At 68.8% G+C, this 56,783-nt stretch carries 52 protein-coding genes and 1 pseudogene (1 of these 53 running past the window's edge); 18 read left to right on the forward strand and 35 right to left on the reverse strand.

Features of this window, described 5'->3' with window-relative positions; translation table 11 throughout:
• Positions 1-97 precede the first annotated feature (97 nt).
• The 4 genes from OH146_RS04710 to OH146_RS04725 are packed head-to-tail and all read right to left on the reverse strand — an operon-like array spanning position 98 to position 5,944.
• A complete protein-coding gene (locus OH146_RS04710; RefSeq protein WP_265157864.1) occupies positions 98-2,059 on the reverse strand; it encodes a primary-amine oxidase in 1,962 nt (653 codons plus the stop codon).
• A gap of 8 nt (positions 2,060-2,067) precedes the next feature.
• Entirely contained in the window at positions 2,068-3,597 is a 1,530-nt protein-coding gene (locus OH146_RS04715; protein WP_265157867.1) for a gamma-glutamyltransferase, read from the reverse strand.
• Positions 3,594-4,694, reverse strand: coding sequence for an FAD-dependent oxidoreductase (locus tag OH146_RS04720; protein ID WP_265157869.1), 1,101 nt, complete (start codon positions 4,692-4,694; stop codon positions 3,594-3,596). Before OH146_RS04720 ends, OH146_RS04715 begins: the two co-directional genes overlap by 4 nt.
• On the reverse strand, positions 4,691-5,944 hold the full coding sequence (locus OH146_RS04725) for an aminotransferase class V-fold PLP-dependent enzyme (protein WP_265157871.1): 1,254 nt from the start codon (positions 5,942-5,944) through the stop codon (positions 4,691-4,693). Before OH146_RS04725 ends, OH146_RS04720 begins: the two co-directional genes overlap by 4 nt.
• A 125-nt stretch (positions 5,945-6,069) precedes the next feature.
• Here OH146_RS04725 and OH146_RS04730 point away from each other — a divergent pair, with 125 nt between their 5' ends.
• The gene (locus OH146_RS04730) at positions 6,070-6,570 is read left to right on the forward strand and encodes a RidA family protein (protein WP_265157873.1); all 501 of its coding nucleotides are present in this window, start codon (positions 6,070-6,072) and stop codon (positions 6,568-6,570) included.
• 10 nt (positions 6,571-6,580) lie between these two features.
• On the opposite strand, the gene OH146_RS04735 is transcribed toward OH146_RS04730, so the two are convergent.
• Positions 6,581-7,102 (reverse strand): RidA family protein, encoded by a 522-nt coding sequence (locus OH146_RS04735; protein WP_265157875.1) that lies wholly within the window; start codon positions 7,100-7,102, stop codon positions 6,581-6,583.
• Between the two features lie 56 nt (positions 7,103-7,158).
• Between OH146_RS04735 and OH146_RS04740 the strand changes: the two genes are divergently transcribed.
• Positions 7,159-8,361, forward strand: a complete 1,203-nt coding sequence (locus OH146_RS04740) for an MFS transporter (RefSeq protein WP_265157877.1) — start codon at positions 7,159-7,161, stop codon at positions 8,359-8,361.
• A 29-nt stretch (positions 8,362-8,390) separates the two neighbouring features.
• Here OH146_RS04740 and OH146_RS04745 read toward each other — a convergent pair whose 3' ends face one another.
• The 7 genes from OH146_RS04745 to OH146_RS04775 all read right to left on the reverse strand — a co-directional run bounded on the left by OH146_RS04745 (position 8,391) and on the right by OH146_RS04775 (position 16,079).
• Positions 8,391-9,845: an aldehyde dehydrogenase family protein gene (locus tag OH146_RS04745; protein WP_265157879.1), complete on the reverse strand. Its 1,455-nt coding sequence runs from the start codon at positions 9,843-9,845 to the stop codon at positions 8,391-8,393.
• Between the two features lie 23 nt (positions 9,846-9,868).
• Positions 9,869-10,882, reverse strand: a complete 1,014-nt coding sequence (locus tag OH146_RS04750) for a phosphotriesterase family protein (protein WP_265157881.1) — start codon at positions 10,880-10,882, stop codon at positions 9,869-9,871.
• The gene (locus tag OH146_RS04755) at positions 10,879-11,940 is read right to left on the reverse strand and encodes an ABC transporter ATP-binding protein (protein ID WP_265157883.1); all 1,062 of its coding nucleotides are present in this window, start codon (positions 11,938-11,940) and stop codon (positions 10,879-10,881) included. Before OH146_RS04755 ends, OH146_RS04750 begins: the two co-directional genes overlap by 4 nt.
• The gene (locus OH146_RS04760) at positions 11,937-12,764 is read right to left on the reverse strand and encodes an ABC transporter permease (RefSeq protein ID WP_265157885.1); all 828 of its coding nucleotides are present in this window, start codon (positions 12,762-12,764) and stop codon (positions 11,937-11,939) included. The genes OH146_RS04755 and OH146_RS04760 overlap by 4 nt, the downstream gene beginning before the upstream one ends.
• Positions 12,765-12,768: 4 nt before the next feature.
• A complete protein-coding gene (locus OH146_RS04765; protein ID WP_265157886.1) occupies positions 12,769-13,593 on the reverse strand; it encodes an ABC transporter permease in 825 nt (274 codons plus the stop codon).
• Between the two features lie 80 nt (positions 13,594-13,673).
• Positions 13,674-14,744: an extracellular solute-binding protein gene (locus OH146_RS04770; protein ID WP_265157887.1), complete on the reverse strand. Its 1,071-nt coding sequence runs from the start codon at positions 14,742-14,744 to the stop codon at positions 13,674-13,676.
• 213 nt (positions 14,745-14,957) lie between these two features.
• On the reverse strand, positions 14,958-16,079 hold the full coding sequence (locus tag OH146_RS04775) for a 5-(carboxyamino)imidazole ribonucleotide synthase (RefSeq protein ID WP_265157889.1): 1,122 nt from the start codon (positions 16,077-16,079) through the stop codon (positions 14,958-14,960).
• A 171-nt stretch (positions 16,080-16,250) separates the two neighbouring features.
• Here OH146_RS04775 and OH146_RS04780 point away from each other — a divergent pair, with 171 nt between their 5' ends.
• Entirely contained in the window at positions 16,251-16,886 is a 636-nt protein-coding gene (locus OH146_RS04780) for a GtrA family protein (protein ID WP_265157891.1), read from the forward strand.
• On the opposite strand, the gene OH146_RS04785 is transcribed toward OH146_RS04780, so the two are convergent.
• From OH146_RS04785 to OH146_RS04795, 3 genes are all read right to left on the reverse strand, one after another.
• Positions 16,785-18,092, reverse strand: a complete 1,308-nt coding sequence (locus OH146_RS04785) for a UDP-glucose dehydrogenase family protein (RefSeq protein ID WP_265157893.1) — start codon at positions 18,090-18,092, stop codon at positions 16,785-16,787. The two genes, OH146_RS04780 and OH146_RS04785, sit on opposite strands and share 102 nt — an antisense overlap.
• Positions 18,093-18,192: 100 nt before the next feature.
• The gene (locus OH146_RS04790) at positions 18,193-18,741 is read right to left on the reverse strand and encodes a PH domain-containing protein (protein ID WP_265157895.1); all 549 of its coding nucleotides are present in this window, start codon (positions 18,739-18,741) and stop codon (positions 18,193-18,195) included.
• A 3-nt stretch (positions 18,742-18,744) separates the two neighbouring features.
• Positions 18,745-19,545 (reverse strand): biotin--[acetyl-CoA-carboxylase] ligase, encoded by an 801-nt coding sequence (locus OH146_RS04795; protein ID WP_265157897.1) that lies wholly within the window; start codon positions 19,543-19,545, stop codon positions 18,745-18,747.
• A gap of 172 nt (positions 19,546-19,717) precedes the next feature.
• On the opposite strand from OH146_RS04795, the gene OH146_RS04800 reads away from it, so the two are divergent.
• Positions 19,718-21,286, forward strand: coding sequence for an acyl-CoA carboxylase subunit beta (locus OH146_RS04800; protein WP_265160652.1), 1,569 nt, complete (start codon positions 19,718-19,720; stop codon positions 21,284-21,286).
• Positions 21,283-21,540: an acyl-CoA carboxylase epsilon subunit gene (locus tag OH146_RS04805; RefSeq protein WP_265157899.1), complete on the forward strand. Its 258-nt coding sequence runs from the start codon at positions 21,283-21,285 to the stop codon at positions 21,538-21,540. The genes OH146_RS04800 and OH146_RS04805 overlap by 4 nt, the downstream gene beginning before the upstream one ends.
• Before the next feature lie 300 nt (positions 21,541-21,840).
• Here the strand turns inward: OH146_RS04805 and OH146_RS04810 are convergent, their stop codons facing one another.
• From OH146_RS04810 to OH146_RS04825, 4 genes are all read right to left on the reverse strand, one after another.
• Positions 21,841-22,872: a DUF8320 family protein gene (locus OH146_RS04810; RefSeq protein WP_265157901.1), complete on the reverse strand. Its 1,032-nt coding sequence runs from the start codon at positions 22,870-22,872 to the stop codon at positions 21,841-21,843.
• Positions 22,869-24,122: a sensor histidine kinase gene (locus OH146_RS04815; protein WP_265157903.1), complete on the reverse strand. Its 1,254-nt coding sequence runs from the start codon at positions 24,120-24,122 to the stop codon at positions 22,869-22,871. Before OH146_RS04815 ends, OH146_RS04810 begins: the two co-directional genes overlap by 4 nt.
• Positions 24,112-24,786, reverse strand: coding sequence for a response regulator (locus tag OH146_RS04820; protein ID WP_265157905.1), 675 nt, complete (start codon positions 24,784-24,786; stop codon positions 24,112-24,114). The genes OH146_RS04815 and OH146_RS04820 overlap by 11 nt, the downstream gene beginning before the upstream one ends.
• Before the next feature lie 131 nt (positions 24,787-24,917).
• Entirely contained in the window at positions 24,918-26,159 is a 1,242-nt protein-coding gene (locus OH146_RS04825) for a class I SAM-dependent RNA methyltransferase (RefSeq protein WP_265157907.1), read from the reverse strand.
• A gap of 20 nt (positions 26,160-26,179) precedes the next feature.
• Here OH146_RS04825 and OH146_RS04830 point away from each other — a divergent pair, with 20 nt between their 5' ends.
• Together OH146_RS04830 and OH146_RS04835 are read left to right on the forward strand one after the other, a co-directional pair.
• A complete protein-coding gene (locus OH146_RS04830; protein WP_265157909.1) occupies positions 26,180-26,863 on the forward strand; it encodes a Maf family protein in 684 nt (227 codons plus the stop codon).
• A 94-nt stretch (positions 26,864-26,957) separates the two neighbouring features.
• The gene (locus OH146_RS04835; RefSeq protein ID WP_265157911.1) at positions 26,958-28,709 is read left to right on the forward strand and encodes an acetyl/propionyl/methylcrotonyl-CoA carboxylase subunit alpha; all 1,752 of its coding nucleotides are present in this window, start codon (positions 26,958-26,960) and stop codon (positions 28,707-28,709) included.
• A gap of 50 nt (positions 28,710-28,759) precedes the next feature.
• Here the strand turns inward: OH146_RS04835 and OH146_RS04840 are convergent, their stop codons facing one another.
• Positions 28,760-30,196, reverse strand: a complete 1,437-nt coding sequence (locus tag OH146_RS04840) for an NAD(P)H-quinone dehydrogenase (RefSeq protein ID WP_265157913.1) — start codon at positions 30,194-30,196, stop codon at positions 28,760-28,762.
• A gap of 96 nt (positions 30,197-30,292) precedes the next feature.
• On the opposite strand from OH146_RS04840, the gene OH146_RS04845 reads away from it, so the two are divergent.
• Both OH146_RS04845 and OH146_RS04850 read left to right on the forward strand, forming a co-directional pair.
• Positions 30,293-31,123, forward strand: coding sequence for a purine-nucleoside phosphorylase (locus tag OH146_RS04845; RefSeq protein ID WP_265157915.1), 831 nt, complete (start codon positions 30,293-30,295; stop codon positions 31,121-31,123).
• 11 nt (positions 31,124-31,134) lie between these two features.
• Positions 31,135-32,839, forward strand: a pseudogene (locus tag OH146_RS04850) (phospho-sugar mutase).
• Between the two features lie 6 nt (positions 32,840-32,845).
• On the opposite strand, the gene OH146_RS04855 reads toward OH146_RS04850, so the two are convergent.
• The 11 genes from OH146_RS04855 to OH146_RS04905 all read right to left on the reverse strand — a co-directional run bounded on the left by OH146_RS04855 (position 32,846) and on the right by OH146_RS04905 (position 44,112).
• Positions 32,846-33,118: a PTS sugar transporter subunit IIB gene (locus OH146_RS04855; protein WP_265157917.1), complete on the reverse strand. Its 273-nt coding sequence runs from the start codon at positions 33,116-33,118 to the stop codon at positions 32,846-32,848.
• A complete protein-coding gene (locus tag OH146_RS04860) occupies positions 33,115-33,561 on the reverse strand; it encodes a PTS sugar transporter subunit IIA (protein ID WP_265157919.1) in 447 nt (148 codons plus the stop codon). Before OH146_RS04860 ends, OH146_RS04855 begins: the two co-directional genes overlap by 4 nt.
• Positions 33,561-34,655: an adenosine deaminase gene (locus OH146_RS04865; protein WP_265157921.1), complete on the reverse strand. Its 1,095-nt coding sequence runs from the start codon at positions 34,653-34,655 to the stop codon at positions 33,561-33,563. Before OH146_RS04865 ends, OH146_RS04860 begins: the two co-directional genes overlap by 1 nt.
• Before the next feature lie 35 nt (positions 34,656-34,690).
• Positions 34,691-35,983, reverse strand: coding sequence for a thymidine phosphorylase (locus OH146_RS04870; protein ID WP_265157923.1), 1,293 nt, complete (start codon positions 35,981-35,983; stop codon positions 34,691-34,693).
• A 15-nt stretch (positions 35,984-35,998) separates the two neighbouring features.
• Positions 35,999-36,406 (reverse strand): cytidine deaminase, encoded by a 408-nt coding sequence (locus OH146_RS04875; RefSeq protein WP_265157925.1) that lies wholly within the window; start codon positions 36,404-36,406, stop codon positions 35,999-36,001.
• Positions 36,403-37,689 (reverse strand): ABC transporter permease, encoded by a 1,287-nt coding sequence (locus OH146_RS04880; protein WP_372508458.1) that lies wholly within the window; start codon positions 37,687-37,689, stop codon positions 36,403-36,405. The genes OH146_RS04875 and OH146_RS04880 overlap by 4 nt, the downstream gene beginning before the upstream one ends.
• Complete coding sequence (locus tag OH146_RS04885; RefSeq protein ID WP_372508459.1) at positions 37,686-38,969, reverse strand: ABC transporter permease; 1,284 nt, start codon at positions 38,967-38,969, stop codon at positions 37,686-37,688. The genes OH146_RS04880 and OH146_RS04885 overlap by 4 nt, the downstream gene beginning before the upstream one ends.
• Positions 38,966-40,486 carry an ABC transporter ATP-binding protein gene (locus OH146_RS04890; RefSeq protein WP_265157927.1) on the reverse strand — a complete coding sequence of 507 codons (1,521 nt, stop codon included), beginning with the start codon at positions 40,484-40,486 and terminating at the stop codon, positions 38,966-38,968. Before OH146_RS04890 ends, OH146_RS04885 begins: the two co-directional genes overlap by 4 nt.
• Positions 40,487-40,681: 195 nt before the next feature.
• The gene (locus OH146_RS04895; RefSeq protein ID WP_265157929.1) at positions 40,682-41,776 is read right to left on the reverse strand and encodes a BMP family lipoprotein; all 1,095 of its coding nucleotides are present in this window, start codon (positions 41,774-41,776) and stop codon (positions 40,682-40,684) included.
• A gap of 149 nt (positions 41,777-41,925) precedes the next feature.
• A complete protein-coding gene (locus OH146_RS04900) occupies positions 41,926-42,984 on the reverse strand; it encodes a BMP family lipoprotein (protein ID WP_265157931.1) in 1,059 nt (352 codons plus the stop codon).
• A 9-nt stretch (positions 42,985-42,993) separates the two neighbouring features.
• Positions 42,994-44,112, reverse strand: coding sequence for a mannose-1-phosphate guanylyltransferase (locus OH146_RS04905; RefSeq protein WP_265157933.1), 1,119 nt, complete (start codon positions 44,110-44,112; stop codon positions 42,994-42,996).
• A gap of 301 nt (positions 44,113-44,413) precedes the next feature.
• On the opposite strand from OH146_RS04905, the gene sdhC reads away from it, so the two are divergent.
• Genes sdhC through OH146_RS04925 form a run of 4 tightly spaced genes read left to right on the forward strand, consistent with a single transcriptional unit; the run spans position 44,414 to position 47,848 of the window.
• Entirely contained in the window at positions 44,414-44,806 is a 393-nt protein-coding gene (sdhC, locus tag OH146_RS04910; protein WP_265157935.1) for a succinate dehydrogenase, cytochrome b556 subunit, read from the forward strand.
• Positions 44,807-44,808: 2 nt separating this feature from the next.
• Complete coding sequence (locus OH146_RS04915; protein ID WP_265157937.1) at positions 44,809-45,252, forward strand: succinate dehydrogenase hydrophobic membrane anchor subunit; 444 nt, start codon at positions 44,809-44,811, stop codon at positions 45,250-45,252.
• A 56-nt stretch (positions 45,253-45,308) separates the two neighbouring features.
• Entirely contained in the window at positions 45,309-47,087 is a 1,779-nt protein-coding gene (sdhA, locus tag OH146_RS04920) for a succinate dehydrogenase flavoprotein subunit (RefSeq protein WP_265160658.1), read from the forward strand.
• The gene (locus OH146_RS04925) at positions 47,087-47,848 is read left to right on the forward strand and encodes a succinate dehydrogenase iron-sulfur subunit (protein WP_265157939.1); all 762 of its coding nucleotides are present in this window, start codon (positions 47,087-47,089) and stop codon (positions 47,846-47,848) included. Before sdhA ends, OH146_RS04925 begins: the two co-directional genes overlap by 1 nt.
• 58 nt (positions 47,849-47,906) lie before the next feature.
• On the opposite strand, the gene OH146_RS04930 is transcribed toward OH146_RS04925, so the two are convergent.
• The 4 genes from OH146_RS04930 to ptsP are packed head-to-tail and all read right to left on the reverse strand — an operon-like array spanning position 47,907 to position 52,830.
• Entirely contained in the window at positions 47,907-49,061 is a 1,155-nt protein-coding gene (locus OH146_RS04930) for a mannitol-1-phosphate 5-dehydrogenase (protein WP_265157941.1), read from the reverse strand.
• Entirely contained in the window at positions 49,061-49,498 is a 438-nt protein-coding gene (locus OH146_RS04935) for a PTS mannitol transporter subunit IIA (RefSeq protein ID WP_265157968.1), read from the reverse strand. The genes OH146_RS04930 and OH146_RS04935 overlap by 1 nt, the downstream gene beginning before the upstream one ends.
• A 40-nt stretch (positions 49,499-49,538) precedes the next feature.
• Positions 49,539-51,119, reverse strand: a complete 1,581-nt coding sequence (locus tag OH146_RS04940; RefSeq protein ID WP_265157970.1) for a PTS mannitol transporter subunit IIBC — start codon at positions 51,117-51,119, stop codon at positions 49,539-49,541.
• Positions 51,120-51,171: 52 nt separating this feature from the next.
• The gene (gene ptsP / locus OH146_RS04945) at positions 51,172-52,830 is read right to left on the reverse strand and encodes a phosphoenolpyruvate--protein phosphotransferase (protein WP_265157972.1); all 1,659 of its coding nucleotides are present in this window, start codon (positions 52,828-52,830) and stop codon (positions 51,172-51,174) included.
• Between the two features lie 182 nt (positions 52,831-53,012).
• On the opposite strand from ptsP, the gene OH146_RS04950 reads away from it, so the two are divergent.
• The 5 genes in view from OH146_RS04950 to trpS are tightly spaced (at most 52 nt apart) and all read left to right on the forward strand, a layout consistent with a single transcriptional unit that may run on beyond the window.
• Complete coding sequence (locus OH146_RS04950) at positions 53,013-53,801, forward strand: DeoR/GlpR family DNA-binding transcription regulator (protein ID WP_265157974.1); 789 nt, start codon at positions 53,013-53,015, stop codon at positions 53,799-53,801.
• Between the two features lie 26 nt (positions 53,802-53,827).
• Positions 53,828-54,103 carry an HPr family phosphocarrier protein gene (locus OH146_RS04955; protein WP_265157976.1) on the forward strand — a complete coding sequence of 92 codons (276 nt, stop codon included), beginning with the start codon at positions 53,828-53,830 and terminating at the stop codon, positions 54,101-54,103.
• 52 nt (positions 54,104-54,155) lie between these two features.
• A complete protein-coding gene (locus tag OH146_RS04960) occupies positions 54,156-55,172 on the forward strand; it encodes a YihY/virulence factor BrkB family protein (protein ID WP_265157978.1) in 1,017 nt (338 codons plus the stop codon).
• A gap of 29 nt (positions 55,173-55,201) precedes the next feature.
• Positions 55,202-56,065: an exodeoxyribonuclease III gene (locus OH146_RS04965; protein WP_265157980.1), complete on the forward strand. Its 864-nt coding sequence runs from the start codon at positions 55,202-55,204 to the stop codon at positions 56,063-56,065.
• A 41-nt stretch (positions 56,066-56,106) separates the two neighbouring features.
• On the forward strand, positions 56,107-56,783 hold the 5' portion of the coding sequence (gene trpS / locus OH146_RS04970; RefSeq protein ID WP_265157982.1) for a tryptophan--tRNA ligase. The gene runs 331 nt beyond the window's last position; only the first 677 of its 1,008 coding nucleotides appear in the window; it begins with the start codon at positions 56,107-56,109; its stop codon lies off the right edge, out of view.

Below are 56,783 nucleotides of genomic sequence, written 5' to 3' on the forward strand. Positions count from 1 at the left end.
GGGGGGCCCCCCCCCCCCCCCGCGCACCCCCCCCCCCCCCCGGGGGGGGGGGCCCCCCCCCCCCCCCCCCCCGGCCGCCGTCACTCCGACCCGCCGCCTAGTGGCAGTGGCACGACCCCTCATCCTGCTTCGCCGTCAGCGAGAGCCCTGAGGCGCCAGCCCCGCAGTGCTTGGATGCGGAGGGCGGCACGTCAAGCGAGGGGTTGCGGTCGAAGAAGCCGTCGGGCTCGAGGCGCAGGCTGATCTTGTCGACCGGCATGATCGGCCACTGCTCGGGGCGCGGGAAGTGGTGCACGCCCACGACCGGCCAGAGCACGATGCGCTCACCGTTGATGCCGCGGTCGGCCTGCTGCCACAGGTGCACGCCGTCGTCGCCCAGCGCGCCCTGGTTGGGATACTCGCCGGCGATGAAGCGCTGCTCCGGGTCGTAGGCGCTCACCCAGAGGCTCTTCGAGACGAAGGGCGCCTTGCGCTCGACCACGCTGCCGGGGCGCGCGTAGAGCTGCGCCGTGTTGGGCACCGTGAGCCGGTAGGCGGTGTTCTCGCCGAAACGGTTCGTCTTGTCGACGTTCTCGACGCGCCAGTGCAGCGCCCGCGACGGGTCGGCGAGACGGGCGCCGTCGCGCTCGGTCTCGAGCGGCGTCTCGACCGCGATGCACGCGTTGCCGTAGGGGTTGAGCGCCTCATCCGGTTCCGCCTCCGCGTGCACCTCGACAACACGGTTGCGCGTGCCGTCGACCGCTGGGTCGAGACGTGCCGCGAAGTAGTGCTGGTGCGTCGGCGCTTGCACATTGGGAGCCACCATGCGCCCGAAGCGGGGCGATTCGCCATCTGCGATGCCCGAGACCGACATGAGACCCGTGAGCTTGATCTCGAGCTCGATCGCGCCGTCCTGGTACAGGGTCCAGTAGAAGCCGTAGTCGTAGTTGGCGACCGTCGCGAAGGCCGAGATCACGAGACGACGCGAGCGCCGCACCTCCGAGGTGCCCGTGCGGGTGTTGACGTGCTTCCAGAGGATGCTGTCGTCCTCCTCGTGCAGGCAGATCCCGTTCTTGATGACCTGCGGCTCGCCGTAGCCGTCGAGGTAGGTCACATCGAAGTAGCGGATCTCTCCCAGGCAGTCGCAGCCGAGCTCGAGGGATGCCGTGAGGGGGCCCGCGCCGTACTCGCCCCAGTCGAAGAAGTTCTTGCGGTAGGCGGTCGGGTCGCTGTCGAGGTACGGAACGTACATCTCGTTGACGGCGGCGCGGCGCAGCACGGGCCGCTCGGTGCCGTGGTCGTTGTAGGTCAGGTCGTGGAGCACGAGACCCTCGCGGTGGGTGAAGCCCACCTGGAAGGTCCAGTTCTGCCATGAGACGCGGTGACCCTCGACCGTGAAGCCCGGCCCCTCCGGCTGGATGATGTCGAGGGGAGCCACCTCGCGGTCCGGCCCCCAGGTGCCCGACTCGTACATGCTGGTCTCCGACGCCATGGGGATGACGCCGTGGTCCTCGATGCGCACGACCTCGAGGCTGTCGAGGTCCAGGATCGGCACGAGGCCCGCGACGGGACGGCCATAGCCGTTGTCGTCGACCGACTCCCGGTACCAGACGGTGCCCCAGGAGAGCCGGCGGTCCGCGAGATCCTCCGGCTCGAAGCCCGTGATCGATTCGGGGTCGACCCACACGAGCGAGGCATCCGTGATGCCCCGCTTTGCGAGAGCCTCCAGCAGCAGGGGCGACTTGCGTGCCGCCTGCGACACCATGCGCGCCTCATCCGAGGAGACGCCCGGGCGGCGGTGGTCGACGGACGACCAGCCCTCGATGATGGCGGGCGAGTCCGCCGACGCGGTCCAGCCCCTGACCTCCCACGCGGCGCGGGCATCCGGGTTCATGACAACGACGCGCACGGGGCGGGCACCGCCGGCCACCGAGCCGGCCGCCTTGTCCTCGTCGAGCGCGATGCCCCAGAAGCGCGGGCGCTCCCCGATGCGGTCACTCTTGCGGATCTCGGCGACGAAGCTCGAGATCTCCTCGGGACGCAGGGGGTCGAGAACGTGGCGGGGTGCAGTGTCGCTCATGGCTTTCCTTACTGTTGTGCGGTGAAGACGGCGGCGCGCCCGTCGGCGCGGGGATCGCTGGCGGCGTCGAGGAGCCGTGGCGTGTGGCGGTGGAGTCGTGCCACCTGCACGTGCCCCGCCTCGTCGAAGCGGGAGTCGCGGCGCGCCGTCCCGAGCCCGAGGCCCTCCGCGGCGTCGGCCGCGGCATCCGTTCCCGGTTCGGCGAGCAGGGTGAGACTTTCGAAGCCGAGGTCGCGGGCGCCGATCACCCAGCGGCCCCTCGAGAGCACCTCGGCCGGGTCACGGGCCGGGTCGAGCACGCCGGATGCCACCTGCGCGAGGATCCACGGCTGAGCGCTCCCGCCCTGGCAGCCGAGGCCGACGAGGAGATCCTCGCTCTCGGCGATGACCGGCAGGAGGGTGTGGGGCGGGCGCAGCCCGGGACCCACGTGTGCCGGATGCTCGGGGTCGGTGCTGAAGGCGGAGCCGCGGTTGTGCAGCACGACGCCCGTCGCGGGGTCGAGGATGCCGGAGCCGAACCACTGGTACACGCTCTGGATCAGGGTCACGACGGTGCCGTCGGAGTCGGCCGCGACAACCGCGACCGTGTCCCCCATCGCCCGTCCGGGCCTCGGCAGATGGCCCTCCGCGGAGCGGCCGCGCGGGTCGAGCATCGCGGGGACGTCAATCGCTCCGCCGCGCGGGTCTCCCAGCTGGGCGGTGCGCGTGAGCAGGGCGGCGCGGGCGGCCTCGACGAGCGCGGGGTCGCTCGGGTCATCAGCGGAGAGAGCCTCGGGGAGGATCCCGAGCAGCACGACGCCCTGGGTCGGCGGCGGCGCCACCCACCAGCGGGCCCCGCCGTGCTCGAGTTCCACCGGATCGATCACCTCGGCGCGATGCTCCGCGAAGTCTGATGCCGCCATCGCTCCCCCGAGGGCGACGAGCCGTGCAGAGATCGACTCCGCAATCTCGCCCCGGTACATCGCCTCCGGATCCTCGGCCAGTCGGCGTAGCGTCGCGGCGAGCGCGGGCTGCGTCACCGCGTCACCCTCGCGCTTGAGCCCGCCAGCGCCGTCGCCGAAGACGCCCACCATGCCCTCGTCGGCGAGAAGGATGTCGCGGCGCCCCTGCAGGGCACGGTCGAGTCCGGGCGAGACGGCGTAGCCGCTCTCCGCGAGCTCGGCGGCGCGGGTGAGACCGTGCGACAGCGGCAGGCTCGCCCCGAGGCGCTCGAGCGCCTGCCAGCCTGCGACGACGCCGGGAACCGTGACGGTGTCTGGACCCTGGGGCGGCATCCGGTCAAGACCCGCGAAGCGTGCGGGGTCGATGGCCGCGGGCGCGGCGCCGGCGGAGATGACGGCCGTCACCTCGCCGGAGGGCCGCCGGAGGAGGGCGATGAGGTCCCCTCCGAGCGCGCACTGGTGCGGATACACGACGGTGAGGGCTGCGGCCGCGGCGAGGGCGGCATCGATCGCGTTGCCGCCCGCCGCGACGGCGGCCTCGGCGCTCTCGATCGCGGCGGTGTGCGGTGCGGCGATTGCGATCCGGCGGGGTGTCATGCTGCCTCCCAGCGCTCGGGCGAGACGAAGTCGAGGTCGGGGCGCGGCACGCCCTGCACGAGGTCCGCGACGGCGGCGCCGATGGCGGGGCCGAACTTGAAGCCGTGACCCGAGCACGCCGCCGCCGCGATGACGCCAGGCTCACCGGGCAGTGCGCCAACGACGAAGCGCTTGTCGGGGGTCATGGTGTAGAGGCAGGCCACCGCCTCTGCTCCCGTGAGGTCGATTCCGGGGACAAAACTCTCGAAGAGCGCGGCGAGGCGAGAGACCTCGGCCTGGGTGGGCTCCGCGACGGGAACCTCGGGGTCCCACACGAGCCCGGCATCGATTCCCACCTTGGCTCCCGCTTGGCCGATCGCGGGCACGCCGAAGACGAGCCCCTCGGGCAGGTCCACCGAGAAGGAGCCGAGCTGCGGCGGCTGTCCGACCTCCTGGCCGGGACGTGCGGAAAGGGTCACGATGCGCCACACCTCGAATTGCTCGGCATAGCGCGGCATGAGCTTCGGTGCCCACGCCCCACCCGCGAGCACGAGCCGTGAGGCGCGGATGCTGCCCCCGCTCGTTGTCACGGTGACGCCGCCGCCATCCGTGCTCCAGGCCTCCACTCGTTCCCCGAAGCGGAGTTCCGCACCGTGCTCCTGGGCCGCGCGGTGGGCGAAGGCGAGCGCCTTCTCCGCCTTGAGCACGCCCGCGTCAAGGTCGAAGACGGCCTCGTACCCCTGCGGGAACGATACGGAGGGCATGAGCTCCGCAACCTCGGCTGAGCCGACGGGGCGACTGCGCCCGCCCTGCATGGTTCCCGAGCCACGGTGCGCGTAGAGGCCGGTGGTGGCGGTGTAGAAGCTCTCGCCCGCGATCTCGGCCCAGCGCTCCCAGCCGTCGTACGCGCGCGAGACCAGCTCGTTCCACACGGCGTTGGGGTAGGCGCGCCGGATCATCCGGGTCGCGCCGTGCGAGGATCCGCGCGAGTGGCCGGGGGCGAACTGCTCGACCCCGATCACGCTGAGGCCTCGGCGCGCGAGTTCGAGACTCGCGGCCGCGCCGTGGATGCCGAGGCCGAGCACGACGACGTCGGTTTCGGTGGAAGGGGCGGTCACTGCTGTTTCTCCTGCGCTGCGTGCGCGATCTCAGCGACCGCCTCGATGAGCGATCGGAGGTCGGCCTCATCGTTGTAGACGTGAACGGATGCTCGGACCACCGCGTCCAGCCCACGCTCGCCGAGGTCCCACTGGGCGTGCGAGGCGGGTATGGCAATCGTATCGATCGCGCGGGCGCGAAGCTGCGCGCTGACCTCCCGGGAGGCGAGCCCGTCGACGACAAAGGTGACGATGCCAGCGGATGCTGCGGGCGGGTCGGTCACGGTGACGCCGGGGATCTCGGCGACCGCCGCGCGGAGGCCTGCCGCGAGGGAGGAGATGTGCGCCTCGGTCGCCGCCATCCCGCGGTCGAGTGCCTCGCGGAGGGCGACGGCAAGCCCCAGTCTGCAGGCGACGGCGCACTCCCAGGTCTCGAGCGCGCGAGCGGTGGGTGCGGTCGTCCACACCTCGCCGTCGCTCCAGGTGCTGCCGCGGACGTCGGGGGCCCACGGCTTGAGCTCCGCGAGGAAGCCGCGGCGCACGTAGCTGAAGGCGGTGCCGCGGGGGCCGCGCAGGAATTTGCGTCCCGTCGCGACGAGCACGTCGCATCCGACCGCACGGACGTCGATGTCGATCTGCCCGACGGACTGGGTCGCGTCGAGTATGTATTTGGCGCCGTAGCGCTGCGCCAGCTGGCCGATCTCGGCGATCGGTTCCACGAGTCCGGAGGAGGTGGGCACGTGGACGGCGCTGATGACCGCGCCGGGGGCCTCGGCGAGGGCGGACTCGAGCGCAGCGAGGTCGATGGAGCCGTCCGGGCGGTTCTCGATGACGACAAGCGACACGTCGTCGAGCTGACGGAGGGTGAGCAGGCGGAGAGCCTGACTCACGTAGCTCGAGCGGGGCGCGATGACGGTGTCGCCGGGCCCGAGGCGCAGGGCGTCGAAGACGACGCGGAGCCCCGTCGTGGCGGCGTCGTGGAATGCGATCTCGTCGGCGTCGCAGCCCAGCAGCTCGGCAGCATCGGAGTAGGCCTGTTCGAGTCGCGGGGCGACCAGGTTGGCGGCCTCGTAGGCGCCGAACTCCTGCTCGCGGCGGAGGTGTTCGACGACGGCATCCATGACCCCGTCGCTCACGAGGCCGGCGCCGGCCGCGTTGAGGTAGCGCCGCGTCCTGGTGCCCTGTGTGCGGGCGCGCTCCGCGACGGTGTCGATGCCGATGACCTCCGGCACGTCGACACCTGCGGCGGCCTGCTGGACTCCGGTCGTCATGTCGCGGTCCCTCATTTCCCGTTGTGAGACCTGCGGCCTCTAATTGGATCCCATCTTATGCGATCTGGATGCATTAGTGTCAATCCGACGCGCACCGGAGGAGCGCCCCGACGAAAAGAGGAGCCATGCCACAGTCAGCAGACGCCCGCGCCCGGGAACTCGGCCTGCAGATCCCCGACTACGCCGACCCCCCGTACGGGCTCCGGTACGGCACGCTGCGCCCCTTCCACCGCACGGGGACTCTGCTGGAACTCAGCGGGCTCACCCCGGAGCTGCGCGACGGCACGCTCATCCACCCCGGCACGGTGGGAGTGGATGTGTCGATCGAGGAGGCATACGCGGCCGCCCGCGCGACGGGACTCAATGCCCTGGGGATGATCCGCTACGCGCTCGGCTCCCTCGACGAGGTCGTCGCGATCTCCCGCGGACTGTGCTTCGTCGTCTGCCCTCCCGGCTTCAGCGAACTCCACGCCGTCTCCAATGGCGTGAGCGACCTCTTCGTGGAGGTCTTCGGGCGTGAGGTCGGTGCCATGGGGCGCGCCTCGATCGGCTCGACGGCCCTCTCGAACAACCACTGCTTCGAACTGTGGCTCAGCATCGAATGCCGTGGGTCGTCGGGGAGCTGAGCCGCGCAGCTCAGGAGCGCGTGTACTCCGCGGCATCGCGCTTGGACTCGACGGTGGCGACGATCTCGAAGCAGTTGCCCCGCGAGAGGCTCATGACGCCGATGCTCGCGCTCGCGACCCTGCCCGCGACGGGCCCGAAAACCTCGAGGAAGAGGTCGTTGGCACCGTTGCCCGCCACATTGACGTCGACGATATCGGGCGTCGTCGCCGCATAACACACGGTGCGGGCCATGCTCTCGACCTCGTCGAGCGAGCCGAGCGCGTATCGGATCAGGCCGAGCACCCCAATCGCAGTCTTGCGCGCCGCCTCATAGCCCTGTTGGATCGTGACGTTCTCACCGATCCGGCCAGGGTGAAGCATGACGCCGTCGCGCCCCTCGGGAGTCATCCCGCTCAGCATGAGGATCCGGCCCGTGTGGTGATACGCCTTCATGGTGCCGTAGCGACCCCCATAGGGAGGATTCGAGTAGTCGGGGATGTCCAGCCCGAGTGCAAGTGCGCGCTGCTCGGGGGTGCTCGTATCGTCGACCATTGGTTCTCCAGCCCCTTAGTGGATCCACGTATTTCAAACGTGGATACAATATCGTGGTGAGGTCGATTTCGGAGGGTGGGACGCGCGGAGCCGCCTTCTGGCTCATCGTCGTGGCGTCGACGCTCGGCAACATCGTCAACTCCTCCAACAGCCCCATCATCGCGAGGATCGTGGGCGCAGAACTCCCGGGCGACGACGCCCTCGCCGGGATGCTCGTCTCCCTCTCTGCCTTCGCGTCGATCGCGGCGATGCCGCTCGCGGGGGCGGCCGCCGACCGCTGGAGCGTGCGCCCCGTGCTGATCGCGGCATCCGTCATCGCGATCGCGGGACTCGTGCTCGTGGCGAGCGCCCTCACGGTGCCCACCCTCGCCGCGAGCAGAATCATCGTCGGCGCGGGGAATGCTGCGGTCGCGACCGCACTGACCGCCTGGGTCGTCGCCGAGATCCCCCATCGCGAGCGGGGCCGGGCTCTCGGCCTCTTCGGCCTCAGCGTGTGGGTCGGTCTCGCGCTCGGTCCCCCACTCGGCGATGCGCTCTACCGAGAGATCGGCCAGCAGTCCGTCTGGATCGCCTCGGCGGCGCTGCAGCTCACCGGCCTCCTCATCGCCCTTCTCGTCCGCACGCGCGGGCCGGTCAAGGTCGATACGGGAGCGATTCCCATGCAGGCCCCTGCCGAGGGGCTGCGGGGCTGGCTCGTCATCCTGCGGGCCGTTGCGGTCCCCGGCGGCGTCGCACTTGCCGCGTGGGCGTCCGAGGCCTTCATGATCGCCTTCCTACTCCAACACCTCAGCCGCAACGGCGTGGCCTCGGAGGGCATCTTCGGGGCGGCGAACGTCTTCACGATCTTCGCCGTGAGCGTCGTCACGGCCCGGCTGCTCCTCAGCAACCTGACCGACCGTCTGGGCCCCGTGGTCGTCACCCGATGGGCGCTTGTCATGGTGGCCGCCGGCATGCTGACCCTCGCCGTCTCCGAGAGCTTCGCGGTCGCCGCGCTCGGCGGGATGCTCGTGGGCATCGGCTACTCGCCCCTCTACCCTGCCCTCACCATGCTCGCGACGGAGCACCTGCATCCGCGCCGACGCTCGACGGGTCTCGGCGTCTTCGCCGCCCTCACGAGCGTGGGCCACGCCCTGGGCTCGCTACTCGGCGGCTTCTTCATCCTGCTGATGGGTGAGGCGTGGAGCTTCGCGACTCTCGCCGCCGTGCTCCTCCTCGCGATCCTCCTGCTGCGGGATCGCCGCCGACCGCGCCTGCGCTGAAAGCTCAGCACAGGCACGGCCAGCTCCGCTCAGAGCGCGATCACGACCGACTTCGGCTCACAGAAGGCGCGCAGCGCCTCCTCCCCCAGGTCTCGCCCGAGACCGGAGTCGCGTGTGCCCCCGAAGGAGAGGGCGGGGTCGAAGACGTTGTAGGTGTTGACCCATACGGTGCCGACCCGCAGGCGCTGCCCCATGCGGTGGGCGCGCGTGAGGTCCTTCGTCCAGACCCCGGCCGCGAGGCCGTAGTTGGTGTCGTTGGCGATCGACACCGCGTCATCCTCATCGTCGAAGGGGATGATCCCCACGACGGGCCCGAAGATCTCCTCCCGGGCGATCACCATGTCGTTGCGGACCCCCGTGAAGAGCGTCGGCTCGACGTAGAAGCCAGGCCGGTCGGGCACGCCACCACCGACGAGCACCTCGGCGCCCTCCGCGCGACCCTTCTCGATGTATCCGAGCACCTGCTCGCGCTGCTCCTGCGAGACGAGGGGACCCACCGTCACCCCGCCTGCAAGGCCGTCACCGAGCGGCACGGCGCGCACGGCGGCCGCCAGGCGCTGCGTCATCTCGTCGAGGATGCTGCGCTGCACCATGAGGCGGCTGCCCGCCGTGCACATCTGGCCCGAGTGGCCGAAGGAGGCGCGCATGGCCGTGACGACGACGGCATCCAGGTCGGCGTCTTCGAAGACGATGTTGGGGCTCTTGCCGCCGAGCTCGAGGGTGAGGCGCTTGAAGTCGCCCGTCGCCGCCGACATCACCTTGCGGCCCACCTCGGTGGAGCCCGTGAACGACACCTTCGCGACATCCGGATGCGTCGTGAGACGCGCCCCCACGCGCCCGTCGCCCGTCACGACGTTGACAACGCCGGCGGGAACGCCCGCCTCCTCGCAGATCGCGGCGATGCGCAGCATCGTGAGCGGCGTCTGCTCCGCGGGCTTGACCACGACGGTGCAGCCCGCGGCGAGCGCGGGGGCGAGCTTGAAACTGCCGGTCATGATGGGGAAGTTCCAGGGCAGGATGAGGGCAGCCACGCCCACGGGCTCGTGCAGCGTGTAGACGTGGTGGTCGCCCCCGTCGACGGGCACGACGGAACCCGTGAGACGCGAGGGCGCACCCGCGTAGTAGCGGAACGTCCGCGCCGACGAGAGGGTGTCGGCGCGCGAGCGCTCGATGGGCTTGCCGTTGTCGCGCGTCTCCAGCACCGCGAGCTCCTCGAGGCGTTCCTCGATGAGATCGGCGATCCGGTGCATGATCCTGGAGCGGTCGTGCGGGCTCATCCCGCTCCAGCGGCGGTCGTCGAATGCTCGCTTCGCGGCCGCGACCGCGGCATCCACCTGGGCATCGTCGGCCTGCACGACCGAGGTCATGACCTCCTCTGTCGCAGGGTCCACGACGGGGATGAGCTCGGCGCCTGCGGGCGCGATCCACTGCCCGTCGACGTAAAAGGGTTCGAGTTCGCTGAGCGGCGAGAGCGTGTCTCTCACGGGTGTCTCCTTCTGTTGCTGGTTCAGGCGACCGCGGGGCGGTCGAGGATGCGGGCGGGCTCGCGCACGAGCATGGCCTCGAGGGTCTCCCCTGCGACGCCGAGTTGCCGCAGGCCGGGCACGACGCGGGCGAGTAGGTGGGCGTAGCCGGGGCCGCCGAAGCGACGCCACTGCGCCTTGGTCCAGGTGGAGCATCCGAGCACTAGGCGGATGCCCGGATCACTCGACAGGAGGGCCAGGAGGGCGTCGAGGCGCTCCATGTCGGAGGCGTTCCGCACGCGGCCGAGGTGGCCTCCCTCAGTGCCGAAGCACATCTCGAGCACTGCCCCCGTCGCCGCGAGTTCGCGCAGGTAGGGCAGGTCGAGGTATTCGTCGACATTGCTCAGCACGATGCGGTCGGCGGCGAGGCCCTCCGCCAGACAGTGCTCGATGACGTCGAGGCCGCGGCGCGCGTCGGGGTCGAGTCGGATGCTGACGGATGCCCCGTGCGCTGCGGCCGCCCGCGCCGCCGCCGTCAGGCTGCTGCGCTCCTCCGCCGCGAAGTCGGCGGTCGTGCCCATGATCCCGAGCATGCCCGCCCGGAACCCGGCGCCGGAGATCTCAAGCGTGAGGGCAGCCTCGAAGAGTTCGGCGCGGCCGTCCGTGTCGAGCTCCCGATACCAGTCGGGGAGGCGGCCGAGGTAGGCGCCATAGCAGGCAACAACGTTGAGTCCACTTGCCCGTGCGATGCCTGGCAGTGCGGAGGGACCGGGACCCAGCCCCAGCGACGTCGCCTCCACGACCGTGCCAAGACCGAGACGGCGTGCCCAGGTGAGTTCCTCGGCCACCACGAGCGGGTCATCGATCCGCAGGTTGTCGCGCACTGCCAGCTGGCTCCAGCGCAGCGCACCCGCGGTCTCCACCGTCACGGATGCATCGGGGTCGAGCACCTCGACGCCCGGGCGGTACAGGCGAGACGCGTCGGCGCTCAGGTGCTCGTGCATCGAGACCGCGCCGAGCGACTCGGGGGCCACTGCTCCCGTGACGGTTTCGATCATGCCGCGACGGGCTCCCGCGCGGCGTCCTGACCCTCCGGGCGGATGACGTGCACCCGCTCGGGCTGCCGGCAGCCGAAGCGCAGCCGCGAGCCGACCGCGAGGCGGCCCATGTCGGTGTTGCCGGGCAGCGTCGAGATGACCGTCATGCCGTCGGGCGTCACCGCCTCGACGCGGAAGCGCTCCCCCTGGAAGCTCACGAGCGTCACGGTCGCCTCGACGCAGGCCTGAGCCGACTCCCCGTCGACAAGCGGCTGCATGTCCTCGGGCCGGATGACCGCGGTCCCCGTCGATCCGGATGCGCCCGGCCTGCCCAGCAGCACGCCGTCGGCGCTCCCGAAGAGGTTCGCCTCACCGAGGAACTTCGCCACGTACTCGGTGACGGGCCGACGATACAGCGCCTCGGGCTCGTCGATCTGCACGAAGCATCCCTCGTGCATGATGGCGACGCGATCCGACATCGTGAAGGCCTCGGTCTGGTCATGCGTCACCGCGATCGTCGTGATGCCCACCTGACGCTGGATGCGCTTGATCTCGACCTGCATCTGCTCGCGCAGCTGCTTGTCGAGCGCCGCCATGGGCTCGTCGAGCAGCAACACCTCGGGCTTCGCCGCGATGGCGCGCGCGAGGGCCACGCGCTGCCGCTGCCCGCCCGAGAGGGATGCGGGCATCCGATCGCTCATTCCGCCCAGCTGCACGAGCTCGAGCATCTCGGCCGCGACGGCGCGCCGCTCCTTGACGGGCCGACGGGCGGCGAGGAGCGGGAAGGCGACGTTCTCCCCGATCGTCATGTGCGGGAAGAGCGCGTAGGACTGGAAGACGACTCCGACATTGCGCTTCTGCGGCGGACGCTTCTCGACGTTCTCGCCGTTGAAGAGCACATGCCCCGAGTCGACACCCTGGAGGCCCGCGATGACGTTGAGGAGCGTCGACTTGCCGCTCCCGCTCGCGCCGAGCAGGGTCACGAATTCGCCGGCCTTCACGTCGAGGCACACCCGCTTGAGCACGTGATTGGGGCCGAGCGTGACGTCGACCTGGTCAATCTTGACGGGAACGGTCATGGCGTGGACACCTTTCGCATGCGGCGAGCGCCCGCCCGGCTGAGCCAGGCGAAGAGGGCGAGGACGATGAGGGCGAGCAGCGACACCATGGTGGATGCCGCCGTCAGGGCGGGCGAGAAGGCCTCCGTCGAAGCGCTCAGCATCTTGAGGGGCAGCGTCTGCACACCAGGGGGCAGCAGGAACACCGAGAGCACGACCTCGTCGAAGACGATGCTGAAGCCGAAGACGGCCCCCGCCACGATGTTGGGGATCAGCAGTGGCAGCTCGACCCGCCGGAGGATGAGCGGCCACCCGGCCCCGAGGGTCACGGCCGCCTTCCTGAGGTTGGGGTCGAGCCTGCCCGTCGCCGCCGAGACGACGACGAAGACGTAGGGCAGCGCGATGAGCGCCTCGCCGAGGATCAGGGTGACGAAGCTGCTGCGGAGCGCGTCGAGCTGCAGGTTCACGCCGTAGAGACCGATCGCGTAGGCGACGGGCGGCAGGGCGATCGGCACGATGAAGAGGGTGCGCACGACGCGCGCCGAGCGCGGGGAGAGACGGAGCACGGCGAGGGCTCCCGCGGTGCCGAAGATCACCGCGAGCAGCGTCGCGGCCGCCGACACCGCGAGGGAGAGGGCGAAGGGCTCCATCCAGCGCGGATCCTGCAGCACCGTCTCGTACCAGCGCAGCGAGAAGCCCTGCGGCGGAAACAGCAGGAGCCCGCCCGAGGTCCACGAGGTCGCGACGAGCACCAGGAACGGCACGAAGAGCATGAGCCCCGCCAGCAGCGAGACGAGAAGGATGGGGGCGCGGTAGAAGCCGAGGGCGGATGCTGCTGTTCTCATGGTTTCAGCCCCACTTCTCGCTGACCTTGAAGAGGCGGTCGGCGATGAGGTAGATCACGACGGTCGCGGCGACCAGCAGCAGGCTCATGGACGCGCCCAGGTCGGGCCGATTGAGGGTGTTGACCTGCAGATTGATCAGGCCCGAGACGGTGAGGTTGGCGGGGCCACCGAGCAGCAGCGGGGTGACATAGAAGCCGAGGGACATGACGAAGACGAGCACCCCACCGCTGATGAGCGCCGGCATGAGTGCGGGGAGGATGACGCTGCGCAGCACGAGCGTCGGCCCCGCCCCGAAGATGACGGCGGCGTTCAGCTGCTCGCGATCGATCGAACTCATCGCCGTCATGGCGGGCAGCACGACGAAGGGCAGCATGACCGCGACCATGGCCGGGTACATCGCGAGCGCCGTCTGATACAGCTCGATGGGTTCTTCGACGAGGCCGAGACTGCTGAGCAACCAGTAGATCGCGCCCCTCGGAATCTCGAGGAGCATCCAACCGACCGTGCGGACGACGATCGAGGTCCAGAGCGAGAGCATGAGCCAGGCGAGGAGGATGCCGGAGAACCATCGTGGGGCCGCCCAGATCGCGAGGCCGTAGACGGCACCGATGAGCGTCGTCAGCACTGTGACGACGGCCGCCATCACGAGAGTGCGGAGGAGGGCCGCCGTAAAGGAGCTCATGGTGAACATCTCGACGAATGCCCCGCCGCCGCGGTCGAAGGACTGCACGAGGAGCATGGCCATGGGAATCCCGAGGGCGATCGCGAAGAAGGCGAGCGGGGGCCACAGAAGCCAACGCTTCTCCGTCTGCGTCCTGGTGGGCTGCACCTGGTCTCCTTGCCTGGGAATGCTGGATCGTCGCGCGGAAGGGGTCCGAGGCTCGCACGCGAGCCCCGGACCCCCGACGATCACCCCGCGAGCCACTCCGTGTAGGAGGAGGTCAGCTCCTCGAGGTAGTCGGCCCGGTACTGCTCGTCGAAGTAGAGCGAGCCGTCGTTGCCCGGTCCGCCGGGGAGCTTGGACGCGACGTCCTCGGGGAGATAGTCGAAGGTCGCCTCGTTGGCGGGGCCGTAGAAGGTGCGCTCGGTGAAGACGGCCTGTCGCTCTCCGTCGGCGAGCCAGGTGGCAAGCTCGTAGGCTGCCTCCTTGTTCTCAGCGCTCTCGGGGATGACGAAGAAGTTGGGGCTGAGGAACGCCTCGTTCCACTGCACCGTGACATCGAGGCCCTGGTTCATGAGGGCCGTGAACTGCCCCGTCACGCTGACGGCGATGGAGGCACTCCCCGTCGAGAGGAGGGTCTGCACCTCGGGGTAGGACTCGTAGAAGACGAGGTCGTCGCGGATCGAGTCCAGCTTGGCCACCGCGCGGTCGAGGTCGAGCGGGTAGAGATCCTCGGGGGCGACGCCGTCAGCGAGGAGCGCGAGCTCGAAGGAGGCGTCGTAGCTGCCCGGCGCTCCAGGCCATGCCCGCTTGCCGGGGTACTTCTCGGTGTCGAAGAAGTCGGCCCAGTCCTGAGGTCCGCCATCGGGGAAAGTGTCGGTAAGCCAGCCCTGCGTGATGCCGATGAGGAAGCCGCCGACCGCGTAGTCCTGGATCTCCTCGGGGAAGGTGTCAGCCCTGGGCACGCCGTCGGGAAGGACCGCGAGGTTCTCCTTGTACTTGATGAGGCTGTCGGACGACACCTGGATGAGGTCGTAGTCCCCCTCCTCACCCTCGAGCATGGAGTACATGATGGCGTCCTGGAGCGAGGCAGAGACGACGCGCGTGCCCGTCTCGTCCTGGAAGGAGTCGAAGTAGGCGATCTGGCGGGACTCGTTGGTGGGCCCGCCGTAGTCGGCGAAGACGACCTCGCCGCCCGAGGTCTCACCCTCGGCGGCGGGAGTGGAGCAGCCTGCCATGGCGATGGCGAGCGCTGCAGCGCCGGCGAGGCCGAGAAGACTTCTGTTGCGGTTCCGTCCGGGTGCTGCGGTTCGGTGCATGGGAGGCCCATCCTTTGACGTCGTTGTCGTTCGCACTGCCTACGAACGACACCCTACCGTGAATGGATCCAATCTAGCTAGAGGTGGATCCTAGCCAGTTTCTGGATTGTTTCCGGCGAGTAAAAAGACGTCCGTGATGTCCCCCTGCTGGGCGCCTCAAGTCTAGCGAAGGAGCACGGCTCCACCCGATTCCCAGGGGCGCCTCTCGTGGCCTCAGTGCGCCACCATCTCCGCCGCGGCGCGCGCCTGGTACACGACGTCATCCAGATCGTCGCCACCCGTGCAGACGTGCCCCACCTTGCGGCCCGGCCGCGACTCCTTGTCGTAGGAGTGGAACTTCACGAGCGGATGCTCGGCCATCGCCTTCGCGTAGCGCGAGTCGAGCCCCTCCCCCGCCGGCCCGCCGAGCACATTGACCATGACGGTCCAGGGGTCGCGGCAGCCGGTGCCCCCCAGCGGAAGGTCGAGCACCGCACGCAGGTGCTGCTCGAACTGGCTCGTCGTCGAGCCCTCGATGCTCCAGTGCCCGCTGTTGTGGGGGCGCATCGCGAGCTCGTTCACGAGGATGCGCTCGTCGCTCGTCTCGAAGAGCTCCACGGCGAGCACCCCCGTCACGTCGAGGCCCTCCGCGACCGCCACCGCGATTTCCTCCGCGACATCCGCTACCCGCCCCATTGCCCGCGGGGCGGGCGCGATCACCTCGGAACAGACCCCGTCGCGCTGCACGCTCTCCACGACGGGCCACGCGGCGAAAGCGCCCGAGGGGCGGCGCGCGACCGACTGGGCGAGCTCGCGGCGGAACTCCACGAGCTCCTCGACGAGCAGCGGCCCCGCGACATCCGCGAACCAGCTCGCCGCCTCGCTACCCGAGCGCACGACCCTGACCCCCTTGCCGTCGTAGCCGCCCCGCGGGGTCTTGACGACGGCGGCACCGCCGTGCTCCCTGATGAAGGCGTCGAGTTCGGCCTCCGTCGCGACAGGGGCCCACTCGGGCATCGGCAGCCCGAGCGCACCGAGCCGCTCTCGCATGAGCAGCTTGTCCTGCGCGTAGAGAAGGGCGTGCGGGCCCGGACGCACCGCGAGCCCCGCCTCCACGAGCGCGGAGAGCACCTCTTGCGGCACATGCTCATGGTCGAAGGTGATCGCGTCGAGCCCCTGCGCCCAGCGCAGCACCTGCTCGGCGTCCCGGTAGTCGCCGACCGCCGTCGCCGCCATGCCCGCCGGGCTGCCGTCCGCCTCAGCGAAGACGCTCAGGCGCACGCCGAGGTGGGTCGCCGCGGGGATCATCATGCGGGCGAGCTGGCCGCCCCCGATAACACCGACGGTCAAGGTCATGGGGCACTCCCTTTGGGGTCGAGGGCAGGGTGGTCGACGATGCTCACCCAGAGAACGAGCGGATGTCGGCGGCTAGACTGCAAAGCCGTCACACACCATCTTCACCTATTCCACCGTCACCTGATCCACGGGGTCCGCACAGTGCACAGAGAGTCCAGCAACAGGGGACGAGTGAGCAGCCTGCTGCGGAGCGGGTTGGTGGCGCAGCTCACGCGCTTCGGAGTCGTCGGCACGGTCGGCCTCGTGATCGATGTCGCGCTCTTCAACCTGCTGCGGCTCACGGTGCTCGCCCCCGACGTCCTCCACGAGGGCCCCGTCATCGCGAAGCTCGTCTCGACCTCCGTCGCGATCGTCGCCAACTGGCTCGGCAACCGCTACTGGACCTTCCACAGGGAAAAGCGCGCCCACCCCGTCGGCGAAGGACTGCGCTTCGCGGCCGTTAGCATCGCGGCCATGGGCATCCCGCTCGGCTGTCTGTGGGTCTCGCACTACGTGCTGGGGTTCACGAGCCTGCTCGCCGACAATGTGTCGAGCAACGTCGTGGGCCTCGCGCTCGGCATGGTGTTCCGCTTCTGGCTCTACCGCACGTGGGTCTTCGCGGAGGATCGCGGGTTGAGTAGCGAGCGCAGCGAGCGTATCGAAACCGGTGGTCGCTCGGCTAGCTTTCGATACGGCGCTGGCGCGCCTACTCAACCGGCGGGTGCATCAGGGACGACCGAGCGCACGATAGTGCCATCCGGCACCACGCCACTGCACCGGATCCAGGCAGTTGCGCCCGTCGACGATCGCGGGCGTTCGCACGACTGACGCGATCTGCGCCGGGTCGAGCTCGCGATACTCCCGCCATTCGGTGAGCACGAGCACGGCGTCGGCGTTCTCCGCCGCCTGCGCCGCGGTCAGCGCGACCGCAAGGTCGGGCTTGCGGCGTCGCGCCGTGTCGAGCGCCTGCGGGTCGGTCGCAACGACGTCCGCACCGAGCTCCGCGAGCCGGATGACGACGTCGAGCGCGGGCGAATCGCGCACGTCGTCAGAGTCGGGTTTGAAGGCGAGTCCCAGCACGGCGATGCGCTTGCCCTGAAGGTCGCCCCCCACCACCTCGCGGGTGAGGTCAACCATGCGCTCGCGCCTGCGCATGTTGATCGAGTCAACCTCCTGCAGGAACGACAGGGCCTGGTCGACCCCGAGCTCCTCCGCCCGCGCCATGAACGCGCGGATGTCCTTCGGGAGGCAGCCGCCGCCGAAACCGAGGCCCGCGTTGAGGAAGCGGCGGCCGATGCGGGTGTCGTGGCCGATCGCATCGGCGAGAGCCGTGACATCCGCCCCCGTCGCCTCCGCGACTTCGGCCATCGCGTTGATGAACGAGATCTTGGTTGCGAGGAAGGCGTTGGCCGAGACCTTGACGAGCTCGGCGGTCGCGAAGTCGGTGACAACCTTGGGCGAGCCCTTCTCGAGGGCTGTGGCGTAGATCTCGTCGAGGAGCTCTTCCGCCGTGTCGTCGCCCGGTGCCAGACCGTAGACGATGCGGTCGGGCGCGATCGTGTCCTTGACGGCGAAGCCCTCGCGCAGGAACTCGGGGTTCCAGGCGAGGGAAGCACCGGGGGCCGCCTCGCGGATGCGCTCGTAGAGTCTCGCCGCCGTACCGACGGGCACCGTCGACTTGCCGACGACGAGGTCGCCCGGCTGCAGGTGCGGCAGGAGGGATTCGATCGCCGCATCCACATAGGTCAGGTCCGCGCCGTTGCTGTCGGCGAGCTGCGGCGTGCCCACCGCGATGAAGTGCACCCTGGCGGAGGCGATGTTCGAGGCATCCGTGCTGAAGTGCAGGCGGCCCGAGGCCGTTGCCGTCGTCAACAGCTCCGGCAGGCCGGGCTCGTAGAAGGGCGGCTTGCCCTCAGCGAGCAGCTCGATCTTGTGCTCGTCGACATCGATACCGATGACCTCGTGGCCCAGCTCCGCCATGCACGCCGCGTGCACGGCCCCCAGGTAGCCACATCCGATGACCGAGATCTTCACACCGTCCACCTCTCGACTTCGCGCGCCGAGGCAGCCGTGTCGCACCCCGGCGCGTCACTGCATCCGAACGCTACGCAACCTACCCCACCCGGATGATTGCTCAACGGGAACCCCAGACCGTCGTCTCATCATTCGGGTGCGAAGCATCGCGCTGTCGACGTGCCGCGATCGGGTTCATGCTCTGCTCCATGAGGTCGTGGAGGGCCCCCTGCACCACCTCGGCGCCCGGCACGTCGCGCAGGACCACCGGATGTTCGAGCCCCGAGTTGATCAGCACATCACCGCTGCGGAACAGCGACTGCAGTGCCCGCTGCCGCACCGTGATGTCGTAGCCGCGGCTGTGCAGCAACTCCTGCCGCGTGCGTGTCGACAAGCCGCGCCGGATGACGATGCGCCGGGTCGTGATGACGGTGCGACTCGCGAGCCAGCGCAGGAGCGGAATCAGCCAGATGAGCGCCAAGACCGCACTGCCCGCGCCCACGAGAAGCAGGTTCTGCCACTCCTCGTCGAAGGTGCGCGAGAAGTATGCGAGCGCGCCCGCCCCTGCGATGAGGATCAGGCTCGGCCAGAAGAGGACGCGAGCGTGAGGGCGCAGTCGCGCGACGATGCGCTCGCTCGCGACCCCCTGCTCAGCGAACTCCAAGGACATGCATCATTCATACCGCACATGCGTCACATCGCCCGCGGAGACGGCCTCCCGCGCGCCACGACCGTCGACACCGTCGCGCTCGATCACGAGCCGTCCCTCCGCGTCGATCTCTAACGCGATTGCCATGACCGTCTCATCTGAGGGCAGGGTCACGCGCACCCGGCGCCCCAGCGTCGCGCACTCCTCAGAGACAGCCCTCCGGATGCCGCTCGCCTCCGCGTCTCCGCGATAGGCCTGCAGCGCGGCGTAGAGGCTGCCGAGTTCCCGCAGGTAGGCCGCAAGCGCGCGGTCGAGCAGCTCGGGCTCGGCCGCGCCCTCGAGGGTCAGGGAGGTCGAGGAGTCCGTCGGGAGCTCGGCCGAGGGGATGCTGAGGTTGAGCCCCGCGCCCACGACGAGAGCCGCGGCATCCGCACCCGGCACGATCTCCGCGAGGAGCCCCGAAATCTTCTTGTCCCGGACGAGCACGTCATTCGGCCATTTGACGGTCACGAGACCGCCGTCCTCAAGGGGAAGGACCTCACGCACCGCTCGCGCCATCGCGAGACCCGCGACGAGGGGCAGCCACCCCCAGGCATCCGCGGGGAAGTCGGGCCGCAGGAGCACGGATGCTGCGAGCGTGCGCCCCGGCGGCGCGACCCACGTGCGCCCGAGACGCCCGCGGCCGGCCGTCTGCGTGTCGGTCGCGACGACCGAGAAGTGGGGAGCGCCCGCCGCCGCGCGGTCGATCAGCTCCGAATTGGTCGACGGGCACTCGGGCAGAAAGTCGATCCGGGTGGCGTGGGGTGCGCTCAGCGGCAACAGCATCCACTTAGCGTATCGGGGCAGCGTTTGGCCGCGTGATTTGTCGCAAACCTCCCAATCGGCCGATGTGCCGGACGGTAAAGTGATGCGGGTGACTGCCGACAACGTTGCCCCCACGCCCTCCGACCCGGCCCCGGCCGCCACCGATGCGGGTGCGGATGGCAGCGTGACGCCCATGACGACGGCCGAGAAGCTCGCCGATCTCAAGGTCCGCTACCACGAGGCGGTGACGGCGAGTGGCGAGGCGGCGATCGAGAAGCAGCACGCCAAGGGCAAGAAGACCGCACGCGAGCGGATCGCGCAGCTCCTCGATCCGGGTTCCTTCGTCGAGCTCGACGAGTTCGTGCGCCACCGCACCTACGCCTTCGGGATGGAGAAGGCGCGCCCCTACGGCGATTCCGTCGTGACAGGCACGGGCACAATCCACGGGCGCCAGGTCGCGGTCTACGCACAGGACTTCACGATCTTCGGCGGCTCGCTCGGCGAGGTCGCGGGCGAGAAGATCATCAAGGTCATGGAACTCGCCCTGCGCCTCGGCATCCCCATCATCGGGATGCTCGACTCGGGTGGTGCCCGCATCCAGGAGGGCGTCGTCGCTCTCGGCAAGTACGGCGAGATCTTCCGTCGCAACACGATGGCCTCGGGAGTCATCCCGCAGATCTCGATCGTCATGGGTCCCGCGGCGGGCGGCGCCGTCTACTCCCCCGCCCTCACCGACTTCGTCATCATGGTCGACAAGACGAGCCAGATGTTCGTGACGGGCCCCGACGTCATCAAGACGGTCACGGGCGAGGACGTCGGCATGGAGGAGCTCGGCGGCGCCCTCACCCACAACAAGGTCTCCGGCGTATCCCACTACCTCGCGAGCGACGAGGATGACGCCCTCGACTACGCGCGCACCCTGCTCTCCTTCCTCCCCGACAACAACCTCACCGACGCGCCGCTCTATGCGAGCGAGATCGAGCTCGAGGTCACCGACGAGGACCGCCGGCTCAACACGGTCATCCCCGACAGCCCCAACCAGCCCTACGACGTGGGCACGATCATCGAGCACATCGTCGACAACAACGACTTCCTCGAGATCCAACCGCTCTTCGCCCCCAACATCGTCGTGGGCTTCGGCCGTGTCGAGGGCCGCTCGGTGGGCATCATCGCCAACCAGCCGAATGCCATGGCGGGCACGCTCAACATCGACGCCGGCGAGAAGGCCTCGCGCTTCGTGCGATTCTGTGACGCCTTCAACATCCCCATCCTCACCCTCGTCGACGTGCCCGGGTACCTCCCCGGCACGGACCAGGAGTGGACGGGCGTCATCCGCCGCGGCGCCAAGCTCCTCTACGCCTACGCGGAGGCCACCGTGCCACTCGTGACGGTCATCACCCGCAAGGCCTACGGCGGGGCATACATCGTCATGGGCTCGAAGCAGCTCGGGGCCGACCTCAACTACGCCTGGCCCACGGCGGAGATTGCCGTCATGGGCGGCCAGGGCGCCGTCAACATCCTCTACCGCAGCGAGCTCAAGGCTGCGGAGGCGGCCGGCGAGGATGTCGCCGAGGTGCGCACGCGTCTCGCCAACGAATACACCTACAACGTCGCGAGCCCGTTCCTCGCGGCGGAGCGTGGCGAACTCGACGGCGTGATCGAGCCGGCCGCGACCCGCGTCATGATCACGAAGGCGCTGCGGACTCTCGCGAGCAAGCGCGCCAGCATGCCCCCCAAGAAGCACGGGAACATCCCCCTGTGACTCCCGCGCACGACACGGGGGCGGATGCCGCGGCTCGCGCCACGGACCCTGCCGAGATCACCATCCGCGCGGGCAGGCCGAGCCCCTCGGAGGCGGCTGCCGTCGTCGCCGTCGTGACGACGGCACTCGATGAGCTGCGCGAGGAGGGCGTGGTGCCCCCGCCGGCGCAACCGAGCGCATGGGATCGCAGTCGCCGGGGCCTTCGCACTCCCCTGCAGCACGGCTCGTGGCGCGGCTTCATGGGCTACCGCTGACGCCATTTGTACCCCATCGTGTACCCCGCTCGGGTGACACATGCCCCCATTTCTAGGGCGACAGCGCGAAAATTTGCCGAAATTGTCCCCCAATCGTCCCCCGAAATGTCGACTTTCCCTGTAGCGTGGGGTTTAGCAATATTGATCGTGCTAGGTGTCACTCCAAGAGTCACACCACCATTCGATGGCCGACTAGGGTAAGCGGGCCAACGAATTGGGGGCGAGTCAGGGCGATATTCGGGTTATCGCCCTGACTCGGGGTCTTGAAGGGCCGGAACCGAGGTTCCGGCCCTTTTCCCGTTAATCTTCCGCGTGACGCGGAATCTCCAGCCACAGGTCGATCTCGGGCTCCTCCAGATCGGCCGACGAGTGCCCCAGGAGGTTGACGCCGCTCGCAATCAAGCCCACGACTGTGACCGCGACATCCGAATCCTCCCCGACCGTGCGCACGATGATGGTGTCTGCCCGAGACGAGCGCATTGCGGCGGCGATCTCCGCGTGGATACGCGCGAGCTCCGACGCCGGCAGCTCATCGAGGCCCCCCTCGTCGAGCAGATTGACGGTCGCACCCCGACGCCGAGCCGCCATCACCTGCTCGCGCACCGCGTCGTCGAGAAGCGTGCGTCCGCGGATCTCATCGCGGATGCCCGCCTCAAGGTAGAGGCACTCGCGCTGCTGCCCCGCCGTGAGCATGGCACGAGTCGCCACAATGTGCCGCAGCATCGGCAGGGCCATCCTCGCCGTCTGCCCGAAGCGGAAGCGCCGCTCCGAAAGGTGCGCCTCCTGCGCCGTCTGCCACTCGGCCGCCTCACGCTCCGCCACCGAGTAGGCCTTCGCGTCACGTTCCGCCTTCGCAAGCGAACTCTGCAGCATGTGGGAGACGCCCACCCACAGCACACTGCCGATGACCCCGAGCGGCCCCAGCGAGCCGGGCCCCGCCCACACGACCGACTGGATGACGAGAGTACCTACGCCGATCCAGGCGAGGAGCTGAAAGCCCCTGGCCGAGGTGATCACCATCAGCACGCCCACGGCGGCCACGTGCCAGGTGGAATAGTCGGAGCCGATCTCATGGTCGGGCGGGAGCTGTGACGCCACCAGCACGGGCAGCAGGATGGCGACCACCACATTGGCCGAGGCGATCCACGGCGTGAGGCGCGGATTGGAGACGATCAGACTCACCGCCGTCGCCACGGCGTAGAGGACCATCGCCAGCACCACCTGGGCGGGGCGCGTGCCGATCGGGAGCGATGAGGACGCCAGCACCAACTGGTACGCGGAGAAGACCGCCCCGAGGGCGATGATGACGTAGCGGGGCACCGTGATGTTCACGCGTCCCGCCTCCCCCCGCCGATCTGCGGCGCCGGCAACGGCCAGTCGATGAACACGAGGGTGCCCTCGCCGGGGGCCGACTCGATGCGGGCCTCACCGCCGGCACGCAGCATCCGCTCGATGATGGAGACGCGCACGCCGAGGCGCTCGACGGGCACCTCCTCGACGACGAAACCGGCGCCCTCGTCGCCCACCTCGATGTGGATGCCCGCGTCGGAGCGGGTGCGCATGCTCACCCAGCGGGGCACACTCTCGTCCCCCGCGTGCTGGATGCTGTTGACCATGGCCTGCAGGGTGGCCGAGTACAGCGACTCCGCGACCACGGGCGGGAGCACTGAGTCACCCGCTCCTCCGAGACTGAGTCGGAAGCGCGTCGTCATCCGCTCCGCCACCTCGGCGATCCGCTGCGCGACGACCCGCGCCGAGACGCCTGGCTCCTCGTCAGCAGGGGCGAGCTCGGCGGCCTGCAGATGCACGATCGCATTCTGCGCGAGCGTCGTCGCGAGGGCGCGGTGCTCCTCCGTCTCCGCGCGTCCCGCCGAGAGAAAGGCGCTCAGCACGGTGTCGTGCACGATCGCGTCGACCTGCACACGCTCCGTCTCCCGGGCATGCTCGCCCACAGCGTCGAGGTAGCGCGAGAGGGCGGTCGCCTGGGCGGCGTCGACGGATGCCGCGGCCGAACGCAGCATCGTGATGATCACGAGCACCGCCCCGCCGAGCAGCACCGCATAGACGACATCGAGCACCGTGATGAGGGGGTCGGCGCTGCCGCCGAAGGGAGAGAGCCGGAGGAGCCCGTAGAGCACGGGAGCCGCAAAGAGATAGACGGTCGCGAGCCAGACCGGATAGGCGACCGCTGCGGCGGCTGTCGCGACCGTGATGAGGAACCACAGCCAGGGACGTTCCGCGGCGCTCCAACCGCCCTCTACGACGCCGGGCACCCAGAAGACGAGCGCGAGCATGAAGACGAGGGCGAGGGCGCTGTTGGCAAGCATGGTGCCGCGCTTGACGACCGAGGCAACGGCACTGACGACGAGGAGCCCATAGAAACCGACGATGGTCGCCCACCACCAGGCGGGCGCGATCGCGTCACGCTGACTCAGGGCGATCGGCAGGGCCTGGGCGCCGAAGAGGAGCCCGAAGAGCGCGACTGCGCGAGCGACGACGACCTCGAGGCTGGCCCGACTGATGGGGCGCCTCGGATGCCGGGGCGCCGGGGCGGAGGGATGACCTGGCCGGTCAGGCGTCATTGAGGGAGTCGACGTCCATGCTCGGCAGGATGCCGTCTTCGACAGCGCGCCGCAGCAGGTCCACCTTGGTGGGGGCAGGCCGCCCCACCTCGACGTACTTCATTCGGATGCGGTCGAGGTATTCGCGTGCCGTCGAATAGCCGATGCCGAGCTTCTCGGCGGCGAGCTTGAGCGGCAGGCCCGAGGCGTAGAGGTGCAGGATCTCGCGCTCGCGCCGTCCCAGCTGCGCCTTGGCGAAGTCGCTGTCAGCATCGATCGCAGTCGCCCACTCCAGGTTGTTGAGCACGTCCCCGCGTGCGACGCGCTCGACGGCCGACATAACGATCTGCGTGGCCGACGACTTGGGGATCACCCCTGCGGCGCCCGCGGCGAGCGCCTCCCGCACGAGGGCGACACGGTCGGCGATGCTGTGCACGAGCACAGCGGAACCCGTGGCCTGCACGCGCTTGACATTCTCTGTGACGGTCGAACCGTCGCCGAGCGAGAGGTCGAGCACGACGACGTCGTTCTCCCGACCCTCGAGCTTCTCCTCGAACTCAGCGACGGATGCTGCCGCGACGATGAAATCGAAGCCAGCCTCCATGCATGCCGAACGGAGCCCCAGTCGCACCGACTCGTGGTCGTCGACGACCGACACTCTCACCGAGCTCGGGCTTCCATTCATCGGGATCGATCTCTCACTCTGTCGCGCTGACTGGCAGGAGCGGCGGGGCGCGTCCGCCACAGCATCAAGCCTAGACCGAGCGGGCTCGAAAAGACGTGACAGGACGCGACATACCGTCGGTTTGTTGGATGTCAGGCCCGCACGAAGGACGCGACGGCTTCCACGTGGTGAGTATGGGGGAACAGGTCAAAGGCGCGGATCTCCGAAAGCTGGTAGCCGTGCTCACGCAGGAAGCCCGCGTCGCGCGCGAGCGCGACGGGGTCGCACGCGACGTAGACGAGCTGGGAGGGTGCGAGCGTCGCGAGGGAGTCCACGACGGCGCGACCGGCGCCCGAGCGCGGCGGGTCGAGCACGACGGTCGCGCCCTCCAGCCGTGATGTCGCCCCGAGGTCCCGCAGGTATCGGTCCACGCGGGCGGTCACCGCGCGAGCGCCGAGCCACTCGGCGAGATTCTCGGCGGCGTGATCCGTCGCGAGGGAGTCGCTCTCGACGCTCGTGATTCTCGTCGTCGGTCCGAAGCGGTCTCCCACGGCGGCCGCGAGAAGCCCCACCCCGCCGTAGAGGTCATGATTGGGTGCTTTCGGGTCGAAGCGCTCGGGATCGATCGCCTCCTGCACGGCCGTTGTCAGGGTCTGCGCGGCGGCCCGATGCACCTGCCAGAAGCCCCGCACATCCAGCCGGAACTCCCGCTCCCCCACGACCTCAGTGATGCGCTGCGGCTTCGGCCTGGCCTTGGAACGCGCGTCCCCCGCAAGTACGAAGGGGTTTCCGCTGGAGGGGGCGACGATGTCGACGTGGGTCGAGCCGGGGAAGACCTCGTCGAGTGGTGTGATGCGCGCAACCTCCTCCGCCGCGAGCGGCACGGATGCCACAGGCACGACATCGTGCGAGCGGGCGGCATAGGGCCCCAGCGCGCCATCCTCCCCCACGTGCAACCGCAGGCGGGTACGCCAGCCCGTGCCATCCTCAGCGCCCGGGATTGCCTCGACCGCGACATCCGCCTCGATGCCGCCCATGCGGCGCAAGGAGTCGACGATCACCTGCCGCTTGAGCTCGCGCTGGTGCCCCAGCTCGATGTGGCCGAACTCCGCGCCGCCCGCGCGCACCTCGGGGGCCCGGTCGATCGACGCCTCCCGCCACACGTGCTCACGCCGGTGCGGCGAAGGGTCGAGCACCGCGAGTGTCTCCGCCCGCCAGAACGACTTCTTCGACTCGTCGCTGATGCGCGCGAGCACTCGTTCTCCCGGGATGGCGTCGGCGACGAAGACGACGCGCCCCTCCAAGCGAGCGACCCCGACCCCGCCGTGGGCGATGTTGCTAACGTCGAGTTCGACCTGCGCGCCACGAGAACCGGCACCCTGCGAATCAGCCATCCCCCGAGTCTAGGATCCGAATGCCCGTGAATCCGGCCACAACGACGACCCTGGAGCCCGTGCGGCTCTACCTCGCCTCGACCTCGCCAGCGCGACTCGCCACCCTCCGCGCCGCCGGAATCGAGCCCGCAGGGCTCCTGAGCCCCGGCGTCGACGAGGATGCCCTCGTCGCCTCCCTGACAGCGGCGCGCGGTGCCCTCAGCGCGGCCGAGATGGTGGGCGAGCTCGCCCGCGCCAAGGCGGAGGCCGTCGTGGGCCAACTCGTCGACGGGGAACCGATCGACGGCTTCATACTCGGCGGCGACAGTGCCTTCGAGTTCGACGGGGTCATCTACGGCAAGCCACACACCGCTGAGGTCGCACGGGAGCGCTGGCACAAGATGATCGGGGGCGGCGGCGTGCTGCACTCAGGACACTGGCTCATCGATCACCGGGGCGGCACCGCGGGCGGCGGCGCTGGCGCTGTCGACGACGCGGTCGTCGAATTCGCCGACGACATTCCGGAGGAGGAGATTGACGCCTACATCGCGACCGGCGAGCCGCTCTCCGTCGCGGGTGCCTTCACGGTCGACAGTCGCGGGCAGGCCTTCATCCGCCGCGTCGACGGCCACCCGAGCACCGTCGTCGGCCTCTCGGTGCCGACACTGCGCCGCCTGCTCGCCGAGAGCTTCGGCGTCGGCTGGCACCGGCTCTGGAACCTCTGACGCGCGCCATTGTCGGTACTGCTCTGAAAGCATCCGCCATTTTTGTGGCGCGTAGCCAAAAGCGCGCGCCTGCAGGCGAATAGGCTAAACAACTATGCCCCGTATCTCGAAGGTCCTCATCGCCAACCGCGGCGAGATCGCCGTACGCATCATCAGGGCAGCGAAGGACGCAGGTCTGGGGTCCGTCGCCGTCTATGCCGACCAGGATCGCGACGCGCGTCACGTGCGCCTCGCCGACGAGGCCTACTCGCTCGACGGCTCCACGAGCGCCGAGACCTACCTCGTCATCAGCAAGCTCCTCTCGGTTGCACGCCGCTCGGGCGCCGACGCGGTGCACCCCGGCTACGGCTTCCTCGCCGAGAACGCCGACTTCGCTCGCGCCGTCATCGACGCGGGGCTCACCTGGATCGGCCCCTCACCGGACGCGATCGAGAAGCTCGGCGACAAGGTCTCCGCCCGGCACATCGCCGAGAAGGTCGGCGCACCCCTCGCGCCCGGCACCCTCAACCCCGTCTCGGGCGCCGACGAGGTGCTCGCGTTTGTCGACCAGTACGGCCTGCCGGTTGCCATCAAGGCCGCCTTCGGCGGCGGCGGGCGCGGGCTCAAAGTCGCCCGGGAGCGCGAGGAGGTCGAGGAGCTCTTCGACTCCGCGACGCGCGAGGCCATCGCCGCCTTCGGCCGCGGAGAATGCTTCGTCGAGAAGTACCTCGACAAGCCCCGCCACGTCGAGACCCAGTGCCTCGCGGACGCCCACGGCAACGTTGTCGTCATCAGCACGCGTGACTGCTCCCTTCAGCGACGCCACCAGAAGCTCGTCGAGGAGGCGCCCGCGCCCTTCCTGAGCGAGGAGCAGAACCGTCTCCTCTACGACGCCTCGAAGGCGATCCTGCGCGAGGTCGGGTATGTCGGCGCCGGCACCTGCGAGTTCCTCATCGGGCAGGACGGCACCGTGTCGTTCCTGGAGGTGAACACGCGACTGCAGGTCGAGCATCCGGTCTCGGAGGAGGTCACGGGCATCGACCTCGTGCGTGAGCAGTTCCGCATCGCCGAGGGCGGCGTGCTCGACTACGACGACCCTGTGCCGCACGGGCATTCCATCGAGTTCCGCATCAACGGTGAGGACCCGGGCCGCGGCTTCATGCCCGCCCCCGGCCCGATCCACGTGTTCCGCGTGCCGGGCGGCCCCGGCGTGCGCGTCGACAGCGGCGTCACGACGGGTGACGTCATCAGCGGTGCCTTCGACTCCATGATCGCCAAGCTCATCATCACGGGGGCCAGCCGCGAGGACGCCCTCGAGCGCGCCCGCCGCGCCCTCGGCGAGTTCGAGGTCGCCGGACTGCCCACCGTGCTGCCCTTCCACCGGGCGATCGTGCGCGACCCTGCGTTCACCTCGGAGCCCTTCAGCGTCTATACGCGCTGGATCGAGACCGAGTTTGCGGGCGAGCTCGAGCCCTGGAGCGGCGAGTTGGAGGCCGCCGGGCCCGCACCCGAGCGGCGCAACGTGACGGTTGAGGTCGACGGCAAGCGCATCGAGGTCAGCCTTCCTGGCCGGGTCATCCCCACGGCGGGAGCCCCGCTGCTTCCGCCAGCCCCCCGCCGCCGCGGCGTCTCGGGCGCCGTCGCGACCGCCACAGGCGATGCCGTCACGGCTCCCATGCAGGCGACGGTCGTGAAGTTCGCGGTCGGCGAGGGCGACTCCGTCGTCAAGGGCGACCTCGTGCTCGTGCTTGAGGCGATGAAGATGGAGCAGCCGCTCACCGCCCACAAGGACGGCGTCATCTCCGGCATCAACGCCGCGGTGGGCACGACCGTCTCCTCGGGGCACCTCCTCCTCAGCATCGTCTGAGGAAGAGTTGGGAACGCGCCCGCGTCAGCGCACGATGTGCAGTGCGCGCGTCAGCGCACGATGTGCAGCGCCCGCGCCGCGTCCGTGATGCTGCCCGAGAGGGACGGGTAGACGGCGAACGCCTGCGCGACCTCGTCCACCGTGAGCCGCTGCTCGATCGCGATCGAGATGGGCAGGATCAGTTCGGATGCCCGAGGCGCGACGACCACGCCTCCGATGATGGTTCCCGTGCTGGTGCGCGCGAAGAGCTTCACAAAACCGTGCTTGATGCCCATCATCTTGGCGCGCGGGTTCTGGGCGAGCGGGACGGTGTGCACCGTGCCCATGACGGTGCCCTCGTCGATGTCGTTCTGCCCGTAGCCGACGGTCGCGATCTCCGGCTGCGTGAAGATGTTGGATGTCACGTTGCGCAGTTCAGCGGGAGTGACGACGTCGCCCATGGCGTGGAAGACGGCAGTGCGTCCCTGCATGGCGGCGACGGAGGCGAGCGGAAGGAAGCCGCTGCAGTCACCGACGGCGTAGATGTTGGGCATCGAGGTGCCGGCGACGCGGTTGACGCGCACGTGCCCCGAGTCGGCGAGCTGCACGCCCGCCTCTTCCAGGCCGAGTCCCTCCGTGTTGGGCACGGATCCGACGGCCATGAGGCAGTGGCTCGCCTCGACCGTGCGGCCATCCGTGAGCGTCGCGACGACACTGTCGCCCTTGCGCACGACGCTCTCGGCGCGGCTCTTGCTGAGCACGTTCATGCCGTTGCGCGTAAAGACGTCCTCGATGACGTGGGCGGCGTCGGCGTCCTCCCCCGGTAGCACCTGGTCGCGGCTCGAGATGAGCGTCACCTCGGAACCGAGGGCGCGGTAGGCGGAGGCGAACTCGGCTCCCGTGACGCCCGAGCCGACCACGATCAGGTGCTCGGGGATCGAGTCGAGGTTGTAGAGCTGCGTCCAGGTGAGGATGCGTTCGCCGTCGGGCTTCGCCGAGTCGAGGATGCGCGGGCTCGCCCCGACCGAGATGATGATGGTGTCGGCCTCGATCTGGTCGAAGTCCTTTGCCGCGCTGCCGTTGCCGGTCGAGACTACCACCCGGTTGGGCCCATCAAGTCGCCCGTCGCCCTGCACGATCGTCACGCCAGCGCGCACGAGCTGCGAGCGCATGTCTTCGGACTGCTGGCGGGCGAGGCGCAGCAGGCGTTGGTTGACGGCCCGCAGGTTGACGGCGATCTCGGGCCGCACGGGTCCGCCCGTGTCGCCGCGCGCGAAGATCTGCACGCCCAGGTCGTGGGCGCCGCCGATCGCGGTCGCCGCCTCGGCCGTTGCGATGAGGGTCTTGCTGGGCACGACGTCGGTCAGCACGGCGCTTCCCCCAACGCCGACCCTCTCGACCAGCGTGACCTCGGCGCCGAGCTGGGCGCCCGCGAGGGCAGCCTCGAAGCCTCCCGGCCCTCCCCCGATGATGGCGATCTTCTGCTTGCGGTCGAATTTGTAGGCCATGACAAACATTCTCCCCCACGACCCTGACGCGAGGTGTGAATCCGGATGCCGCACGGCACTACCCGGCACCCGGGCGCGCCGGAATAGAGTGGTCGGATGACGACCCAGAACAACCCCCTCGACGACCCCGCGGCCGACCCGTTCGAGATCGCGGCGGCCGCAGCATCCGACATCGCGGAGAAGACCGGAGTCGCGCGACACGACATCGCCCTCACCCTCGGCAGCGGCTGGGCGAAGGCGGCGGATCTCATCGGGGAGACCACCGCCACAATCCCGGCAGCGGATGTCGCGGGCTTCAGCAAGCCGGCCCTCGAGGGGCACGTGGGGTCGCTTCGCTCCGTGCTCCTGCCGAGCGGCAAGCGTGCTCTCGTGATCGGGGCCCGCACGCACTACTACGAGGGGCACGGCGTGCGCCGCGTCGCCCATAGCGTGCGCACGGCGGCGGCGACGGGTGCGACGACCATGATTCTCACGAACGGCGCGGGCGGTATCAAGGAGCACTGGAAAGCCGGCACGCCCGTGCTCATCAGCGACCACATCAACCTGACGGCCGACTCCCCGCTCGAGGGGGCGACCTTCATCGACCTCACCGACCTCTACTCGAAGCGGCTCCGCGATCTCGCGCGCAGCATCGACGGCAGCCTTGACGAGGGTGTGTACGTGCAGTTCAGGGGACCGCACTATGAGACGCCCGCGGAGGTGCAGATGGCGAAGGTCATGGGCGGACACATCGTGGGAATGTCGACCGCGCTCGAGGCGATCGCGGCGCGACAGGCGGGCATGGAGGTGCTCGGCATGTCACTCATCACGAACCTTGCGGCGGGCATCCAGACCACTCCGCTCAGCCACGAGGAGGTCATCGAGGCGGGCCGCGGGGCTGAGGCGCACATCAGCGGGCTGCTCGCCCAGATCGTGAGTGCGCTGTGAGCGCCGAGCACGTGCCGGGCGGCGTCGACGAATCCGGCACGGAACAGCGGCTCGAGGGCGACGTCATCGCGGCGGCGGAGGCGTGGCGCGACCAGGACCCCGACGAGGAGACGCGGGCGGAACTCGACGAGCTCATCTCGGCGGCGAGTTCGGGCGATGCGGAGGCGGCATCCGCCCTCCACGACCGTTTCAACGCCCGGCTGGTCTTTGGCACCGCTGGGTTGCGCGGCGAACTGGCGGCCGGCCCCAACCGCATGAACCGCGTGCTTGTTGCACAGGCGGCTGCGGGATTTGCGGCCTACCTACTGGGGCATGTCGACGACCCCTCGATCGTGATCGGCTACGACGGCCGTAAGAACTCGGACGTCTTCGCGCGCGACACAGCCGAACTGATGGCGGGCGCTGGCGTGCGCGCCATCCTGCTGCCACGGATGCTGCCGACCCCCGTTCTCGCGTTCGCGGTGCGTCATTTCGACGCGAGCGCCGGCGTCATGGTGACGGCGTCGCACAACCCCCCCGAACGACAACGGCTACAAGGTCTACCTGGGTGGGAACTCACAGGGGTCGCAGATCGTCTCCCCCGCCGACGCCGAGATCGAGGCACACATCAGCCGTATCGCGGCCGAGCGCACGATCGATTCACTCCCGCGCTCCGCCGCGTATGTCACGGCGGATGATGAGGTCGTCGATGAGTACGTGCGGCGGACGGTCGAGCTCGCACCGCGGCGAGCCGAGCCCATCCGCTACGTCTACACGGCCATGCACGGGGTGGGTCTCGAGGTTGCGCAGCGTGTCTTCACGGCCGCCGGCTTCCCGCCACCCGTCCTCGTGGAGGAGCAGGCGCATCCCGACCCGGCCTTCCCCACCGTCGCGTTCCCCAACCCGGAGGAGCCCGGGGCCATGGATCTCGCCTACGCGAAGGCGAGCGAGGTCGGGGCGGATGTCGTCATCGCCAACGACCCCGATGCCGACAGGCTCGCTGTGGCGGTGCCCGACGACGACGGCGGATGGCGCAGGCTCACGGGCAACGAGGTGGGCGCGCTTCTCGGCTGGCGGGCTGCCGAACGTCTGGCCCGCTCGGGCGAGTCCGGCGCGCTCGCGGCCTCCGTCGTGAGCAGCCCCGCGCTGCGCCGCATCGCCGAGCGGCACGGCCTCCCCTACACGGACACCCTCACAGGCTTCAAGTGGGTCTCTCGCGTCGATGGCCTCGCCTACGGCTACGAGGAGGCGCTCGGATACCTGGTCGACCCGGGCAAGGTGCGCGACAAGGACGGCATCTCGGCCGCCCTCGAGTTTCTCGCACTCCTGTCGGACCTTGCGGCGGAGGGCAGCGATCTGGCGGCGCACCAAGCGCGCTTCGACCGGGAGTTCGGCGCCTTCGCCTCGGGCCAGGTCTCGCTGCGAGTGACCGACACGAGCGTCATCTCGAACATCATGGCCCGCCTGCGCGAGGACCCGCCGTCGACACTCGCCGGGCTCGCCGTCGAGTCGGTCGACGACTTCGCTGAGGGCATCGGGGTGTTCCCGCCGAGTGACATCTTGCGGGTCAACCTGGCGGGCGGTTCACGGGTCATCGTGCGGCCGAGCGGGACGGAACCTAAGCTCAAGGCCTACATTGACGCCGCCGTGCTCGACGGCGAGCCCGCGGAGCGGCGGGCCCGCGCGCAGGGCGTCGTCGACGCGCTCGAGGAGGCCGTGCGCGGCCTCATCGCTTAGTCACGCTCAGCCCAGCGCGGCCTCGAGCTTCGTCTCGATCTCGGAGGTGTCGAGGTAGTTCTGGACGACGATCACGTCGGCGAATGTTCGGCCGATCGCGTCGACGAACTCCGCCGAGGTGAGGATCACCTGGGCGTCGTCGGCGACCTCCGCGATCGACCCGATGTCGGCAGCCGTAACCTCCGCCTCGATGCCGAGCCGCTGCAGCACCCGCTCGGCATTGACCTTGAGGATGCCGGATGTGCCGATGCCGGCACCACAGATCGCGACGATCTTCACCCGTCGACCCCCATGATGTCGAGCACCTGCTCGACGGAGCTCGCGCCGACGAGGGCGGCGATCGCGCCGGGGTCGTTGAAGATGTTGGCGATTGCTGCGATCGAAGGGAGGTGGGTGTCGGCGCGGACCGCCGCGAGCCCCAACACGACCGTCACGGGGTCGTTGTGCGGATGTCCGAACGGAACCGGCGTGCGCAGCGTCACGACCGCGAGCCCGTCCTTCAGCACCTCGGGGCCGGGGCGAGCGTGGGCGAGGGCCAGTCCGGGTGCGATGACCACGTAGGGCCCGTGCTCCTCGATCATGCGGATCATCTCTTCCGCGTAGCGAGGCGTCGCAGATCCGGTCTCCGCGAGCGCCTCACCGGCGACCCGCACGGCGGCCCGCCAGTCCTTCGCCTCGGCGCCGATCACGACACCCTTGGCAGTGAGAGGTGGGAGCGGCATCAGGCGTCACCGAAACCCGTGACGATGGCATCCACCAGGTCGAGTCGCTCCTCGTAGGGCAGGAAGGCGGCCTCGGCGGCGTTGCGCTGGAAGATCTCAAGGTCGATCAGGTCATACCCGAAGGCGTCGACCAGGAGCGCAAGCTCGCCCGTCAACGTCGTGTTACTCATGAGACGGTTGTCGGTGTTGACCGTCACCCGGAAGCCCAACTGGTACAGCAGGTCGAAGGGGTGGTCGACGATCTCCCTGCCCCACGCCGCGATCGCGCCCGTCTGCAGGTTGCTCGAAGGGCTCAACTCGAGAGCGATCTCCCGATCGCGTACCCACTGGGAGAGCCTGCCGAGGCTCACGTAGGTGGCCTCGTCGTCGTTGCTGTCGATCGTCACGTCCTCCGCGATGCGCACGCCGTGGCCGAGGCGCAGCGCCCGACCGTCGAGGAGGGCGCTGCGGATGCTCTCGAGCCCGTCAGCCTCGCCCGCATGGACGGTAGCGGGGAAGTTCTGCTCCGCGAGATAGTCGAAGGCTGCGCGAGCCCGGCTCGGCGGGAAGCCTGCCTCGGCGCCCGCGAAGTCGAAGCCGACGACGCCGTTGTCGCGGTGGCGCACAGCGAGCTCGGCGATCTCGAGGCCACGGTCGGCGTGGCGCATGGCCGTGACGAGCTGCCCGACACGGATCGAGCGACCGCTCGCCGCGACATCCGCCACCCCGTTGTCGAGGCCCTCCTGCACCGCCTCGACCACCTCGTCGAGGCTGAGGCCCCGAGTGAGGTGCTGCTCGGGAGCCCAGCGGATCTCCCCGTAGATGACGCCGTCAGCGGCGAGGTCCTGCACGAACTCGCGGGCGACCCGCTCGAGGCCCTCCCGCGTCTGCATGACGGCGGTCGTCACGTCAAAGGTCTTGAGGTAGTCGACGAGGGAGCCCGAGTCGGCGTTCTCGGCGAACCAGGTGCCGAGCGCCGCGGCATCCGTCGCCGGCAGTTCGAGGGAAATCGCCTCTGCCAGTTCGATGATGGTCTGCGGCCGGAGTCCGCCGTCGAGGTGGTCGTGGAGCGACACCTTCGGCAGCGCGGCTATCTGGTCAGGCGACATCGTCATGCCCTCAAATCTACCGCCTGGGCGGATGCCCGCGCTCAGGCGATGCGGTCGGCGATGAGCGGTTCGCGCTCGAAGCGCGTGCCGGTCTCGGCGATCTCCCACGCGCCCTCGACGGCGGCGAGAGCCCGCTCGAAGCGTTCGGGCTCGTCCGCCGAGAGGGTGAAGAGCGGCTGGCCCTTCGTCACCGTGTCACCGGGCTTGGCGTGGAGGTCGATCCCGGCGGCGTGCTGCACTGGGTCCTCCTTGCGTGCACGGCCCGCCCCGAGCCGCCACGCGGCGATGCCGAACGGGAGCGCCTCCTGGCGAACGAGCACCCCGTCGCGGTCCGCCGTGACGACGTGCTGCTCGCGGGCGACAGGAAGCGCGGCATCCGGGTCGCCGCCCTGCGCGCTGATCATGGCACGCCACGTGTCCATCGCGCGGCCATCTCGGAGCGCCGCCTCGACGTCGGCGTCGGGTTGCCCGGCGAGAGTGAGCATCTCATGCGCGAGAGCGACCGTGAGTTCGACGACGTCGCCGGGGCCCCCGCCCGCAAGCACTTCGACGGACTCTTGCACCTCGTTGGCGTTGCCGATCGCGAGGCCGAGCGGAACGTTCATGTTGGTCAGCAGCGCAACCGTCGCGACGCCCGCATCCTTGCCGAGCGCGACCATCGTCTCGGCGAGCTCCCGCCCCCGGGCCGGATCCTGGAGGAAGGCGCCCGAGCCGAACTTCACGTCGAGCACGAGCGAGGCGGTGCCCTCCGCGATCTTCTTCGACATGATCGAGGAGGCGATGAGCGGGATCGCCTCGACCGTGCCCGTGATGTCGCGCAGGGCGTAGAGCTTCTTGTCGGCGGGGGCGAGGCCCGCGCCAGCCGCGCAGATCACGGAGCCGACGCTTTCGAGCTGGGCGAAGAACTCCTCGTTGGAGAGCTCGGCCCGCCACCCCGGGATCGACTCGAGCTTGTCGAGGGTGCCGCCCGTGTGCCCGAGGCCGCGCCCCGAGAGCTGGGGCACCGCAACGCCGAAGGATGCCACGAGCGGCGCGAGCGGCAGGGTGATCTTGTCGCCCACCCCACCGGTGGAGTGCTTGTCGGTCGTGAGCTTGGAGAGCGCGTCGAAGTTCATCCGCTCACCGCTCGCGATCATCGCGAGGGTGAGGTCGCGGATCTCCTCGCGCTGCATGCCGTTGAGGAAGATCGCCATCGTCATGGCGGCCATCTGCTCGTCGCCCACGTAGCCGCGCGTGTAGGCGTCGACCAGCCAGTCGATCTGCTCCGCGCTGAGGGCGCCGCGATCGCGCTTCGTGCGGATGAGGTCGACAACGTCGAAGCGTTCAATTGCCATGAGTGGGGTGGTTCCTTACTTGGCGTTGTATTCGTCGAGCTGGCGCGGACCGAAGGCGTCGGGCAGCACCTCGTCGATCGTGCGGATTCCCGAGACGGTCTGCAGCAGCATCCCCTCGGCGGAGTGCTCGAAGAGGAGCTGCCGGCACCGGCCGCACGGCATGAGGGTCGCCCCGTCACCGTCGACGCACACGAATGCCACGAGCCGCCCGCCCCCGCCCATGATGAGCTCGCTCGTCATGGAGCATTCGGCGCAGAGGGTGACGCCGTAGGACGCGTTCTCGATGTTGCAGCCGCTCACGATGCGGCCGTCGTCGACGAGAGCGGCGGCCCCTACGGGGAACTTCGAGTAGGGCACGTAGGCCTTGCGCATCGCCTCGGAGGCTGCCTCGCGCAGGGCTTCCCAATTGACGTGACTCGTCATGACTTGATGTACGGCGTTCCGTTGGCGGCGGGCGGGCGAGAGACGCCCACGAGGCCGGCGACCGCGAAGATCGTGACGACGTAGGGGACCATGAGCATGAACTCGCTGGGAACGGGCGAGCCGATGATGCCGAGCACGTTCTGGATGTTGGAGGCGAAGCCGAAGAGCAGCGCTGCCAGCGTCGCGCGGATGGGGTCCCAGCGCCCGAAGATGACGGCCGCGAGGGCGATGAACCCCATGCCTGCGGTCATCTCCTTGTTGAAGGCGCCGACCGAGCCGAGGGTGAAGTAGGCACCGCCGAAACCAGCGATGGCGCCCGCCAGCGAGACGTTCCAGAAGCGCAGCGTCGTCACCTTGATGCCAACGGTGTCGGCCGCCTGCGGATGCTCACCCACGGCACGCAGGCGGAGGCCCCACCGCGTGTGGAACAGCCCGAACCACACGAGGAACACGGCGACGTACATGGCGTAGACGATGATCGACTGGCGGAAGAGCATGGGGCCGATCACGGGAATCTCGCTGAGGATCGGGATCGCGATCTGCTCGAAGCGGGGCGGACGGTTCAGCAGCTCGGTGTTCTCAGTGAGCACCTGCGAGAACAGGAAGCTCGTGAGCCCGATAACGAGCACGTTGAGCACGACGCCGACGATGATCTGGTCGACGAAGTACTTGATCGCGAAGGCCGCGAGCACGAAGGAGACCAGGACGCCCGCGACGGCGGCCCCGATGAGCCCGACGTAGGGGTTGCCCGTGATGGAGGCGATAACGGCGGAGGCGAACGCTCCCGCGAGCAGCTGGCCCTCGATCGCGATGTTGACGACGCCGACCCGCTCCGAGATGACGCCGCCGAGCGCACCGAAGATGAGGGGCACGCTGAGGCTCACGGTCCCGATCAGGAGGCCATAGATGGGGATCGAAGCCCCCGCTCCTGCCCACGCCAGGAAGGCGATGAGGAAGAGCACCGCGAAGACGACGATGAGCCACAGGGGCACCCGCCGCTTCTGCCAGACGAGCCAGGCGGAGTACGCGCTGAGGGCGACGAGCAGCACCGTCATGACGATGCCGGTCGCGTGGGTCGGCAATACGATCTCGGGCAACTGGATGACGTCGCTCGGCGTCGAGAGCCGGAACGTGCTCGTGTCTGCCGGCCGAGGAGTGAAGACGAAGAGGACGACGGCGAGAAGTGCGAAGACGCCGAGGGCTATCGGGGCCTTCCAACTCGTGATGACGGTCTTTTCGGGGGCGCTTCCCGCCGTGGCGGGAGCCGTGGTCTCGGTGCTCACTTCGCCGCCACCTCCTTCGGGGTGAGGGTGCGGCGCGGGGCGGCACCAGGGGTGGGCAGGCGGAAGATGGCGCGCACGAGAGGCGGCGCCGCGATGAAGAGCACGATGAGCGACTGCACCACGACGACAATGTCGACCGGCACGCCCTCGGCCGCCTGCATCGAGAAGCCTCCCGCCTTGAAGGCTCCGAAGAGGATGCCCGCGGCGAAGATTCCCCAGGGGCGGGACCGGCCCAGCAGGGCGACCGTGATGGCGTCGAAGCCGATGCCGGCGTCGATGCCCTGGCCGAAGCCGGTCGTGACGGTGCCGAGCACCTGGTTGACCCCCGCGAGTCCCGCGAAGCCGCCCGCGAAGAGCATGGCGTAGACGTAGATCATCTTGACGGGCATACCGGCGACCCGAGCGGCGTGCGGGTTCTCGCCGACCGCGCGGAACTGGAACCCGAGGCTCGAGCGATTCATGAGCCACCACACGAAGACGGTCGCGGCGATCACGAGGATGAACCCGAAGTGCAGGTTGTAGTTCGGCCCGAGCAGGTCAGGCAGGATCGCCGTCTCCTGCATGGGCGGCGTCTTGGGGTTGTTCGACCCTGGAGCCTGGAGAGCACCCGGGGTGCGCAGCAGGTAGGCGACGAAGTAGAGGGCGACGAAGTTGAGCATGATGGTCGTGATGACCTCGTGGGCACCCGTCCGTGCCTTCAGCAGACCGGCGATGCCGCCCCAGATGGCCCCGGCGACCATTCCCGCCAGCACGGCGACTGCGACGTGCAGCACGGCCGGGAGCTCGAGAGCGAAGCCCACCCAGCCGGCCGCGGCGGCGGCCACGAGCATCTGGCCGCGACCACCGATGTTGAACATGCCCACCCGGAAGGCGACGCCGACGCCGAGCCCCGCCGCGATGAGAGGGGTCGCGAAGGTCAGCGTCTCGGTGAGGGGCCGGATGCCCGCCGCGAAGCCCTCACGACGGAAGTTGTAGACGGAACCCTGGAAGAGCGCGCTGTACGCCCCCGCGACGGCCTCCCAAATGGCGGCGAAGGTGTCGCCGGGCCGCGCGAAGAAGTAGGCGGCTGTCTCCTGGACGCGCTCGTCGGTCCACGCGATCAGCACGGCACCGACTGCGAGCGCGATGATGACCGACAGCACCGAGATCATGGCGGAGCCGCCCACGATGTCCCGGGCCGCCTGCCCCCAGCGCGAGGGCTCCTCCCCCGCCTCCGGGCGGGCTGTCTGCTGGGGCGCCGGCTCCGGCTGCACCTCTGCCTCTCTCGACTTGTCGCTCACGCTGCTGCCCCCGTTCCCGCCGGCGCCTCGCCGGCCATCATGAGCCCGAGCACGTCGCGCGAGGTGTCACCGGGCACGATGCCGATGATGCCGCCGCGGTACATGACGAGAATGCGGTCGGCAAGCGCCGTGACCTCGTCAAGCTCGGTGGAGATGACGATGACCGGGATGCCCGAATCCCTCGTCTCGATGATGCGGGAGTGCACGACCTCGATCGAGCCGACGTCGAGTCCACGCGTCGGCTGGGCGGCCACGAACATCCGCAGGTCGCGGCTCAGCTCCCGCGCGAGCACGACCTTCTGCTGGTTGCCCCCAGAGAGCCTCCCCGCATGCGTGTCGATCCCCTGTGTGCGGATGTCGAACTCCGTCACCTTCTCGCGGGCGAACTGGTCGCGGTAGTCGAGCTGGAGGTTGCCCGCCTTGACGAAGGGCGCCGCCGTGCTTCGGTCGAGCATGAGGTTCTCGGCGATCGTGAACTCGGCGACGATGCCGTCCTCCGTGCGGTCCTCCGGCACGAAGCCGACGCCCGCGTCGAGGATCTGGCGCACGCTCCGACCCGTGAGTGGTTTTCCGTCGAGGGTGATGCGGCCGGTGACACGCTCCTGCAGGCCGAGCAGCGCCTCGGTGAGCTCGGTCTGGCCGTTGCCCTGCACGCCCGCGATCACGAGCACCTCGCCCGCGCAAACGTCGAAGCTGACGTTCTTGACGACGACGTCGCCGCGCGGGTTGATGACCGAGAGGTCCTCAACCACGAGGGCGGGCCCCCCGGGCACCGAGGCGCCCTTGTCAACCGTGAGCTCCACCGCTCGACCGACCATGAGCGAGGCGAGCTCGACGTTGCTCGCGGTCGGCGAGGCCTCCCCGACGACCTTTCCGAGCCGGATGACCGTGATGCGGTCGGCGATCGCACGCACCTCACGCAGCTTGTGCGTGATGAAGACGATGGAGGTGCCTGCCGCCTTGAGTTGCCGCATGATCTCGATGAGCTCATCGGTCTCCTGCGGCGTGAGCACGGCCGTCGGTTCGTCGAAGACGAGGACCTTGGCGTCGCGCGAGAGCGCCTTGATGATCTCGACACGCTGCTGCACGCCGACGGGGAGGTCCTCCACGAGGGCGTCTGGGTCGATGTCGAATCCGAATCGTTCTGAGATCTCCCGCACCTTGGCACGGGCGGTCGGCAGGTCGAGACGCCCACCCGCCTTCGTGGGCTCGTGACCGAGCATGACGTTCTCGGCAACCGTGAAGACGGGGATGAGCATGAAGTGCTGGTGCACCATGCCGATGCCGGCGGCCATCGCGTCACCTGGCCCAGAGAAGTGCTGCGGCACGTCGTCGAGGAGGATGTCCCCCTCGTCCGCCCGATAGAGGCCGTAGAGCACATTCATGAGGGTCGACTTGCCCGCGCCGTTCTCACCCAGGAGGGCGTGGATCTCACCGGGCTCGACGACGAGGTCGATGTGATCGTTGGCGACGAGGGCGCCGAACCGCTTGGTGATGCCGCGGATTTCGAGCTTCATGGTGTCCGATTCTACGGAGGGGAGTGGATGGACCGAGGGCCCGGAGGCTGCTCATTTGAGCAGAAGAATGCGTAGCCGCGCATAGGAGACGGCGACGCTAGCGGCACGCACGGGGAAAAGGCATGGGGAAGAGCCGCCGGGGCAAAGCAACGGGGAGGCCAGCCGCAGCTGACCTCCCCGAGGCTTTCGTGAGGATTAGCCGGCGAGGTACGACTCGACGGTCACCTCTCCACTGATGATCTGCTCCTTGAGCGACTCGAGCTCGTCCCAGAGACCCGCGGGAACCTTCGACTCCCAGTCGTGGAACTCGGCGAGGCTCACGCCGCCGTTCTCGAGCGTGCCGACGTAGGCCTCGTTCGAGAAGTCGCCCTCACCCGCCGCGAGCACGGCCTCGTACACCGAGACATCCATGCCCTTGCGGATCGAGGTGAGGAGGAGGTCGCCGACCGAGGGGTCGGTCTCGTACACGTCGGCGTCGACACCGATGAGCGCGATGTCGCGATCCGAGTCACGGATGGCGGCGGCAGCGCTCTGGTAGATCGGGCCACCGACGGGAAGGATCACGTCGGCGTTCTGGTCGATGAGGCCCTGCGCGATCGTCTGCGCCTCGGTGCCGGCCGCGAAGCCGCCCGTGAAGGAGCCGTTCTCGCCGTCCCAGCCAAGCACGCTGACGGAGGTGCCGTTGACCTCGTTGTAGTACTCGACGCCCTGCTTGAAGCCGTCCATGAAGATCGTCACGGTCGGGAAGGGCTGGCCACCGAAGGTGCCGACCACGCCGGTCTGCGACGTCGCGGCAGCCGCGTAGCCGCCGAGGAACGCGGCCTGAGCCGTGTCGTAGACCAGGGGCTTGATGTTCTCGTGGTCGGTCTCACCATCGAAGTCGGTGTCGACGGTGTCGTCGATCGAGATGTAGTTGACGTCGGGGTTCGCACCGGCCGACTCGGATGCCGCCTCCGCGAGGGCGAAGCCGACCGTCACGATCACGTCGCAGCCCTGGTCGACGAGGTTCGTCAGGTTGGGCGCGTAGTCCGTCTCCGCGTTCGACTCGACCTCGTTGTACTCGACGCCGAGCTCGTCGGCAGCCTGGACCATGCCCTCGAAGCCGAGCTGGTTGAACGACTTGTCGTCGAATCCACCCTCGTCCGAGACCATGCAGGGAAGGAAGTCGATCGCCTCGCCCTCGTTGCCGCCGTCGTCCTCGGGGGCCGAGGCACAACCGGTGAGCACGAGAGCGCTCGTGCCGATCAGTGCGAGACCGCTGAGGGCGGCCTTGCGAGAAATGGTCTTCAAGATGTCCTCCAAAAAGAGCCCGGCTGGCTCGCCGGGACTGTGGGAACACAGTACCGAGAATTGCGACGGCCGCTGGCGTCGGGCCGGGCATCCGTCACACAACAGTTACATGGTGCTCAGATGAGCACCCCGAACGGGGGTGGACCGTCTCAGCCAGGCGACGACGGGGACTCGACGGTGATCTCTCCCGCGATGATGGCAGCCGTGAGCGCGCCCAGTTCCGCCTGCAGTTCGGCGCTCACGAGCGGGGTGCGGTCATGGAACGGGGCGATACCGACTCCGCCGTTCTCGAGGGTGCCGATGAAGGGGCTCGCGTCGAACTCCCCCGCCAGGTCACTCCGCACGATCTCGACCACGGCATCCTGGGTGTTCTTCAGGATGCTCGTCAGGATGATCGGCCGGTACTCCGCCGGCAGCGTCTCGTAGCCGTCGTTGTCGACCCAGATGAGAGAGCCCACGCCGCGCTCGAGGATCGCGGCGGCAGCACCCTCCCCGACCTGCCCGGCAACGGGGAGGATGACGTCGGCGTTCTGGTCGAGCAGTCCCTCGGTCGTCGTCCTGCCGAGCGTGACGTTCTCGTAGTCGCCCGTGAAGAGACCGTTCTGCGTCTCCTTGTTCCAACCGAGCACCCGCACGGATGTCCCGTGCTCGGCGTTGTACCGCGCGACTCCGTCGACGAAACCGTCCATGAAGAGGGTCACGGGCGGCTGCGGGTCACCCCCGAACGTGCCGACCACGCCCGTCTCGGAGACCCCCGCCGCGAGGTAGCCGGCGAGATACGCCGCCTGGGCCGTGTCGAAGACGATGGGTTTGACGTTGTCGGCATCGACCATCTCGTCGACGATCGCGAAGTGCAGCCCGGGATTCGCCTCCGCGGCGGCCACCGTCGCCTCAGCGAGCTCCCATCCGACCGTCAGCACGAGCTGGCATCCGGTCGCGACCGCCTGCTCCACGTTGGGCGCGAGGTCGGTCTCATTGGTCGAGACGATCGCATCGACATCGATGTCGAACTCCTCGGCAGCGATTTCGAGCCCCTCCCAGCTGGACTGGTTGAAGGAGCGATCCTCGAGCCCGCCCGAGTTGGTCACCATGCGGGCGCAGTAGTCCGTGGCATCCGTATCGCCCGCACCGTCGGGCGCGGGGGCGCAGCCCACCAGGGCGAGAGCCGCGAACAACGCGGCGGCGGTGAGGGGACGTCGGGCGATCATGGCTCGAACCTAGAGCACGTCGCCGCGGCCCGACAGCTTGAGGGCATCGACGACCGACTTGACCCGCTGGGCGTTCTGCGTCGTCGTGACGAGCAGGGCATCCGGGGTGTCGACGACGACGATGTCCTCCACCCCCACGAGCGAAATAAGTCGCTTCGAGTGGCTCACGACCACCCCCGTCGAAGCGTCCGACAGCACGCGGGGGTTCTCGCCGAGGATCGCGAGATTGTTGCTGCGCCCGCCCGAGTGAAGCTTGCCGATCGCGGCGAAGTCGCCGACGTCATCCCAGTCGAAGTCACCCGGGACGACCGCGAGCCGCCCCGCCTTGGCAGCCGGCTCGGCGACCGAGTAGTCGATCGCGATCTTGCGCAGCCGTGGCCACACGCGGTCGACGGTCGCGCCACGGCGAGAGGTGTCCCAGGATGCCGCGAGCTCCTGCAGCCCCTCCAGCAGCTCCGGCTCGTTCTCGCCCAACTGGGCCAGTAGCACGTCGGCGCGCGAGATGAACATGCCCCCGTTCCAGAGGTAACCGCCGTCGGCGAGGTAGTCCTGCGCGACCTCATAGCTGGGCTTCTCCACGAAGGAGTCCACCGCGAAGGCCCCCGGGGCCCCCGGGATGTCGAGCTTGCCCCCGCAGTGGATATAGCCGAAGCCGATCGCCGGCTCGGTCGGGGTGATGCCGATCGTCGCGATGTAGCCCGCATCGGCCGCCGCGACCGCCTCGAGCACGCTTCGCGTAAAACCCCGGGTGTCACTGATGACGTGGTCGGCCGCAAACGACCCGATGATCACCCCCGGCTCGCGATGCTCGAGAATGGCGGCTGCGAGCCCGATCGCCGCGGTCGACTCCCTCGGCTCGCTCTCGAGCACGACATTGTGGTCGGCGAGCGCGGGAAGCTGCGCCTCGACTGCGGCACGATGGGCTCGCCCCGTCACGACCATGATCCGCTGCGCTCCCGAGACGGGGGCAAGGCGGTCCCACGTGCCGCGAAGCAGCGTCTTGCCCGTGCCCGTGAGATCGTGCAGGAACTTGGGCGCATCGGCACGGGAGAGCGGCCAGAGGCGCGAGCCGATGCCGCCCGCCGGGATGACGGCGTAGAAACGATCGAGGGCCGAAGAGTCGCTCATGCGCACCACCCTAGCTGCGGCATCCGTCACCCGACCTGAAGGCTGTGGAGGGGAGACCGCAGATATCTCGATGTCGAGATGGTTAGGCATGCCTAAGCGGAGAGCAGCTCTCGCAGGGAATAGACTGGAAGCCGTCGCGACGCACCGCGTTCGCACGCCACACCCTCCTCGCGGGGACAATCGCTCCAGGGGCCTGGGCAGGCACATCTCACAAACGCACCTATCGCAAGGAGGGTTGCTCGTGCCAGAGAAGTCGGCGGGAGCCCTGGCCGATGCCCAGCCAGTGGGTCGAAAGCAAGCAGTGGAACAGAAGCCACAGGGACTGAGGGTCAGCGGCACGCTGTACCGCGGTCGCGAGGGAATGTGGTCGTGGGTGCTGCACCGCATCACGGGCGTGAGCATCTTCTTCTTCCTGCTCGTGCACATCCTCGACACGGCGCTTGTGAGGCTGAGCCCTGAGGCCTACAACGCCGTCATCGGCGCCTATCAGACGCCCATCATGGGCCTCGGTGAGGTCGGACTCGTCGGCGCGATCGGCTTCCACGCGCTCAACGGGCTGCGCATCATCCTCGTCGACTTCTGGTCGGTCGGCACGCGTCACCAGCGCCTCATGTTCTGGCTCGTCTGGGTGCTGTGGGCCGTCCTGATGATCGGCTTCACGCCCCGCCACCTCATGAACGTCTTCGGAGGCTGATGATGACCGTCTCGATCGAAACCCCCCGCACCCTTCCCCAGCGCCGCGGCGTCAACTGGGAGAAGTGGGGCTGGATCTACATGCGCGCGAGCGGCGTCGTGCTCGTCGTGCTCATCTTCGGCCACCTCTTCGTCAACCTCATGGTCGGCGAGGGCGTGCACGCGATCGACTTCGCCTTCGTCGCCGGCAAGTGGGCAGACCCCTTCTGGGTTGTCTGGGACACGCTGCTGCTGTTCCTCGCCCTCATCCACGGCGCCAACGGCATGCGCACGATCATCAATGACTACGCGCAGAAGCCGGGGCTGCGCAAGGTACTGAGCTGGGCCCTGCTCGGTTCGACCGTCGTGCTGCTCGTGCTCGGCGCGCTCGTCATCTTCACCTTCGACCCGTGCCCCGCCGGCTCCCCCGCCGACCTTCTGCCCAGCTTCTGTGGAGACATCAATTGAACGAACGCAACATCGGCGGATCCCTCTATGCCGACGCCAAGCCGGCCGTAGGAGAGGTGCAGACGCGTGACGGCGTGCACTACCACCAGTACGACGTCGTCATCGTGGGCGCGGGCGGTGCGGGAATGCGCGCCGCCATCGAGGCCGGCCCCAACGTCAGCACGGCCGTGATCTCCAAGCTCTACCCCACCCGCTCGCACACGGGCGCCGCGCAGGGCGGCATGGCCGCAGCCCTCGCGAACGTCGAGGAGGACAACTGGGAGTGGCACACCTTCGACACCGTCAAGGGCGGTGACTACCTCGTCGACCAGGACGCCGCCGAGATTCTGGCCAAGGAGGCCATTGACGCGGTCATCGACCTCGAGAACATGGGTCTGCCGTTCAACCGCACGCCCGAGGGCAAGATCGACCAGCGACGCTTCGGCGGACACACGCGCGACCACGGCAAGGCGCCCGTGCGGCGCGCCTGCTACGCGGCCGACCGTACGGGTCACATGATCCTGCAGACGCTGTACCAGAACTGCGTCAAGCACGGCATCAACTTCTTCAACGAGTTCTACGTGCTCGACCTCGTCATGAGCGAGGGCAAGGACCGCCGCCCCGCTGGCGTCGTTGCCTACGAGCTCGCAACGGGCGAGCTGCACGTGTTCCAGGCCAAGTCGGTCGTCTTCGCGACCGGCGGTTTCGGCAAGGTCTACAAGACCACGTCCAACGCCCACACCCTCACGGGAGACGGCGTCGGCATCATCTGGCGCAAGGGACTCCCCCTCGAGGACATGGAGTTCTTCCAGTTCCACCCGACCGGACTCGCCGGGCTCGGCATCCTACTCACAGAGGGCGCCCGCGGTGAGGGCGCCATCCTGCGAAACGCCTCGGGTGAGCGCTTCATGGAGCGCTACGCCCCCACCATCAAGGACCTCGCACCCCGCGACATCGTCGCCCGCTGCATGGTGCAGGAGGTCGCGGAGGGTCGCGGCGCCGGTCCCAACAAGGACTACGTCTACCTCGACTGCACCCACCTCGGTGCCGAGGTGCTCGAGACGAAGCTCCCCGACATCACCGAGTTCGCCCGCACCTACCTCGGCGTCGACCCCGTCTATGAGCCCGTGCCCGTCATGCCGACGGCGCACTACGCGATGGGCGGCATCCCGACCAACAACAACGCCGAGGTGCTCTCCGATAACTCGACGGTTGTGCCCGGCCTCTACGCCGCCGGTGAGTGCGCCTGCGTCTCGGTTCACGGCTCCAACCGACTTGGCACCAACTCGCTGCTCGACATCAACGTCTTCGGCAAGCGCGCCGGAATCAACGCGACCGAGTACGCGAAGACCGCCGAGTTCGCCCCCCTCCCCAAGGACCCCACGGCGGAGATCCGCGGCCTCATCGAGATGCTGCAGGCATCCACCGGCAACGAGAACATCGCGGCGATCCGCAAGGAGCTCCAGGAGGAGATGGACCGCAACGCACAGGTGTTCCGCACCGATGAGTCGCTCGAGAAGGTGACGGAGACGATTCACCAGCTCCGCCTGCGTTACCGCAACATCGCCGTGCAGGACAAGGGCAAGCGTTTCAACACCGACCTGCTCGAGGCGATCGAGCTCGGGTTCCTGCTCGACCTCGCCGAGGTCGTCGTGTTCTCCGCCCGCAACCGTAAGGAGAGCCGCGGAGGCCACATGCGCGACGACTTCCCCGACCGCGATGACGAGAACTACATGAAGCACACGATGGCGTACCTGTCAGGTGACCCGCTGTCGGCCAACGCGGCGGACCACATCCGGCTCGACTGGAAGCCCGTCGTCATCACGAACTACCAGCCCATGGAGAGGAAGTACTGATGTCCACGGCAACGCTTGAGGGCCAGGCTGCTCCCACCGAGACGGTGCAGTCGTTCACCGTCACGCTCATCATCCGCCGCTTCGACCCCGAGGTCGACAGCGAACCGCGCTGGCAGGACTTCGACGTCGAGCTCTTCGCGACCGACCGCGTGCTCGACGCCCTCCACAAGATCAAGTGGGAGCAGGACGGTTCGCTCACCTTCCGTCGCTCCTGCGCCCACGGCATCTGCGGCTCCGACGCCATGCGCATCAATGGCCGCAACCGTCTCGCGTGCAAGACCCTGATCAAGGATCTCGACATCTCGAAGCCCATTTATGTCGAGGCGATCAAGGGACTCCCGCTCGAGAAGGACCTCATCGTCGACATGGAGCCCTTCTTCGACGCCTACAAGGACGTGCAGCCCTTCCTCGTGTCGAACACCGCGCCCGAGAAGGGCAAGGAGCGCTTCCAGTCGGTCGCCGACCGTGAGCGTTTCGACGACACCACCAAGTGCATCCTGTGCGCCGCGTGCACCTCGTCGTGCCCGATCTTCTGGACCGACGGTCAGTACTTCGGCCCGGCCGCGATCGTCAACGCGCACCGCTTCATCTTCGACTCGCGCGATGAGGCCTCCGAGACGCGTCTCGACATCCTCAACGACAAGGAGGGTGTGTGGCGCTGCCGCACGACCTTCAACTGCTCCGAGGCGTGCCCCCGTGGCATCCAGGTCACGAAAGCGATCGCCGAGGTCAAGCAGGCGATCATGCGCGGCAAGCCGTAGCCTCCGCTTCACGATGAAAGCGCCGGCCCCTCGGGGCCGGCGCTTTGCGTTTGTGCAGCTATCCCGAGGGGGTCGGCACGACCGCGACGAGCGGCTCGAAGAGCGGATGCGACGGCGCGATGCCGCACACCTCCTCAACGAACTCCTCTGGGGTGAGCGACTGAAGTTTCGCGAGCATCTCGACGGACTGCTCATCCGCAGGAACATCGAAGGCGAGCGCTGTGCCGACGGCGTCGATGAGCGCCTCGGGCACGGTCCCCCGCTCGGCGAGCTCGGCGGCGGGCGCGATGAAGCGCTCGTGCCTGCTGAGCTTACGCAGCGGCTGGCGGCCCACGCGGTCGACTGTGTCAGGCAGGTGCCGGTTGGAGAAGCGGCTGAGGATCTTGTCGATGTAGGCCTGCTGTTCGCCCGCGTCGAGACCATGCTTGTCGACCAGGAGCTGCTTGGTCTCCCCCAGCACGGCCCGCACGGCGGAGTCGACCTCGGGGCGGGCGAGCGCGTCGGCGATGCCGGTCGCCTTCGCGAGGAAGCCGTAGTACGCGATCGTCGCATGCCCCGTGTTGACGGTGAAGAGTTTGCGTTCGATGTAGGGCGCGAGGTCGTCCACCCAGGTGGCGCCGGGGATGCTCGGCTCCTCACCCCCGAACGGCGTCCGTTCGATCGCCCACTCGTAGTACGACTCGACCGTCACGTCGAGCCCCGAGGTGTCTGCCTGCCCGGGTACGATGCGGTCGACGGCCGTGTTGGCGAAGACGGCACGGGAGAGGGCGGCCGCAGCATCCGTCTCGCCGGCCTTCTCGGCGAGGGACTGCTCGACGTGGGAGCGCAGCAGGTCGGTCGCGTTGATCGCGTTCTCGCAGGCCATAACGGCGAGGGGGGCGGATGCCTCGCGCCGGAGCAGCCCGTCCGCGATGAGCGGCGCGACGAACTTGAGGATGTTCGGGCCGACGGCCGTCGTGACGATGTCCGCGGTCGCGATCTCCGCGATGACGTCGTCGGGGGCGGCCGCGCTGTTGAGGGCACGGAAGGAGGTGACCTCGTGATCGCGGGCGCCCTCGCCCACCTCGTGCACCGTGTAGCTCTCGGCGGCGGCGAGCGCATCGATGAGCTGCTCGGCGACATCCACGAAGACCACCTCATAGCCGGCCTCGTGCAGCAGGAGCCCCACGAAGCCACGGCCGATGTTGCCGGCCCCGAAGTGGACGGCCTTCATCAGTTGTTGACCTCGGAGAGGATGTCGAGCACCTCTTCGGGGCCTCCGGCCTTCAGCAGGGCATCCACCTCATCCTCGTCGGAGAAGACGATCGCGATCTTGGAGAGGATGTCGAGATGCTCGTTCTCGACGCCCGCGATGCCGACGACGAAGTGCACGGGGTTTCCATCCCAGTCGATCGGCTGGGCATAGCGCACGAACGAGAGCGCGGACTTGAGGATCGCCTCCTTGCTCTCGTTCGTGCCGTGCGGGATGGCGAGGAAGTTCCCCATGTAGGTCGAGACCGATTCCTCGCGTTCGATCATCGCCGGAAGGTATGCAGCCGTGACGGCTCCGGCATCGACGAGGATGCCGTGGGCCTCCCGCATCGCCTCGAGCTTGGTCGTCGCCTCACCCTCGGTGCGGATCTGTGCCAGTTGCAGCACCTGTGACGTCATGGGGAACTTCCTCTCCAGTGTTCGTGTCAGCCCGGTCGGCTCAGCTGTCGGACTGCTTCTTGAGCATCTCGACGACCTCGTCGTACTTGGGGCTGTTCATGAAGTTGTCCACCGAGACGTGCACGGCACCGGGAACCTGCTGCGACGCACGGTCGGTGAGGTCCTGGTGGGTGATGATGAGATCCTCCGTGCCGTCGAGGTTCGCGATCGACTTGTTGACGACCGTCACATCGTCTATCCCAGCCTTCTTGACCTTGTTCCGCAATACCGAAGCGCCCATCGCGCTCGATCCCATGCCGGCGTCGCAGGCGAACACGACGTTGTGCACGGGCTTCGTGGCGGTCGCCGTCACGGCGCCGGCGCCGGTCGTCTGCGCGGCGGCCTCCGCCTCGGAGAGCCCGCCGAGCACGCTCGAGGACTTGCCCTTGTTGGCCTCGGTCTGCGCCACCGCGGCGCTCAGGTCGCCGCCGCCGGCCTCGAGGTCCTTCTTGCGCGAGGCTCGCAGGATGATCGAGGCGATCACGAAGGAGACCGTGGCCGAAAGGATGACCGAGAGGATGACGCCCAGGTAACTGTCGTTCGCGGTCTGGATGAGCACCGCGAAGATACTGCCCGGGGATGCCGGCGCGCGGAGTCCGCTCTCGAAGACCACGTTGGTCGCGACGCCCGTCATGCCGCCCGCGATGACCGCGACGATCAGCGCCGGCTTCATGAGCACGTAGGGGAAGTAGATCTCGTGGATGCCACCCAGGAACTGGATGACGGCTGCGCCCGGCGCGCTCGCACGGGCCATGCCGACGCCGAAGACCATGAAGGCGAGGAGGAGGCCCAGGCCGGGGCCGGGGTTGGCCTCGACGAGGAAGAGGATGGACTTGCCCGCCTCTGTCGCCTGCTGCGTGCCGATCGGCGTGAAGACACCGTGGTTGATGGCGTTGTTGAGGAACAGGATCTTGCCCGGCTCAACGAGGATCGACACCAGCGGCAGGAGTCCAAGGCCCACGAGCCAGTCGACGGCGGCCTCGAGCGCGTTGCTCAGGGCGGTGACGACCGGGGCGAATCCGAACACGCCCGCGACGGCGAGCGCTGCGGCCAGGATGCCCGCGGAGAAGTTGTCGACGAGCATCTCGAAGCCCGGCTTGATCTTGCCCGCCCACAGCTTGTCGACCTGCTTCATGAGCCACGCGGCCAGCGGGCCCATGATCATCGCGCCGAGGAACATCGGGATGGTCGTCCCCACGATCACACCGACGGTCGAGATGGCGCCGACGACGCCCCCGCGGGTGTCATAGACGAGGCGCCCACCCATGAAGGCGATGAGGATGGGCAGCAGATAGGTGATCATGGGGCCGACGAGACCCGTCCAGGTGGTCCCGTCCGGCGTCTCGCCGCCGCCGAGGGCGGGCGCATAGTCCCACCGCCAGGCCGCGACGGGACTCTCGGCTCCGAACCATCCCGTCGGGATGAACATCGCCGTGATGAGGCCCCAGGCGATGAACGCGCCGATGTTGGGCATGATCATGCCGCTGAGGAAGGTGCCGAAACGTTGCACCCCTACTCGCGCTCCCCCTGCTCGCTTGGCGCTCGCTGCCGGCGCCGGAGGTGCTGTTGACTCCGTTGTCATCATTCTTTCCTTTTCTTGATCGGTGGTTCGGTGTTCGGGTGGTGAAGGGTGGTCAGCGCGTGGCGACCACCGCGCGGACGGCGTCGCGCGCCGCGGCGGCCGTCGGGGCAGCGAGTGCCGCCTCGGCGAGAGCCGCGGCATCCGCTGCCGTGTGGGTGAGAAGTTCGGCGCGTACGTCCGCGAAGGCGGCGGGCGTCATCGAGAGCGACGTGACGCCGAGGCCGACAAGCACAACCGCGAGAAGAGGATCGGCCGCCGCCTCGCCGCACACCCCCACGGGCCTGCTGTGACGGCGGCCGGCCTCGCCGAGCATGCGCACGAGCCGCAGGATTGCCGGATGCCACGGGTCCTGGTAGGCGGCGACACTGCCGAGCATTCGGTCGGCGGCGAGGGTGTACTGCGTGAGATCGTTGGTGCCGATGCTCACGAAGTCGCAGGCGGCGGCGACCTGGTCGGCCATAAGGGCGAGCGAGGGAACCTCCGCCATGACGCCCGCGACACGGATGCCGAGCTCCCGCGCGAGGGTCACGAAATACTCGGTCTCGGCGACATCCGCCACCATGGGGGCCATGACCCAGAGCTCCGCCTCGGTCGCCGCCTGGGCGCGGGCGAGGGCGGTGAGCTGGTCGCGGAGGATCCGCTCGTTGGCGCGCAGCGACCGGAGGCCGCGCAGGCCGAGAGCCGGGTTCTCCTCCTCGGCGTCGTTGAGGAAGCTCAGCGGCTTGTCCGCGCCCGCATCGAGGCAGCGCACGACGACCTTCTTGCCCGGGAAGGCGGCGAGCACGGCCGTGTAGTCGGCCTCCTGCTGCTCGACGCTCGGCGCCTCGGTCGCGTCGAGGAAGAGGAACTCGGTGCGGAAGAGCCCGACACCCTCGGCGCCGAGCTCGACGGCGGCCGCGGCATCCTTCGGGCTGCCGAGGTTGGCGAGGAGGGGCACCTTGGTGCCGTCGGCGAGGGCGCCGTCGGTGATAGGGGCGCCCACGATCGCCTTCAGCTCGGCCGTGCGGGTCTCGGCATCGGCGAGCTGCGCGGGACTCGGGTCGAGCGTGACGGTGCCCGCCACGGAGTCGATGAGCACGACCGTGCCGTCGGCGATCTCGTCCGCGCCCGTCACACCGACGATGGCGGTGATCGACTTCGAACGGGCGAGGATCGCGGTATGCGAGGTCGGCCCGCCGTCCCGCGTCACGAGGGCGAGCACCTTGTCGAGGTCGAGGAGGGCGGTGTCGGCGGGCGCGAGGTCACGGGCGACGAGCACAAAAGGAGTGTCGGAGCTGGGAACACCGGGCGCGGGCACACCCCGCAGCCGCGCGATGATGCGTTGTGCGACATCCGCGAGGTCGGCGGCCCGCTCGGCCATGTAGCCGCCCATGCCGGTGAGCATCTCCTGGAAGGCGGCGAAGGCGTCGAACACTGCCCGCTCCCCCGTGCTGCCGCCGTCGATCCGGGCGTTGACGTCATCGACGAGCCCCGGGTCCTGCGCCATCATCGCCTGGGCTTCGAGCACGGCCTGGGCGTCGCCGCCGGCCTTGCGGCCCTTGTCGGCGAGTTCGGATGCCACGGCCGTGAGCGCTTCGATGACAGCGGCCTTCTCGGCCTCGGCGTCGCCTGAGCGCGGGGCCTGGGCCGGTTCGGGGAGAGGATCGGGCATCCGCAGGACGGGGCCTGCAGCTATGCCACGGCCCACTCCGACACCTCGAAGCTCTCGCATCACGTACTCCTTTGTCACTCTGCGGCCGTGCTCGTTTCGCGCGCGCCCGTTCTCACGTGAAACCGAGAGTACCCCCAAGTCGGTTGACAAACAAACAAATTCAAAGATAAAAATACCCAAGCAGACATTTGTTTCTGATGTTTTGCCCCTGCCTGCTCTGCCTGTGAACGACGAGGTCACGAATGTACGCACCGGAACGCCACCAGTCGATCCTCGAGCAGGCCCGCGCGCACGGCCGCGTTGAGGTTCGTGAACTCGCGGAACTGCTCGGAGTCACGCCCGAAACCATCCGCCGCGACCTCACGAGCCTCGAGCGTCGCGGGCTCGTCAGGCGCGCACACGGCGGAGCGATCCCCGTCGAACGCACCGTCGTCGGGCCTGCCGTGAGCGACCGCAATGAGATCCTCGTCGCCGAGAAGCTCGCGATCGCCACCGCTGCCCTCGACGAACTGCCCGACGGCGGATCCGTCATCATCGACGCGGGCACGACCACCATCAAGCTCGCGGAACTGCTGCCCGCCGACCGGCGCCTCACGGTCGTGACCCACTCGCTCCCCGTCGCGATCGCCCTCGCCGACCGCGACAACATCGAGCTCCACGTGCTCGGCGGGCTCGTGCGCTCCTCCTCCCGCGCGACAGTGGGCACGTGGACGCACCAGATGGTGAGCATGGTCAGCGTCGACGTCGCCTTCCTCAGCGTCAACGGCATCACCCCCGAGCGCGGCCTGACGACCCACAACATCGCGGAGGCGGCCGTCAAGTCCGCCCTCATCAAGGCGAGTCGCCGCAGCATCGTGCTCGCAGACCACAGCAAGTTCGGCCGCGAGGAGTTCGGGCGCATCTCGCCCCTCGCCGCGATCGACACGATCATCACGGATGCCGCCGCGAACGCCGATCTCGTTCACGAGGTCGAGGCGGCGGGGCCCGACGTCGTGCTCGCGGGCGCCGCAGCGACTCCGGCAGTAGCATGACGACACCATCACGGGAGGAAGACGCCATGGCAGAAGCACAGCGCACGGTCCAGTTCGGTTCGGCGGTCGGACTGCACGCCCGTCCGGCAGCAACGATCGCGAAGGCGGCCGCCGAGAGCGGCCACACGGTGACCCTCGAGGCAGCCAACGGCAAGAAGGCCAACGCCGCGAGCGTGCTCCTGCTGCTCGCAATGGGGGTGAACAAGGGCGACGAGCTGACCGTCACCGTGAGCGGTGACGACGCGGATGCCACGGCCGATCGTCTCGCGGAACTGATCGGCTCGGAACTCGACCCCGAGTAGATCTCATCGCTGCCCCTCCCGCGACGCTGAGCCTCGGCGTACGGTCGAGGGGATGGCGAAACTCAAGGAATTCATCGCGAAGGTGATGGCCTCCCGCCCCGTGCGGGTCTTCCAGCACTATGCGCTCAAGCGCGGGCCCATCCTCGCCTCTGGACTCTCCTACCAGGCGATCTTTGCGGTGTTCGCGGCACTCTGGGTCGCCTTCTCCGTCGCAGGCCTCGTGATCACTGGCAACCCGGAGCTCCAGCGGGGCTTCTTCACGCTGCTCGACTCCTCCGTGCCCGGTCTGATCGACTCGGGCGACGGCGAGGGCGCGATCGACCCTGCCGACCTCACCTCGGCAGGCGTCTTCGGCTGGACGGGAGCGATCGCACTCGGTGGTCTCCTCTTCACCGCCCTCGGCTGGCTCGCGTCATGCCGCGACGCCGTAAGGGTGATGTTCGAGCTGCCGCCGGAGCGACTCAACGTCGTGCTCCTCCGCCTCAAGGACGTCGGGCTCGGGCTACTCTTCGGCGTTGCCCTCATCGTCTCGGCAGCCCTGCTCGTCTTCAGCACGCAGGCGGTCGAGTGGGTGTTCGGCCTCGTCGGCATCGCACAGGATTCGATCGTCGCGAGAGTGACGGGGCGAGTCGTCGGCCTCCTCCTCATGTTCCTGCTCGACGCCGTGACGCTCGCGGGCCTCTACCGCTGGCTCTCGGGGCTCAAGATCCCCGGCCGGCGCCTCCTCGTCGGCAGTGTGCTCGGGGCAGCAGGCCTCGGCGTGCTCAAGGTGCTCGGCTCCACTCTTCTCGGCGGCGCGACCAACAACCCGCTCCTCGCCTCCTTCGCCGTCATCATCGGTCTGCTCATCTGGTTCAACTTCCTCTGCCAGGTCATTCTCATCGGGGGCGCATGGATCGCCGTCGGGATGCTCGACCGCGGCCTGGGGGCGGACCCCGTCGTCGCCGCCGAGCGGCAGAGGCAGCGCGAACTCGAGCTCGCCCACGACGCCGCCGTGCGCGAGGAGGCGAGGAGACGCCTCGCCCGGATCAGGCGCACGCGGCGCTGGGGCTGGCTCTTCGGCCGCTGACGTCGTACGTCTTCGCTAGGGTCGGAGGCATGTCGAAGCCTCTCAGAATCGCCAGCGTCAACGTCAACGGCATTCGCGCCGCCTACCGCAAGGGCATGGGCGACTGGCTCGCCGCGCGGGAGATCGACATCCTGGCGCTGCAGGAGGTGCGCGCCGAGACCGAGCACATCACGGAGCTGCTGGGCGAGGAGTGGGACGTGCTGCACGATCCGGCGACAGCGAAGGGCCGCGCCGGCGTCGCGATCGCGAGCCGCTCGGGCGAACACGGTCGCCGTGGCGCCAGCATCCACCGGGTCGAGCTCGGCGCGGCGGACTTCGACTCGGCGGGGCGGTGGCTCGAGGCCGACTACGAGGTCGGCGATGACATCGTCACGGTCGTGAGCACCTATGTGCACTCGGGCGAGGACGGCACGCCCAAGCAGGTGGAGAAGTACAGGTTCCTCGACGCGATGGAGGCGCGGCTGCCCGAGCTCGCGGCGCACTCGAAGTATGTGGTCGTACTCGGCGACCTCAACGTGGGCCACACGAAACTCGACATCAAGAACTGGAAGGGCAACGTCAAGAAGGCCGGGTTCCTGCCCAAGGAGCGCGCCTACTTCGACCGCTTCCTCGGTGCGGAGGGCGAGCAGGTCGAGTGTCAAGACGGCACGACCGGCACGGGCCTCGGCTGGGTCGACGTCGGCCGGCGGCACGCGGGCGAGGTCGACGGCCCCTACACGTGGTGGTCCAACCGCGGCCAGGCCTTCCCCAACGACGTGGGGTGGCGCATCGACTACCAGATCGTCACGCCAGCCCTCGCGGAGAAGGTCGCCGACTACAAGGTCGACCGCTACCCCTCCTACGAGGAGCGTTGGTCGGATCACGCGCCCGTCGTGGTGGACTACGCGCTCTGACGCTGCGCAAGGCCAGCGCCGAAAGCTGGGAGAATGGGGGGATGACCGCAAAGCCCCGTCTCTTCTCCGGCATGCAGCCCTCCGCCGATTCGCTCCAGATCGGCAACTACATCGGGGCATTGCTGCAGTGGCGGCAGATGCAGGAGACTCACGACGCGGTGTTCTGCGTCGTCGACCTGCACGCGATCACGGTCGCGCAGGACCCCGCCCAGCTGCGGGAGGCGACCCGGCGCACGGCGGCACAGTACATCGCGGCGGGCATCGACCCCGAGCTCTCGACGCTCTTCGTGCAGTCGCACGTGTCGGCGCATCCGGAGTTGGCGTGGGCGCTCAACACCATCACGGGGTTCGGCGAGGCGAGCCGCATGACCCAGTTCAAGGACAAATCGGCGAAGCAGGGGGCGGATGCCACGACCGTGGGTCTCTTCGCCTACCCCGTGCTCATGGCCGCCGACATCCTGCTCTACGATGCCGAGGTGGTGCCGGTCGGTGAGGACCAGCGCCAGCACATCGAGCTCACGCGCAACCTGGCGGAGCGCTTCAACTCCCGGTTCGGGGAAACCTTCGTGGTGCCCGAGGCGCAGATCCAGGCGGCATCCGCCAAGATCTACGACCTGCAGGACCCCACCATCAAGATGAGCAAGTCGGCGTCGAGCGAGAAGGGCGTCGTGTGGCTGCTCGACGAGCCCTCGAAGACCGCGAAGAAGATCAAGTCGGC

This window comes from Homoserinimonas sedimenticola, from assembly GCF_026094475.1.
Lineage (GTDB): Bacteria > Actinomycetota > Actinomycetes > Actinomycetales > Microbacteriaceae > Homoserinimonas > Homoserinimonas sedimenticola.

Excerpts from the sequence above, each read along its gene's own strand:
- OH146_RS04890 (WP_265157927.1), bottom strand. The coding sequence starts at position 40,486 with ATGAAGCTCGAAATCCGCGGCATCACCAAGCGGTTCGGCGCCCTCGTC.
- OH146_RS04930 (WP_265157941.1), bottom strand. The coding sequence starts at position 49,061 with ATGAAGGCCGTCCACTTCGGGGCCGGCAACATCGGCCGTGGCTTCGTG.
- OH146_RS04830 (WP_265157909.1), top strand. The coding sequence starts at position 26,180 with ATGCCCGTGAATCCGGCCACAACGACGACCCTGGAGCCCGTGCGGCTC.
- OH146_RS04900 (WP_265157931.1), bottom strand. The coding sequence starts at position 42,984 with ATGATCGCCCGACGTCCCCTCACCGCCGCCGCGTTGTTCGCGGCTCTC.
- OH146_RS04775 (WP_265157889.1), bottom strand. The coding sequence starts at position 16,079 with ATGACCTTGACCGTCGGTGTTATCGGGGGCGGCCAGCTCGCCCGCATG.
- OH146_RS04760 (WP_265157885.1), bottom strand. The coding sequence starts at position 12,764 with ATGAGAACAGCAGCATCCGCCCTCGGCTTCTACCGCGCCCCCATCCTT.
- OH146_RS04940 (WP_265157970.1), bottom strand. The coding sequence starts at position 51,119 with ATGACAACGGAGTCAACAGCACCTCCGGCGCCGGCAGCGAGCGCCAAG.
- OH146_RS04715 (WP_265157867.1), bottom strand. The coding sequence starts at position 3,597 with ATGACACCCCGCCGGATCGCAATCGCCGCACCGCACACCGCCGCGATC.
- OH146_RS04960 (WP_265157978.1), top strand. The coding sequence starts at position 54,156 with ATGGCGAAACTCAAGGAATTCATCGCGAAGGTGATGGCCTCCCGCCCC.
- OH146_RS04730 (WP_265157873.1), top strand. The coding sequence starts at position 6,070 with ATGCCACAGTCAGCAGACGCCCGCGCCCGGGAACTCGGCCTGCAGATC.
- OH146_RS04905 (WP_265157933.1), bottom strand. The coding sequence starts at position 44,112 with ATGAGCGACTCTTCGGCCCTCGATCGTTTCTACGCCGTCATCCCGGCG.
- OH146_RS04735 (WP_265157875.1), bottom strand. The coding sequence starts at position 7,102 with ATGGTCGACGATACGAGCACCCCCGAGCAGCGCGCACTTGCACTCGGG.
- OH146_RS04725 (WP_265157871.1), bottom strand. The coding sequence starts at position 5,944 with ATGACGACCGGAGTCCAGCAGGCCGCCGCAGGTGTCGACGTGCCGGAG.
- OH146_RS04750 (WP_265157881.1), bottom strand. The coding sequence starts at position 10,882 with ATGATCGAAACCGTCACGGGAGCAGTGGCCCCCGAGTCGCTCGGCGCG.
- OH146_RS04950 (WP_265157974.1), top strand. The coding sequence starts at position 53,013 with ATGTACGCACCGGAACGCCACCAGTCGATCCTCGAGCAGGCCCGCGCG.
- OH146_RS04845 (WP_265157915.1), top strand. The coding sequence starts at position 30,293 with ATGACGACCCAGAACAACCCCCTCGACGACCCCGCGGCCGACCCGTTC.
- ptsP (WP_265157972.1), bottom strand. The coding sequence starts at position 52,830 with ATGCGAGAGCTTCGAGGTGTCGGAGTGGGCCGTGGCATAGCTGCAGGC.
- OH146_RS04925 (WP_265157939.1), top strand. The coding sequence starts at position 47,087 with ATGTCCACGGCAACGCTTGAGGGCCAGGCTGCTCCCACCGAGACGGTG.
- OH146_RS04955 (WP_265157976.1), top strand. The coding sequence starts at position 53,828 with ATGGCAGAAGCACAGCGCACGGTCCAGTTCGGTTCGGCGGTCGGACTG.
- OH146_RS04825 (WP_265157907.1), bottom strand. The coding sequence starts at position 26,159 with ATGGCTGATTCGCAGGGTGCCGGTTCTCGTGGCGCGCAGGTCGAACTC.
- OH146_RS04815 (WP_265157903.1), bottom strand. The coding sequence starts at position 24,122 with ATGACGCCTGACCGGCCAGGTCATCCCTCCGCCCCGGCGCCCCGGCAT.
- OH146_RS04870 (WP_265157923.1), bottom strand. The coding sequence starts at position 35,983 with ATGGCAATTGAACGCTTCGACGTTGTCGACCTCATCCGCACGAAGCGC.
- OH146_RS04915 (WP_265157937.1), top strand. The coding sequence starts at position 44,809 with ATGACCGTCTCGATCGAAACCCCCCGCACCCTTCCCCAGCGCCGCGGC.
- OH146_RS04840 (WP_265157913.1), bottom strand. The coding sequence starts at position 30,196 with ATGGCCTACAAATTCGACCGCAAGCAGAAGATCGCCATCATCGGGGGA.
- OH146_RS04875 (WP_265157925.1), bottom strand. The coding sequence starts at position 36,406 with ATGACGAGTCACGTCAATTGGGAAGCCCTGCGCGAGGCAGCCTCCGAG.
- OH146_RS04860 (WP_265157919.1), bottom strand. The coding sequence starts at position 33,561 with ATGCCGCTCCCACCTCTCACTGCCAAGGGTGTCGTGATCGGCGCCGAG.
- OH146_RS04790 (WP_265157895.1), bottom strand. The coding sequence starts at position 18,741 with ATGTCCTTGGAGTTCGCTGAGCAGGGGGTCGCGAGCGAGCGCATCGTC.
- OH146_RS04835 (WP_265157911.1), top strand. The coding sequence starts at position 26,958 with ATGCCCCGTATCTCGAAGGTCCTCATCGCCAACCGCGGCGAGATCGCC.
- OH146_RS04800 (WP_265160652.1), top strand. The coding sequence starts at position 19,718 with ATGACGACGGCCGAGAAGCTCGCCGATCTCAAGGTCCGCTACCACGAG.
- OH146_RS04965 (WP_265157980.1), top strand. The coding sequence starts at position 55,202 with ATGTCGAAGCCTCTCAGAATCGCCAGCGTCAACGTCAACGGCATTCGC.
- OH146_RS04795 (WP_265157897.1), bottom strand. The coding sequence starts at position 19,545 with ATGCTGTTGCCGCTGAGCGCACCCCACGCCACCCGGATCGACTTTCTG.
- OH146_RS04820 (WP_265157905.1), bottom strand. The coding sequence starts at position 24,786 with ATGAATGGAAGCCCGAGCTCGGTGAGAGTGTCGGTCGTCGACGACCAC.
- OH146_RS04865 (WP_265157921.1), bottom strand. The coding sequence starts at position 34,655 with ATGACGATGTCGCCTGACCAGATAGCCGCGCTGCCGAAGGTGTCGCTC.
- OH146_RS04770 (WP_265157887.1), bottom strand. The coding sequence starts at position 14,744 with ATGCACCGAACCGCAGCACCCGGACGGAACCGCAACAGAAGTCTTCTC.
- OH146_RS04710 (WP_265157864.1), bottom strand. The coding sequence starts at position 2,059 with ATGAGCGACACTGCACCCCGCCACGTTCTCGACCCCCTGCGTCCCGAG.
- OH146_RS04755 (WP_265157883.1), bottom strand. The coding sequence starts at position 11,940 with ATGACCGTTCCCGTCAAGATTGACCAGGTCGACGTCACGCTCGGCCCC.
- OH146_RS04935 (WP_265157968.1), bottom strand. The coding sequence starts at position 49,498 with ATGACGTCACAGGTGCTGCAACTGGCACAGATCCGCACCGAGGGTGAG.